Here is a 57,671-nt window from a genome sequence, read left to right as displayed (position 1 = left end):
TGATCTTGGGGATCAGGTACATCGATTCATCGATCATCGGCTGCAGTTCGTTCAGGTCATAACCGAAGGTCCCGGCCTCCTGCTGCGTGCCGCCCTTGCCCACGCCGAAGTGCAGGCGCCCTTTCGAAAGAATGTCGAGCGTGGCGATGCGCTCGGCCACCTTGACCGGATGGTTCATCGCCGGCGGTAGGCAGACAACGCCGTGCCCGATGTGGATGCGGCTCGTCGCCCCGGCGATGAACGCCAGCACCGTCTCGGGAGCAGACATGTGTGCGTACTGCGTCAGCGCGGTATGCTCGACGCACCAGATGCAGTCGAAGCCCATCTCCTCGGCGAACTTGGCCTGCTCGACGATCTGGAGGAACACCGCGCGCTCGTTTTCGCGACTGGCATCCACCATCTGCGCTTCATAGATGATCGAGAATTTCATGGGGCATCTCTCCGGGCAGCCCGCGGCTCTTTGGCCTGTTCCTGGGCGTGTTGACGTTCCGGATCGAAAACTATCGCACCTGACACCATCGCGCATAACCCAATAGGGTTAGGCAGTTTTGCGCTTCCAAGTTTCTCGGCTGGATAGGCCCTGCCCTAGGCGTCCGCCGGATCGCACCAGAATAAAGGGCGGCGATGCAACCCGCGGATGTGCAGTCGCAGCACTGATACAGTTGCGCTGAGCTGGCCGGAGTGCCCCGCAACAGCGCAGCACTCCCTGCACCGGCCTCAAGAACATGAAATTCGGCCGACATACGCCTTACGATCAGGCGTCGTCCGCGGTCGCGAATCCTTCTGTCATATCGTCTGGCTCGTTCGCCACAGGGTTACCAGGCACAAGCAGGGCCATGTCGCTCATGGTAACGTAGTCGAGCTTGCCGGTTCCCAGCACGGGCAGTGCTTCCACCACACGGATGTCACGCGGCACCATCAGTTCGGTCACGCCATTGGCCTTGGCCCAGCCTTGCAGCGCCTTGTGCTCTGCCGCAGTTGCAGTGGTGAAGAGCACGAGTTGTTCACCCTTCTTCGGATCTGGCCGGGTCACAACGGCATGGTCGAAACCGGGCCAGCATCTGGCTGCGTAGCCCTCGACGGCAGGGAGCGAGACCATCTCGCCGCCGATCTTGGCGAAACGCTTGGCCCGGCCACGAATGGTTATGAAACCTGCGTCGTCAATGGTGACGATATCGCCGGTATCGTGCCAGCCTTCCAGTGGCGGCTGGAGCTTGCCCGGATCGGAGGCGAGATAGTATCCTGCCATGACGTTGGGGCCGCGAATGTAAAGGCGTCCGCCTTCCTCGATCCCGGGCACGGTTTCCAGGCGGGTTTCGATTGCGGGCAAGGCGCGGCCGACACTGCCCGCCATGAAATGCATCGGCGTGTTGACCGCGATGACAGGCGCCGCCTCAGTCGCGCCATAGCCCTCGAAAATGCGCAGGCCGAACTTGTCGGCATAGGTCCTTCGCGTCTCGTCACGCACTTTCTCGGCCCCGGCAAAGATATAGCGCAGTGAATAGAAATCGTAGCTGTGGGCCATGCGGGCATAGCCTGACAGAAAGGTATCGGTGCCGAACATGATGGTGGCATTGGCGTCATAAGCCAGCGCCGGCACGATGCGATAGTGCAGCGGGCTGGGATAGAGGACCACACGGATCCCGCTCAACAGAGGCAGCAACGTTCCCCCGGTCAGGCCGAAGGAGTGGAACACCGGCAGCGCATTCAGCACGATGTCCGAGGCGTTGAAATCGATGCGGGCAGCAAGCTGTCCGCAGTTCGACAGGAGGTTGCGGTGCGTCAGCACGACGCCTTTCGGTACGCCCTCCGAGCCGCTTGTGAAGAGAATGACCGCAGGTGCATCGGGCGAGATTCCCAGCTTGAGATGCCGGTGTTCGGCACTGCTCGCACCCAGCAGGGCGCGCAGCTTTTCGAATGTCCCGATGGTTGCGCCGATGTCTTCGAGCCACACGATGCGCAGCCCGTCAGCCTCGAGCGCTGCAACCACGTCATGCAATTTGGCCTGATCGACAAAGGCACGGGCGGTGACAACAGTACGGATGGCCGCGGTGACGCATGCCGAACGCATGTTGGCCGCGCCGACGGTGAAATTGAGCATGGCCGGAACGCGACCAGTAGCTTGCAATGCGAAGAAGGCTGCTATCGCGCCATTCACATTGGGCATCAGCAGGCCAACCGCCTCGCCCAGCGCCGTATCGCGGGCCAGTCGTTTGCCGAGAAGGGTAGTTGCGGCGAACAGCTTGTCGTAGCTCATCGGTTCGCGCTTCACGTCCTCCACGACAAGTGCCTTGCCGCCATGGATGGCGCGGGCCTCGGCCAGAGCGCTGAACAAGGTGCGATCGGTGTCCGAGGTCGCGAACATCATCGCGCTCATCTCGTCGTAAAGCCGTCGTCCGGCAATCGCGCGACGCTGGCGCGCGGTCATTTCTCCTTCGATGGCGAAGTGGCGCGGCGGCAGGACCGTAAGCGTGATCTTCGGAAACCAACGCAGGCGCACCTTGCCCTGCATCCTCGAGAACCGCGTATATTGTGGTCCGTCGAGGCGCACCGGAATGATAGGCGCTTCGGCCTTGTCGGCAACCATGCCAGGGCCATCGAAAACTTTCATCAGCGCGCCGGTGCGGGTGATCCGGCCCTCCGGAAAGATCACCAGGGTTCGTCCCTCCTTCACTGCCTTGACCATCGCCTTGGCCGCCATCGGGTTGGTGGGATCGACCGGAAAGGCCCGGAACAGCTTCAGGAAAGGCTTGATCCAGACCGATCGCGCTATCTGGGTATTGACCGCGAAAGTGGGCTTTCCGGGCAGAAATGCCCCCAGCAACACCCCATCAAGGAAGCTCACGTGGTTTACGACCACTACAGCACGTTCGCCCGCCCGGGGCATGTGTTCCATGCCAGAAACCTCCACGCGATAGAGTACGCGCAAGGTGAGACGGATTACGTCCTTGAACAGCGTCTCTGGCAGCAGCCAGACAGAGGCAAGCGCGACGAACAACGTGGCAAAGCCGAGTGCGCCGATCAGACCAGGTATGTCCACACCGGCGGCCAGCAAGCCAGTGATGGCAAGCACCGCGAGTACCGTGAGTCCGGCATTCACGACATTGTTGGCAGCTATGATCTGCGAGCGCTTGTCCTCGGGGCTGGCTACCTGAAGGATGGCATAGAGCGGAACGATGAACATTCCGCCGGAGACTGCGATCACTGCAAGATCAAAAAGAATATGCCAGGCGCCCGGCGTGCCGAGGAATTGCGGCACCGATGCTCCGGCGGTCCGCACCTCGAACCCGCTTGTGGCGATCCACAGATCGATCAGACCCGCGGCAAGGACAAGGGCCGAGATCGGCACGTAGCGGGCCGAGACCTCACCCTTCAGCAAACGATTCACGATCAGGGAGCCGACCGCAATGGCAACCGAGAAAACCACCAGAAACAGCGTCGCCACTTCCTGCCGTGCCGCCAGCGTACCCGAGACGAGCGGCGCGAACTCGCTCACCAGGACCGCGCCCGCAGCGAAGAACCAACTGATCCCGAGAATCGAAAGCCACACACCGCGACCTTCACGGGCTGTGGCGAGAATGGCCCGGGTTCCACGCCACAGGTTGCGATCGATCGCGTGGCCGTTGCCGCTTGGCGGGGCAGCGGGCACGGCAAGGCTCATCACAAAGCCAAGCAGCGCAAATCCAAAGGCGGCAAGCCCCGCTTCCCAAGCAGGGATGACGCCCGCCAGCAACTGTCCGCCAAGAATTGCAAGGAAAGTGCCGCCTTCGATCAATCCGGTGCCGCCCATCACTTCGCCAGCATGAAGGTGCTGGGGCAGGATCGAATACTTGACCGGCCCGAACAGCGTCGAGTGCACTCCCATGAGGAACAGGCTGACAAGGAGCAGTGGAAGGGACAGGTACCAGAAGCCCGCCAGGGCTATGGCCATGATTGCCACTTCGGCAGCCTTGATCCAACGGATGAGGCGCGCCTTGTCCATCGCATCGGCAAGCTGTCCGGCGAGCGAGGAGAACAGGAAGTAGGGCAGGATGAACAGGCCCGTAGCCACTGCTGCCAGCAACTTTGCCTTTTCGGGATCGGTAGAAAGGATGCCGAAATTGGCGAGGAACAGCAGCGCGAACTTCAGGAGGTTGTCGTTGAAGGCACCGAGGAACTGGACCGAGAAGGTCGGGCCGAAACGGCGCTTGGCAAGCAGGCTGAAATCGGGTGCGGACATCTGGAACCCTTTGCAATTCAAAGCTGCCAATACCGGAACAAGTGTTCCGGACGGGTTAAGGGCAGAAAGCCAGGCCAATCCAGACCCTCTCCCCTTCGCGACTCGCAGGCTAGCCGACAATTATACATTGTTCAATTAAAATAATGGACAGTGTTCAATTTATGCCTTAGCCATACGCCATGGGACGCAGATCGGATCATAGTCGCGACGAGTTGCGCGAAATCATCGTTGCCGCTGGGCATAGGCACATGGAGGAAGTGGGATTTGCACACTTCTCGGCGCGCGAAGTAGCCAAACGCATCGGCTATTCGATCGGCACGATCTACAACGTCTTTGGCAGCTACGACGCGCTGATCCTTGCCATCAACGGGCGAACCTTGGCGCTGTGGCGCGACCACCTTCGGCGGCGTCTGGCAGCCGTGGGAGAACCGAGCCCGCCTCACGAAAGGCTCGCGGCAGCTATTACGGCCTATTTCGAATTTGCAAAAGGCCACCGACACGCTTGGGCGGCGATCTATGATTTCCGGCTGCCGGAAGACTGCACGCCTCCTCCAGAATACCAAGACGAAGTGCGCGCTATTTTCGACGTCGTCGTTCAGGAAGTGCGCGCCGCATTGACTCCCGACAGGAAGGATCTGGCGGAACACCTCACGCGCTCGCTGCTGGCGACTGTCCATGGACATTGCGTCTTTGCCATGAACGGAACCTTCACGATACTTGCCGAGCCATCGCCGGTCGATGCGGCCCTGCAACGTGTAAAGGACGCGGTCGGGATCACTCCTTGAACCGATACCCGTGACCAAGAGGCGGATGCAGAAACTGCAACTATGAAGTAGCCGTTCGCATTTGCCAAAGAATGAAAGCTACCGCATATGCGAGGTGCCTTTCAGGCATCCTCTCCCAAACTTTTCAAGGCTGGCCTTCGGGCCGGCCTTTTTTTGACCCAATCGCCATTCTGACAGATCCCGTGGGTAAAGCTCCCCGATCAGAAACGCGTGTGTGCTTCGGGCTTCCTGCAAGTGTCCGAATGCTACTTGAGCCAGTGCCGCGCCAGCGCAACATGCAACCGCACGCCGTTTTCAAGCACAGCATCGTTGAAATCGTACTGCGGATTATGAAGCGGAGCCGTGTGCTCATGGGTACTCTGCCCAAGCCAGATATAGGCTCCTGGGCGCTGCTGCAGCATGAAGGAGAAGTCTTCCGAAGTAGGTGCGGGCTCCGGGGCAAGTTCCGCCGTTCCAACGGTCGCGGCCACTTCAAGGACGTCGGCGGCAGCCTGGGCATCGTTGATCGTTGCCGGGTAGTAACGGTCGTAATCGAGCGCGCATTCAACCTCGAACGACGTTGCGATGCCCTCCAGCATCGCCCGCATTCGGTCTTCGATCCGATCCTGCACGGCCGGGTCGAACGTGCGGACAGTACCGGCCACCATGACTTCTGCTGGGATCACATTGTGCGCGTGGCCGCCATGAATCTGCGTGATTGAAAGCACGGCTGACGCATAAGGCGGCACGGCGCGACTGACGATGGTGTTGAGTTGCTGGACAAGGCTGGCCGCAGCAAGGATCGCATCAGGACTGTCCTGCGGTATCGCTGCGTGTCCGCCCTTGCCGGTCAGCGTGATCCGGAACTTGTCTGCCGCGCCCATGATTGCGCCGGGGCGCGTGCTGATCGTCCCGGCAGGAAGACCGGGCCAGTTGTGCAAGGCATAGACCCGATCGCAAGGAAAGCGGTCAAACAGCCCTTCCTCGATCATCACGCGCGCGCCGCCAAGCCCTTCCTCGGCAGGTTGGAAGATGAGGTGGAGCGTACCGGCAAAATCGGGATCGGCAGCCAGAACCCGGGCAGCGCCCAACAGCATGGCGACATGGCCGTCATGCCCGCAGCCGTGGAAGGAGCCGGGCGTCTTGCTGGCCCAGGGCAAGTTGGTCATTTCCTGAATCGGCAGGGCGTCCATGTCTGCCCGCAGGCCAAGTGTGCGCGATCCTTCGCGCCTGCCCTTCAGGACCCCGACAACTCCGGTCGTGCCGATGCCTTCATGCACTTCGATGCCAAGTGCGCGCAGCTCATCAGCAATGCGGCCTGCTGTCCGCTGCTCGCAAAACCCGAGTTCCGGATTGGCATGGATATCCCGACGCAGTGCGACGAGATCATTCAAAAGATCCGCTTGCAACTGAACCTGGTCAGCCATGCGTCTGTCCAAACAGGTTCTGGATCGGGAGTCTGTGCTTGATGAAGGGTGATTTGATCACGATGTAGCTGAAGTACTTCTCGATGCCGTAATCACTTTCGAGCATGCCTTCCATGATCGATTGATAGTGTGAAACACCGCGCGCCACGAACTTGAGCAGATAATCATAGCCGCCTGAAACGAGGTGGCATTCGACGATCTCGTCGAGCTTGGCAATGCGGCTTTCGAAACGGCTGAAATCGCCCTGGCGATGTTCGCTGAGCGTGACTTCGGTAAATACCGTGAGGTATTCACCCAGCTTGCTGAAATTCACGTGTGCGCCATAGCCCGTGATATATCCGGCCTTTTCCAGGCGCTTGACCCGCGTCAGGCAGGGGCTCGGCGAAAGGCCGACCGCATCGGCCAGTTCCACGTTGGTGATCCGGCCCTCCTGCTGGAGCTTGGCAAGGATCTTGAGGTCTATCCTGTCGAGCTTGGGTCCGGGCAGCATGGTTTGTTCCCCCGTCAGGCGTCTTGCAGCGCGACGACCGCGCGAATGTCGGGCTGCTCAAGCAGTTGGTCAAGCGACCGTTCTACCCGTTCGAAGATCATATCCATTTCGTCGAGCGAGCAGCATAGCGCCGGTGCAAAACCAATGACTGCATTGGCAAAACAGCGCACGATCACCCCATTGCCATAGGTCAGCTTCGACAGACTTCCGCCAATGTCGAGCGATGGATCGAAAATTGCCTTCGTCGCCTTGTTCGGGGTCAGTTCGATCGCACCCAACATCCCGCGATAGCGTACGTCGCCAACCAGTGGATGTGACCTGATCCGTTCCATGTGTTGCGCGAACCGCTCACCCGTCACGCGGCCATTTTCCAGCAGGCCGCCCTCACGATAAAGGCGCAGCACTTCCAGGCCCACCGCAGCGGCCACGGGGTGGCCAGAATACGTCTGGCCATGGCCAATCGGCAGCGCGGCAGGCGCTGCGTCGGCGATGGTCTGGTAGACGTGGTCGGCCATGAACATGGCGCCCATCGGTATGTATCCAGACGTCAAGCCCTTGGCCGTGGTCATGAAATCTGGAGAGACATCTTCATCCAGACAGGCAAACAACGGCCCGGTGCGGCCAAAGCCGGTGATGACCTCGTCCACCAGCATCAGGATGCCAAGTCGGGTACATGCTTCGCGAAGAGCCTTGAGCCAGCCCTTCGGGGGCACGATCACCCCGCCCGAACCCTGGATCGGTTCGCAGCAAAATGCCGCCACGTTGTCCGCCCCGAGTTCTGCCACCTTGGCCTCAAGCGCTGCGACTGTGGAAGCGATCACGGCCGCGTCATCGTCCCCTTGAGGATGACGATACTGATATGGCGAGGCGATATGGTGCTGCCATGGCCGTGGCAGATCGAAATTGCGGTGGAAGTTGCCCAGCGCGGTTAGCCCGGCGCCAAGGCTACTAGATCCATGATATCCCCATTCCAGCGCGATGAAATGTTTCTTGTCGGGCTTCCCGGCGGCATTCCAGTAATGGACGATGTAGCGGATCGCGCTGTCCACCGCGTCAGAGCCGCCCTGGGTGAAGAACACATGGTCCAAGCCATCGGGCGCGGCGGCAGTCAATTCCCCCGCAAGGCGGATGGCCGGTTCACTGGCAAAATGGAAATAGCCCGTGGCATAAGGCAGGCGGCGCATCTGCTCTGCCGCAACCTCGACGATCGAATCCTGACCATAGCCGACATTGACGCACCACAACCCGGCAAAGGCATCGAGCAACTGGTTGCCGTCCGCATCGGTCAACCACATGCCCTTGCCGGTTTCCAGCACGATGGCGCCATGCTGCTCGTGCCCCCTGAACGACGTGACCGAGTGGATCAGATGATCGCGGTCGATATCGATGAGGGAACGGTTTGTTGGGTTGGTCATCGCGTTTCGTCCATTCCGTAGCATTCGCTGAAGGCTATGTCAGCGCCCCAAGCGGGTTTCGCCGAATGAGCAAGCAAATGATTATCGGCGTCCTTTTGACATGAAGGCGCGCGGCATATTCTGCCGCACGCCTCCTTTGCCCCGGCCTTGCGGGCCCGGCATGACGCAAAGCTCAGAAGTACTTGAGCCAGGTGATGTCGCGACGGCGGCGCTTCAGGCGCGCATACCAGACCGTCGGCAGATAGAGCGGCACGATCATCGCCACGAACCACAGCAGCACCCAGTTGTAGTTGTCGAACATGTAGGCCGTGCCGTTGTTCGGACCCCAGATGGCAAGAGCACTGTGGTAGAGGATGCGAAGAACCGTGAGGTGCAGCAGATAGAAGAACATCGGTGCGCCGCCGAAGATCGCCAATGCCGCGACCAGGCGCGAGTCATTGATCTTCTCGAACAGCACGAGCAGCAGTGCCCCGCCCCCCAGCGTCGGCAGCAGGAACAGCAGCGACGGCGGATATTTCGTCATCGAGATGAAGCTGATGACCGTGCGAACCGGATCGCCTTCGACCACGAACCACGGCTTGTCGCCATAGACGTTGAGCAGGCGCAACAGCACAAACGCGGCGATCATGCCGAAGCCCAGCACCAGCAGGCGCTTTTGCCGGACTGCGGGCGCGACCTCTCCGGTGAACCAGGGCCCGATGCCGAAGCCGAGCAGGATCACGCCGAGCCATGCGAGGATCGGATAGGTTGTCTTGGCCACGAAGCCGAGCGGCAAGTCGAACGCGTCACGCTGGTGCAGCAGGGCCCAGACCGGGAACAGGGCATCGTCCTTGGTCAGCACGATCGAATCAAGCAGGTTGTGGAAGCATACGATGCCAAGGCCCAGCGCAATGATCGCCGGCCGTGGCAGGCGCATGAAGGCCGCCAGCAGGATCATGCATATGCCGATTGCCCAGATCACCTGAAGCCAGAACGTCGGCTGCGGCACGATCCCCCAATAGAGCGGCGAGAGATAGACCAGCTCGATCACGATCAGCAGAAGGCCACGCTTGAGAAGGTATTCAGTGGTCTCCTCAACCGTGTGATTGACGCTGAACAAATAGACGCCAAGCCCGGTCAGCGCGACGAAGATCGGCGCACAGAAGCTCACCGCGAACCGGGCAAAACCAATGGCAGGGATGATGGTCAGGGCATTGATCGGGTCGGTCACCGGATAGTTGACGAACCACGTCTCACGCAGGTGATCGAGCAGCATCAGCACCATCACGAAACCGCGCAGCGCGTCGATGTTGGCCAGACGGGCATGGGCCGTGGCCTTTGTCCCTCCTGCTGCAAGATTTATGCCCCCGGGAGGCAATGTCATACTGGTGGCCATGATCCCTGCCCTCTTTCCTTCTTGAATACCTTGCCCTGCCGCATCTTGCATCAGCCCTCTGGCAGGAACAGATCCTTGTAGAAGCCGGTGGTCCTTACCGTGACCGTGACCGGCGTTTCGCCCTTGTTGCGGAAGTACCAGCCATGCGTGCCGTCGAACGGCGCGGTAAAGCTGCCCTTGCCGCCGGTCATCTGCTTCTCTTCCCAATAGCTGGTGAACTCGCCCTCGGCGGCGTTGACCTTTTCGCCATGCATATCGGCCTTCACCGGTCCGCCCTTGGCCGACCATTCGAAGACATAGCTTTGCCCAGCCTGCATGTGGGCTTTCACTTCCTGTCCACTGTGCGGCGCAAGCGTCAGCGTCATTTCGTCGCTGCGCATGTCGCCCTCGCGGACGATCGCGGCCTTGGTTGGGGTCGCCGGCCCAGAAACACGAGACTCGACCGGAGCCTCAGCCGGGGCGGGTGTCGCCTCCTCGCCGCCCGCCCCCATGCCGACGATTCCGGTCAGCCGACCAACGCCGGTCGGGTCGATGCCGTATTCCGCCGGCATCACGAACAGAACCAATATGGCAGCTGCAGCCAGCAATGCCCCGCCGGTTGCCTTGGCAAGCGTCGATGGCGGAACCTGGATCGAATTCACCGGATTTGCGATATCGGTCTGCATCACATCGCTCCAGTCGAGCCTTGCGTGAAAAAGCCGGTGAGCTGGAAGCCCACCAGCACGAAGCCCGCGCACATCAGCGCGGCATTGGCGGCAATGGCACTGCGGCGAAAGCTGCCGGTGGACCGCCACAGGTTCATCGCGATCAGGATTGCTCCCAGTGCGGTGAACTGGCCCAGTTCCACGCCGACGTTGAAGCTGATCAGGTTCGGCACCAGCCCATCGGCGGAGAGGGTCAGGTCCTGCAGCTTCGTGGCGAGGCCGAAGCCGTGGAAAAACCCGAAGATCAGCACTGCCGCCTTGGGATTGGGCGCCCGCCCGAACAGTGTCCGGAACCCGTCGAGGTTGTCCAGCGCCTTGTAGACCACCGAAAGCCCGATGATCGCATCGACGATGTAGGGGTTGGCGCGGATGTCGAACAGGACGCCCAGCAGCAGCGTGCTGCTGTGGCCGATGGCAAACAGCGTCACATAAGTGCCCACGTCCTTCAGCCGGTAGAGGAAGAAGATAACGCCGACCAGGAACAGCAAGTGATCGTATCCCGTCACCATATGCTTGGCGCCGAGGTACATGTAGGGGCCGATGGCCATCCCCGATGCGCCTTCTATGAAGGCACGGTCGTCCTCGCCCACGCCATGGGCGTGCGCTGCCGACTTCAGGGCAAGAATGATGATGAGGGCGATGGCCCACCCGGCCCATCGCAGCAGTCCTTGCGGAAGCGAAAGGGCAGTGGGGCGGACCATCACTGCTTCACTTTACCGTGAAGGAAGCGAGCGTCTTGGCTCCGCTGCCCTTGGCCGTGAGTGCGACCACAACCTTGGCACCAGCCAGGATCTTGAGCCCCGGTGCCGACATGCGGTTGCCGGCTTGCGCCGCAAGCGGCGTTTCCGCCTTGGCCCCCGCTGCCGTTACAATCAACTTGCCCGAAAAGCCCGTGGCCGCCAGCGGCTCGTCCTCTTCGGTGATGTAGATATCGACGCCCTTGGGTGCGCGGACCAGTTCGACAACGGTCTCACCGACCATTGTCACAACCCCGCCATGCAGCGGCTTCATGGAACCGTGGGCCTTGGCGGATACCGCGAAAGCGATCAGCGAAAGCCCGGCAAGGGCGGCGGTGATTCTTTTCATGTTCATTGCAATTCTCCCCGAGGCAGCGGTCATTCCGGCAGGTGTGGCAACACGAACGTGAGCGAGGCGCGGTGCTCCATTTGCTTGTACTTGGCCGGATTGTCCGAAGGTGCGACGAGGATACCGACGACCACGTTCAACCCCTGATTTCGCACCGGCAACGTGACATAGCCCTGCGCGTCGGTCATCGACGGCTTCTGGTCGGGGTCATTCACGTAATCGTGCAGGATCGCCACGTTTGCCGCAGGCTTGCCTTCGAACATCGCCCGGAGGCGGATCGGCTGGCCCATCGCTTGCGGAATGGCATTGTCCGCCGGAATCAGTTGCAGCTTGTGGCCGGGGATGAGCGGCATGGGCTTCGATGGCAACTGGTTGATGTGGACGGCATACTTGAAATTATGCTCGCTCACCGTGGCATCCTTGACCTCGTCGAGGCCCTTGTTGTGCCAGGTGCCGGCGGCATCCTTGGACCACACGCCGTAGTCCATCACGGCTGCGACCACCGCCATCGGCTCATCACTGTCGACCACCGGGATCGCCCCCGCCGCGCGCAGCGATGCCGTTACCGGCAGGCCGTCGGCATCATAGCCGGTGACCGACGTGACCAGGGGCATGCGCTTTACCGCATCAAGATCGTCCGATCCGACGCCGTAGACCATGGCGAGCTGCTTGGCCCGCTGAGCGAACCAGATCGCGTGGGCGCTTGCGGTGCTCGAGGCGAAAGCCGCACCCACTGTCGCTACTGCGATGGCGGCTGAAATGTAAGGAGAAATCCTGCGCACGATGGTGGCCTCCGGACTGACTGGCCGGGCGTTTCCGGCAAGACAAGCTTATGACTCGCTGTCGGCATTTTTGCCCGAAAGGCCATGGCTGTCGACATGATGGCCCGTGATCTTGCAGCTTTGCGGCAGAACTTGTCGCCTGCCGCAAAACCATCCACACCCTGTCCCTTACTGAAGCGCCTCGGCGATTGCCTTGCCGCATTCTTCCGTACCTGCCGCTCCCTTGAGGTCTCGCGTGCGTGCCGCAGGCGTTGCCAGAACCTGTTCGATCGCCCGCATTATCGCGGTGGCGGCATCGGTCTCACCCAGATGCTCCAGCATCATCGCGGCGGACCAGATCTGGCCAACCGGGTTGGCTATGCCCTGCCCGGCAATGTCCGGCGCAGAGCCGTGTACCGGTTCGAACAGCGAAGGGTGCTTGCCCTCGGGATTGATGTTGGCGGAAGGCGCCACCCCGATCGTGCCGGTGCAGGCCGGGCCGAGATCGGAAAGGATGTCGCCAAACAGGTTGGAGCCGACCACCACGTCGAAGCGGTCCGGGTTCATCACGAACTGCGCGGTCAGGATGTCGATATGGTATTTGTCGTGAGAAACGTCGGGATACTCGGTTGCGATCGCTTCCACGCGCTGATCCCAATAGGGCATGGTAATGGCAATGCCGTTGGACTTGGTCGCGCTGGTCAGGTGCTTGCGCTCACGCGTTTGGGCCAGATCGAAGGCATAGCGAAGCACGCGATCCACGCCGACGCGCGTCATGACGGTGTCCTGAATCACCAACTCGCGCTCGGTGCCGGGGAACATGATCCCGCCGACAGAAGAATACTCGCCCTCGGTGTTCTCGCGCACCACCCAGAAGTCGATGTCGCCCGGTTCGCGCCCGGCCAGCGGGCAGGGCACGCCCGGCATCAGCCGCACCGGCCGAAGGTTGATGTACTGGTCGTATTCGCGGCGAAACTGGATGATCGAGCCCCAGAGCGAAATGTGATCGGGCACGGTTTCGGGCCAGCCGACTGCGCCGAAGAAGATCGCGTCGGGCCGGCCGATTTGTTCCTTCCAGTTTTCCGGCATCATCCGGCCATGGCGCGCGTAATAGTCGCACGAGGAAAAGTCGTGCCACTTCTGCTTCAGCTCGAAGCCGTATAGCGACGCAGCCTTTTCCAGCACGCGCATGCCTTCGGGCATTACCTCGTTGCCGATACCGTCACCGGGGATCACCGCGATGGTGTGCTTGCGTGTATTGCTGCTCATGTAGTCCCCCTTGAGGCCGCGCAGATTCAGATCTTCAGGCCACCAATGTGGAAGGCCTTGGTTTCCAGGTATTCCTCGATGCCCAGTGTTCCGCCCTCGCGCCCAAGACCCGATTGCTTGACGCCGCCAAAGGGAGCCATTTCCATTGCTATGGATCCGGTGTTCAGCGCGATCATGCCCGCCTCCAGCGCTTCAGCTACACGGAATGCGCGATCTAGCCCGGATGTGTAGAAATAGCTGGCAAGCCCGTATTCGGTGTCGTTGGCCAACAGAATTGCCTCGTCCTCGGTTTCGAAGCGGAACAATGGAGCCACCGGGCCGAAGGTCTCTTCGCGTGCCAGTCGCATTCCGGTATTTGCCTCGCCGATGATCACCGGGCGGGCAAAGTTGCCGCCTTGTGCGCCCTTGCCCGAGAACAGGATCTTCCCGCCCTTGCCCAGCGCATCTTCGACATGCGTCGACACCTTATCGGTCGCCGCACGATTGATCAGGGGGCCGGTTGTCGCATCGGCATCCATGCCGTTGCCGACATTGAGCGCCTCGACGGCAGCGCCCAAGCGCGCGGCAAATTCGTCGTAGATCGGTCCGTGAACGAGAATGCGGTTGGCACAGACACAGGTCTGACCGGCGTTGCGGAACTTGCTTGCCATCGTGGCCTTGACCGCCAGATCAAGGTCGGCATCATCGAACACGATCAGCGGGGCATTGCCACCCAGCTCAAGGCTCAGCCGTTTGATCGTGTCCGCACTCTGCCGCATCAACAGCGAACCGACGCGGGTCGATCCGGTAAAGGACAGCTTGCGCACCACCGGGCTTGCCGTGATTGCTTCGCCAATCGCCTGCGGCATTCCGGTCAACAGGTTGATCGTCCCCTTGGGGAAGCCTGCGCGGATTGCCAGTTCGATCAGGGCAAGCGCGGTGAACGGCGTCATTTCCGATGGCTTGATCACCACCGGACAGCCTGCAGCGAGCGCCGGTGCGCACTTGCGGGTGATCATCGCGGCCGGGAAGTTCCACGGCGTGATGGCAGCTGAAACGCCCACCGGCTCGGTCAGCACGATGATCCGGCGGTCCCGCTCGGGCGAGGCAATGTTGCGCCCGCCCACGCGACGGCCTTCTTCGGCGAACCACTTTATGAAGGTAGCGGCATAGCGGATTTCGCCCTGCGCCTCGGCCAAGGGCTTGCCCTGCTCGGCCGTCATGATCCGGGCAAGGTCATCCAGATTTGCAAGGACCAGGCCGTGCCACGCCTCCAGCAGCGCGGCACGTTCGCCCGCCGTGCGCCGCCGCCAGTCGGCCCAGGAGGCCTGCGCCGCATCGATTGCCGCATTCGCCTCGGCAGCACCACAATCGGGCACGGTGCCAATTACTTCGCCAGTGGCCGGATTGGTCACCTCAAGCGCGGGAAGACCAGCGGAGATCCAGGCACCATCGACGAGAGCAGCCTGCCGCAGCAGGGTGGGATCCTTCAAGTTCAGCATGTTCAACCAAGCGCCTGTGCAGCAAGACCAAAGATAGCGACATTGTCGCCGGGAACCGGTGCGGGACCGAGTGCCATTCGCGTAACATGGCCCACCTCTGGCAGACCGACTTCTTCAAGCCAGGGACCAAGCCCAGTCACCTCCGGCACGTCGATTCGACAGAAACTGCCCGTCTGTGTCCCGAGCCAGTGGGCGATCAGGGCCTTTGCGCCGGTGGCATCCGGCGCAATCACCGGACCGATGAGCCAGCCGCGGCCAAACCTTCGCATCACGGCAAAACCGGTCTGCTCGTGTTCACGGCACAGCACCACCGCGCTGCCGTCGGCAAGAAGGGCGTCGAGCACGGCCTTGCGGTCCATGCCCGTGGCCGAGGAGTAGAGCGCGTCAAGCACCTGTGCATCGGCAACTCCCATCGGTCTCACCCGTTCGCCGGGGCGGAGCTGGACGAGAGGCTGTACCGGCGCGATGCCCTGATGCTGATGGACCTTGCCCATCGCGACGAAACCGAGCTTCGAGTAAAGCGGCAAGCCTTCGTCAGTGGCATTCAGGATCACCGTAACGCCGTCCAGCCGCTTCAGCATGGCACTTGCCAGTTCGCGGCCAAGCCCACGTCCCTGCTGCGCCCTCGCCACGATGATCACGCCGATCATCGCAAAGCTTTCCCCAAATCGCCACGCCATGATCGTGCCACACGGCTTCCCATCCACCTCGGCAACCAGTCCGCTGCCAATAGCCAGCAGTTTCTCGAGGTCTTCTTCGCGGTGCGGCCATTGTTGCTCGAAGCACAAATCGGCGACATCGTGAATATCGTCTGTGGTCATGTCTCGCAGCACGATCTGCGTCGCGTCCTGAACTTTCATCCGATACTCCCGCGAAAATCACCACATCAGTTCGACCTGGGCCGCCGATCATCGCCCGTTCTATCTGGCAGTTATCAAAACTAGCTGCCGCATTTGACGGGTATTTGGAATTTTATTGCGAAATCCGGAAAAGCTTGGTGCGGCTAGAATTCCGAAACGTCAATCTCTGCACCGGGATCGAAGCGTGCAAGCCGATAAGGCCGCGGGTCGACGATAGGCTCTTGCCCCGTCGCGATGTCTGCCACCAGATGCCCCGCCCCCGGCCCGATCCCAAAGCCATGTCCACTGAAGCCGGCGGCGAGGATGAAGCCTGGCACCGCCGGTATCTCACCGATGACCGGCACGCCATCAGGGGTGCTGTCGACAAAGCCCGCCCATGTTCCAACGATGGGCGCCCGTGCGACTTCCGGGATGAGGCGCGACACGCGCTCCACTGTCAGGCGGATCGTCTTTGCATCCGGAGAGGGGTCGAGGATACGGCGCGCTTCCATCGGCGTCGGCCGATCCAGCGCCCACCGTGAAAGTGTCTCGTGTCCGGCGCGCAGGCCTTGCAGCCCCCCCGGGGAAACCTTTTTCCAGCGCTGCTTGAACATCGGAATGAACTGCTTCTGGAACTGCAGGAATTGCATCGTCGGATCGACCTTTGCCCGTCCGCTGTAGGCCAGCGCATGAGCGCCATCACCGCGCCGTGTGATCGACATCGAGTCCCCGTAGAATGCATCCGGCAGGCTCATGTGGCCTGTGCCAACGGCAAGGATCGACTGGCGCACCGTCGCCTGCGGGAAGCGCACGCCCAATTGGCGCATGAACGATGATGCCCACGCACCGCCGGCATGGATGACCAGCTTCGTGGCGATCGTGCCACGCTCGGTCACCACGCCGCTCACGGCCCCGGCGGTCGTCTCGATCCCGCGCGCCGCGCAGGCCTGATGCACCGTGCCGCCAAGCGCCATGATCGCCCGCGCCACAGCAGGGACCGCAAGACCGGGGTCCGCAATGCCGTCCATCTGCGAATGCACGCCGCCCTTCCAGACCTGCTTGGTGAAGCTCCCCTTCTCGGTCGCCTCCTGGCTGTTCAACATGCGCGTCTTCACGCCGATGGACCGGGCATAATCGCCCCACTTCGCCCACGTCGCAATTTCAGACTCGTCATTGCTGACATAGAACAGGCCGCAGCGCCGAAAACCCGTTTCCTCGCCGCTCTCGATCCCGAACTGCTCCCACAGGTCAAGCGCCTTGGTCGCCAGCGGTAACTCTCTCTCGTCGCGGTTCTGTTGGCGACACCAGCCCCAGTTGCGGCTCGATTGTTCCCCGCCGACGACCCCCTTTTCGATCAGCGCGACCTTGAGGCCACGCTTGGCCAGGTAATAGGCGGTAAAGCTACCGATCACGCCAGCTCCAATGACAACGACGTCGGCCTGACTGGGCAGTTCCGAAGTGGATTCGATGAACCTCAAGGGCGCGGGCATGTCATGCTTCTCCGATGATCGCGGACTTCATGCGAAACCAAGAATGGCCTTTACCTCGAGATATTCCTCGAAGCCGAAGAGCCCGTATTCGCGGCCGTTGCCGGACCGCTTGTAGCCGCCGAATGGAGCGTGAGGATCCCACGCCGGCGAGTTGATGTGGACTTGCCCCGTGCGGATGCGCAGAGCCACGCTGCGGGCCTGATCAAGGTCGGCACCGTGGACATGGCCGCCAAGGCCGTAGTCGGTGTCATTGGCGATCGCGACCGCCTCGTCGATGTTGTCGTAAGGGATGATGACCAGCACCGGCCCGAAGATTTCCTCCTGCGCGATGCGCATCCCACTGGAAACGTCGGAGAAGATTGTCGGCTGGACGAAGAGGCCGTGATCGAGCCCTTCCGGACTGCCAAGACCTCCGCATACCAGCCTCGCGCCCTCCTCGATGCCCACCGCGATCATCGTCTGAACGCGACGATGCTGCGCTGCATTAGCGATAGGACCAAGCGTCGTTGCATCCTCGGTCGGATCGCCCACGATGATGCCTTCGACCGTTCTGCGCGCAATTGCTTCGACTTGTGCCAGGGCTGAGCGCGGCACGATCATCCGCGTTGGCGCGCTGCACGATTGGCCGACGTTGCGGAATGCGGCCATCACACCCAACGGCACGACGCGCTCGAAATCGGCATCGGGCATCAGCACGTTGGGAGATTTGCCGCCCAGCTCCTGCGTCACTCGCTTGACCGTGGGGGCCGCACCTTGTGCCACCAATACGCCAGCGCGGTTCGATCCGGTAATCGAGATCATGTCGACATCCGGGTGCGCTGCCATGCCCGCGCCCGCTTCGCTGCCGGTTCCGTTAAGCAGGTTGAACACACCTGCAGGCGCGCCGGCATCATGCACGATCTGCGCAAACATGATCGCGCTCAACGGCGAAAGCTCGCTGGGTTTCAGCACCACCGTGCATCCTGCAGCCAGCGCTGGGGCAACCTTGGCGGTGATCTGGTAGAGCGGCCAGTTCCACGGCGTGATCAGCGCGGCAACGCCGATGGGTTCGCGCACGATGGCCGTCGTGCCGCGCATCGTCAGGAACTCGTAGTCCCTCAGCACCTCGATCGCGGCCTGCACATGGCCCAGCGCGAACGGTACATGCGATGCGCGGGCAAAGCTGATCGCCGCGCCCATCTCCGTCACCAGCACCTGTGCCAGCGCTTCGGCCCGTTCGGCCATCAGCGCGTGGACGCGTTCCAGTAGCGCGATTCGTGCTGCCACGGGGCTTTGCGAGAATGCGGCAAAGGCCCCCCGCGCCGCCGCCACCGCCCGATCGAGATCGGCCGCCGTGCCCGCCGCGACTTGCGCGATACAGTTGCCATTGGCGGGATTGATCACCGGCAGCCGTTCTGCGCCGGGCAGGTCGATCCACTCGCCGTCGATATAGGCCTTGCCCGTGAGCGGAAGCACCGCCTGCAGTGCGTCCTGCGCTGGATCGCTCATCCTACCATGTCCTTGTAGCGGTAGTAGGCGCCGACGAACGGCAGGAACCATGGCGTCCCGAAGTATCCCGGGATCGCTGGCCAATCGAAATCGCGCCACGGGTTCGCATCGGCCTTGCCGTCCAGCACCTCGGCCATGATCTTGCCCATGTACGTCGCCATGTGCGTGCCGTGGCCGCTGTACCCCATTGAATAGAACAGACCGTCCCGCTCCCCGGCACGCGGCAGGCGGTCGCTGGTCATGTCCACCATCCCGCCCCAGCAGTAATCGATGCGCGCATCGGCCAGCTCGGGGAAGAAGTTCGCCATGGACCGCCGCAGGATCGTTCCGCTCTTGGCATCTGCCTCCGGATCGCTGCGGCTCGAAAAGCGCGCCCGTCCGCCAAAGAGGATGCGGTTGTCCGGGGTCGTGCGGAAATAGCTGACGAAGTTGCGCGTATCGACCGTGTTGCGCCGACGCGGCGTCAGTCGGTCAAGCAGATCCACCGGCAAAGGCTCTGTCGCGATCAGATAGGCTCCGACCGGCACCAGGCGACGGCGAAACCAACCCAGCGGCCCAACACGTGACGTGCCAGTAGCCAACAACACCTGATTGGCAATCAGGCTGCCATGCGGCGTGGTGAGTTCATGGCTTGTGCCTGAAACGCGGCGCATCTTGAGCAAGGGGTTATGCTCGAAGATCGTACCGCCCCGCCGCACGACTGCTTCGGCCAGGCCCTGCCCGTACTCGCCCATGTGCATGTTGGCGCTCTTGCCGTAGAGCATGCCTCCGTAAAAGATGTCCGAACCGATTTCCGTTGGCAGGTCCTGCGGCATGACCAGGCTCGTCTCGGGATCGACATTACGCGCCAACAGATCCTGCGACCGCTTGATCTTCTCGAAATGCTCGGGCTTTGCCGCCAGCTTCAGCTTGCCGACGCGTCCGAAATGGCACTCGATGCCTTCCTCGGCCACGATCTGCTCCACCAGATCCACCCCGGCATCGAAGGCACGGTAAAGCATGTTCGCGCGATCCAGCCCGAACTTCTCGACCATGCCGCCATAGTCCTGGGCAAAGCCGTTGTTGCACATACCGCCGTTGCGGCCCGAAGCCGCGCTTGCAACGCGATCCGCCTCGAGGACGACGACTTTCGCCCCCTTCCTGGCCAGCGCCAGTGCGGCGGAAAGGCCCGTGAAACCTGCGCCAATCACGGCGACATCGGCAGTGCCACTCGGCCCACCCGGCGCGCCAGAGACAAAGGGCCTTGCACTATCGAGCCAGTAGGAGGTCATCTTCATGTCGTTTCTCCACCCTCGCGGGCTCCGGAATGGAAGGCGGCGTCACCAACCCCGCATGCGTGGCCAATTGCCGATGATTGCGCGACCCGTGCCATCGACCACGTTGTAGGCCTCGTGCTGCGCGCAAGTGGCGCAGGCGTGGTTGGGCAGCACCCGCACGCGCGAACCGATCGCCAGTTTCGGCAGAACGCCACAGCTGCCCGGTCGCACCTTGATGATGCCGTGCTCCTGGCTGGCGTCCTCCACGATCACGTCAGAAAACGGATTGCCGTCGATATCGCAGACCAGGCCATAACCCTGGTCCACCGGATGGCGCTGCGTCCCCCTGTCGCGCGAAAGGGCCATCCAGCCCCCGTCAGTCAGGATCCAACCCTTTTCCTGGCGATGGCCGATCACCGTCAGCAGCACCGATGCCGCAATGTCGTCCAGCGAACAGACGCCGATCCCGTGCATTACCAGATCGAAGAAGCTGAACACGCCCGCGCGCACCTCGGTCACGCCCGTAAGATCCTGCGCAAAATGCGCCGTCGGCGTGGAGCCGACGCTGACCACGGGCGAGGCATGCCCGGCAGCCCGCAGCGCTTCCGCCGCGGCCACTGCTGCCGCCCGCTCGCCCTCGGCAGCTTCCGGCAAACCGGCGCCGCCGCGCGCATTGTAGGATTCTCCCGCGTGTGTCAGCACGCCTGCCAGTTCCACCCGGCCGTTCCGCAGTACGTCGGCAATAGCGACAAGATCAGGGTCGTCCGGCAGAACTCCCCCGCGATGTCCGTCGCAATCGATCTCGATCAGCACGGCCGGCATCGGCCCGCCATCTCCCGCCGCAGCAACCAGGGCTTGAGCCTGCTCCAGCGTATCGACCAGCACCGAAAGCCGCACGCCTTTCGTGACCAGCTTGCGAGCCCGCGCAACTCGGTCAAGGCTCAGGCCGACGGCATAAGTGATGTCCTCAAACCCACCTTCTGCAAAATACTCCGCCTCGGCCAACGTCGAAACGGTGATCGGCCCTGTTCCTTCCGGAAATAGCCTGCGCGCGACCTCGATCGACTTGCTCGTTTTCACGTGCGGTCGAAACCCGGTTCCAAGCTTTGCAAGATGCGCGCGCAGACGCGCGATATTGCGATCAACCTTGGTTACGTCGAGGATCAACGCCGGCGTCGCCACTGTTTCCAGCGAAACCGGAGTTGCCAATTCGGCGTCGAGGGCTGCAGCTTCGGTCATCAACATCCTGCCTGTAAGAATGGCTTCAGCCAAGCGACTGGTTCGAAAGCGCCACCAGCATTGTCCCCGGTGCAGAAACCGGCGGTGCGCCCAGCGCCATGATCGGCGCCCGGTCCACCTGTGGCAGGCCGATCTTAACCAGCCACGGTGCAAGGCCGCTCACATCGGTCACGTCGATCCGCACGAAAACGCCTTCATAAGCCGAAGCGAGTACGGCAACCATGGCCTTGGCATCCTCGGCACTGGCAGCAACCACCGGACCAATCACCACCCCGCGTCCCCAGCGCCTGACGCAGCCATAGCCCGAGATCACGCCCGCGCGCTCGACGACCACCGCGTCTGCCACCTCAAGCAGGGCGTCGAGCAGGACGCGTCGGTCCATGCCCGATGCCGCTGCATCGACCGCACCAAGCGCCTCGCGGTCACTTGGCGTTGCTGCCCGCACCGGTACCGCGGTGTCGATCGCAGGAACCTTGTCCAGCACAGCCTGGTGCTGGGTAATGAAGCCGCAACGGGCAAAGCCCAGCTTGGTGTAGAGCGGTTCGCCATCCTTGGTGGTGATCAGCGTAATCCGCCGTCCCGCCGCATCGGCCAGCAGTGCCGCCATCAGCCTCCCGCCAATCCCCTGCCGCTGCGCATCGGGTGAGACGATGATCATGCCGATCGTGGCGAAATCATCGCCATAGGGCCACCACAGCGCGGTTCCCAGCAACTTGCCCTCAGCTTCGACCGCATAGCCACGCCCCAGCTCGAAGGCAAATTGCCAGTCTTCTAGCCGGTACGGCCACTTGAGCGCCTGCGAGAGGCCCTGCGCCTGTACGAGATGGTCCGATCGCAGCGCAGTCACGCCGTTGCTGTCGCTCCCGACCCTGGCCCCCGACATCTGCAAGATACTCCTCCACACCAACCGCCGGCAGAAATTCAACCTACGGCGCGCTGGCCAAGGTTAAAGCGGATTCGCGCTGGCAAAATGTTCCGAAAGCCGGAAATCTTCACGGCGGTCATGCGCAAGATGCCGTCAGGCGCGGTATAATATGCCGCCCCTGACGGCTCCAAAGTCAGCCAAGCGGGCGTTGCGTCGCAAAGACTTTCTTCACGTATTCCTCGCTCAACCATGCACAGCCATCACCGCGCACGAAGAGGCACACGTCGTCCTTGCCGAACGATACGCTGCCATTCCCGTCAGTGAATGTCACCGCCCCTTCCAACAGCAGCATCAGCTCCACCTGACGATAGGGGATCTGACGGCGGTGATAGGGCGTGGAATCCCAGGTTCCGGCGCAGAATTCGGCATTGGCCGAAACGTAGTCCGAAAAGCCCCGGCAGGTCGGCACCTCGCCCAGCAGGTTTTCGATTGCAGGCGGATTGGAGGGGTTGAGCGGCGCGTTCTTGTCGATCATCACCGGCGTGGTGCGGTTGCCCGCACGGTCCGTCGGCGCCGAATAGACCACCGCAAGCATATCGTCCGACGCGGTCCAGCCAAAGCCGCAGCCGAACGGCAGCGCGCAGCAGTCGTCTGCTCCTAGTGACAGCGTCGCGTCCTCAGCGGCAACCTCAAGCGAGCCTTGCAGCACCAGCACGAACTCATCGGCCGGTAGCGTTGAAACCTGCCCCTTGCCCCGCAGTGCGAAGGCAGAAACCACCGCCTTGTCATCGGCAAAAGCCGGAGCGGCACGGCCTTCAAGCCAGTCAGCCGACGGTTTAGCCACGGGCGCATAGGCGCGAATATCCATAACCGCACCTACTGCGGTCTGTCCGGCTTCCATTGTCGTCATGCGTTTTCTCTTTCCCATGCGGTAATCAGGCTGCGGGCAATGGTCAGGTCCTGCAGGGCAATGCCCGAACTGTCGAACACCGTGATCTGATCAGGCGACGTTCGCCCCTCGGCGCGCCCCAGCAGTACATCGCCCAGCGCGGTGATCCGGTTGCGATCGCCGGTGAAGTGCTGCAGGTCGCCCATCACCACCGCCTGCGCTGGATAATCGCAGAACAGCGCAGCGCGTTCGAAGAGCGCGGGTGGCAGCTCCTGCTTGCCCGCCGCATCCGATCCCATGCTGGCAATGTGCGTACCGGGTCGGACCCATTCCGCCTCGAACAGTGGCGCACGGGCGGGCGTTGCCGTCACGATGATATCGGCCCGCTCGCAGGCGCCCTGGGCATCGGCAAGCGTTGCCTTGAGGCCCTCAGCCTCGAGCGCCGCCACGAATTCGCGCCCCTTGGCCTCAACTCTCGCCACGACCAGAACTTGCGTGATCAGACGGATGCGGGAAATGGCCAGGCATTCGAACAGCGCCTGATTGCCAGCGCCAAATACGGCCAGCAGCGAAGCATCCGGCCGTGCCAGCACATCGGCGGCAACTGCATCGGCCGCTGCCGTGCGATAGGCATTGACCTTGCCCGCCTCGATGACCCACTCGACCCGCCCGATACTCTGGTCGAACAGCAGGATCACGGAGTTATGCCGGGGCAATCCGATCTCGGGGTTACCAGGCCAGAACGAGCCGACCTTCAGCCCCGCAAAGCTCCCGGTCGAGGCCGACTTGATCGAAAAGCGGTTGGTTGGGGCAGTGCCATGGGCAAGCACCGCTGGAAAGAGAACCGCGTCTTCGACGACCGCACACAGCGCTTCTCTCGCCGCGGCATAGGCCATCTCGTGCGTTACGAGCGCAGCAGACTCTTCTTCTGTGATGAACTTCAAGACTGGTTCCCGTCCATTTGCAGCTCGCGGCCTGCCAGATCGGGCTCTGTCCGGTGACACAGCACCACATTGCCTGCATCCATCACCCGCAGCGGCGGCGGACTGGTATCGCACCGCCCCGCAATCGCTACCGGGCAGCGCGGCAGGAACCGGCAAAGCCCGGCATCGCCTTCCGCCAGGCTCAACTGTGCCTTGCCCTTTTGCCCTACGCCCGAAAGCCAATCCGTCCGCAGTTCGGGCACCGAGGAAATCAGCAGGTCGGTATAGGGATGATAGGGCGGCGCATCGTAGGTTGCGCTCTGGCCGCTTTCCACGCGTGTGCCCTTGTAGAGCACGACGATCTCGTCACACAGTGCCTTCACCGTCGCAATATCGTGGCTGATGAACAGATAGGCCACGCCAAGATCGCGGCGCAATTCTGCCAGAAGTTCAAGGATCGCCTCGCGCACCACGGTATCCAGTGCCGAGGTCACCTCGTCGCATAGAACCACGTCCGGATTGGCCGCCAGCGCGCGCGCCAGGTTCACACGCTGCTTCTGACCGCCCGAAAGCTCGTCACAACGCCGCTCCGCCACCCCGGCCGGAAGCTTGATCAGATCGAGCAGTTCGGCCACGCGTGCCTTGGCAGCAAGGCCGCTCATGCCATGATAGAAACGCAGCACGCGTCCGAGGATGTCGCCAACTGAATGCGCCGGGTTCAGCGCAACGTCCGCATTCTGAAACACGATCTGGATGCGGCGCAATTCCTCGCGGCTTCGCGCGCCGAGCGAGGCCGCCAGCGGCTGACCATCCAGCACGACCTCGCCCGCCGTAGGAGCCAGAAGCCCCGCCACTACGCGCGCAACCGTCGATTTGCCCGAGCCTGATTCCCCAATCACTCCCACGGCGCCGCCGCGCGGTACGGTCAGGCTGACATCGCTGAGCACAGGATGCGCGGGGCGTCCCTGTCGGTCGACCGGGCCGTATCCTGCATGAATGCCGTTGATCGATAGCAATGGGGCAGCCCCGACCGCACTGGTTACGGAGGCTTTGACCACGGGTTTGGCCGCTGCCAGCAGTGTGCGAGTATAATCGTCGGCAGGCGTCTCAAGCACTGCTTCCACGGTGTTCTGCTCACGCACCGTCCCGCGATTGAGCACCAGCACGCGGTCCGCCATCTGCGCCACCACCGCCAGGTCATGCGAAACATACACCCCGGTCGCGCCCTGTTCGCGCACCACCTTGCGGAAGGCCTGCAGCACTTCCACCTGCGTGGTAACGTCCAGCGCCGTCGTCGGCTCGTCAAAGATCACCAGATCGGGCCGCGTGATCAGCGCCATCGCCGCCATCAGGCGCTGCAGCTGCCCGCCTGAAAGTTCGTGGGGATAGCGGCTGCCGATGGTCTGCGGATTGGGCAGCGCCAGCGCCTCGAACAACTCGACCGCGTGCCTGCGCGCATCGGCGTCCGATGCAGTGCCATGGATCAGCGCAGGCTCGATCACCTGCTCGATCACCCGACGCGAAGGATTGAACGCAGCCGCCGCGCTTTGCGCAACATAGGTAATGCGATGCCCGCGCTGCGCGGCCAGACTGCTGGCCCCTGCACCATCAAGCGCGGCATCGCCAACCCTGATCTGGCCGGATATCCTCGCCCCGCCGCGGGCATAGCCCATCAGCGAAAGCGCAATCGTTGTCTTGCCCGAACCCGATTCCCCGATCAGCGCCAGCACCTCGCCGCGTTGGATGGCAAACGAGACGTCATCGACGATGCACAAAGGTGAGCCGTCTGCCGTACGGACAGTCACGCACAGACTTTCCACATTCACATGGGGCTGCATCGTCATTCGGCCTTCCCCTGCGTGGCGGCATCGATCAGCAGGTTTACCCCAACCGTCAGACTGGCAATCGCTACGGCCGGCGCAATGATCGCCAGCGCTCCTTCGGCAAGGCCAGAAGTGTTCTCGCGCACCAAAGACCCCAGATCTGCATCAGGCGGCTGCAGCCCGAGGCCCAGGAAGCTGAGGCCAGACAGCAGCAGCACGATGAACACGAAGCGCAGGCCGATATCGGCAAACAGCGGCTTGATCATGTTCGGCAAGACTTCCACCAGCGCCAGGTGCAGCCGCCCTTCGCCCCGCGCCCGCGCCACTTCCACGTAATCGAGTTTCGCCAGCCCCACCGCCAGCGAACGCGCGATACGGAAGTTGCCAGGCACGTAGGTTATGGCGATGATTGTCGTCAGCAGCACCAGCGAGGATCCGAACGCCGCCACCAGCACCAGCGCAAAGATCTTGCTGGGGATCGAGATCAGCGTGTCCATGGCGCGCGAAAGCAGTTCGTCCAGCCAGCGTGGCCCCACCGCTGCGGTCAAGGCCAAGCCGGTGCCGATACTGGCAGCAATCGCAACCGCGATCGCAGAAAGCCCGACAGTAAAGCGCGCGCCGGAAAGCAGGCGGCTCAGGACGTCGCGCCCCAGGAAATCGCTGCCCAGCCAGTAGGCACTGCTCGACCCGGCAAAGACTTCCTGATTTACGAAGGAGCCCGGCGGATAGGGCGCAATCCATGGCCCGATCACAGCAACCACGATCCAGAACAGCACCAATGCAAGTCCGATCTTGCCCGATAGCGGCAGGCGCCCTGCACGGCGAATGAGATTGGCCATGGTCATCCCTGTCGCAAACGTGGATTGGCGAGGATGGCAACCGTGTCGGCGATCAGCACCAGCAGCAGGTATGCTGCGCAGAAGATCATGGCGCAGGCCTGCAGCAGCGGCATGTCGCGCGATGTCACCGCATTGACCATCAGGCTGGCCAGCCCCGGATAGCTGAAGATCGTCTCCACGATGATCGCCCCGCCGAAAAGGTAGGAAAGGCTCAGCGCCATCGCATTGGCAATCGGCCCCACTGCATTGGGCAGGACATGGCGCACGATCAGGCGCGCTTGCGAAACGCCCTTCAAGCGCGCCATTTCCACATAGGGTCGGTCCAGTTCGGCAATGATTGCCGCCCGGATCATTCGCCCCAGCTGAGCAATCACACCCACGCCCAGAACCATCACCGGCATGGCATAGGCACGCAGGAACTCGCCCAGTGTCGGGTCCTGCGGCACAATGGTGATCGACGGGAGCCACAGCAGCTTTACCGAAAACACCAGCACGGCAATCGTCGCCACCAGGAACTCCGGCAGGGCCACCATTGCCAGCGTCATGATGTTGAGCGCGCGATCCGTAGACCTTCCCCGCGTAACGGCGGACCAGATGCCGATCAGAAAGGCGAACGGCACCGAAAACACGGTCGTCAAGCCCGCCAAAGTCAACGTGTTGGGCAGCCTTTCGGAGATGATCTCGGCAACTGGCTTGTTGGCAACGATGCTATTGCCCGGATCGCCCACGGCGATGGCCCGCAGCCATTCGAAGTAGCGGACCACGGCCGGCCGATCGAGGCCCATCTCATGCCGCAAAGCCGCAATCTGTTCGGGCGTTGCGCCTTGCCCCAGCAATTCCTGCGCCGCATCGCCCGGCAGCAGGCCGCTGATCGTGAAGACCACCGCCGAAACCAGCAGCAGGGTGATGAATGCAAGGCCGATGCGCTTGGCCACCAAGCGGGCCGGACCACGCCAGGGAGAACCAGAAGCTGCGCCGCTCATGCTTCAAGCCACACGTGTTCGCCGAAAGAATAGCCCATCAGGCCACCCAGCGGGATTGGTTGAAGCCCGCGAATGCGTCGGTCATAGCCGTCGAGCAGGCTTATGAACACCGGAATGCCCAGCCCCCCGGTGCGATGGATCATCCATTGCATCTCGCCATAGATCGCCTTGCGCAGTGCCGGGTCGCGCGATTGCCGCGCCTCGATCAACAGCTTGTCGAACTTCGCATTCTTCCACCCCGCCTCGTTCTCCGTCGCCTTGGACTGGAAGAACAGGCTGAACTGGAGGTCGGTCGTTGGCCGCTGGTTGATGTTCCCGAAGGTCAAAGGGTGTTTCATCCAGTGGGTTGACCAATACCCGTCACTTGGCACGCGATTGATCGCCAGATTGAGCCCGATCTGCGCGGCGTGCTCCTGAAGGATCGACCCCATGTCCACGGATTGCGTTGCCGCCGGCGAGACATAGACCGGCAGACGAGTGCCCAAGAGGCCAGACCGCTTGAGCAGGAACTTCGCCTTGTGCGGGTCGAACGCGCGCTGCGGAATGTCGGCGTTGAAATAGGGATCCAGCGGCGAGATTGGCTGGTCGTTGGCAATCGTCGCAAAACCCCGGAACAGCGCCCGCTTGATCAGGTCCCGGTCCATCAGGTGCTTCATCGCCAGCACGAAATCGGGATGGCCGGTCACTGGATTGTCCTGCCGCATGACCAGATCGGTATAGAGCCCTGACTTGGTCTCCATCACCAGATGCGATGACGATGCCCGCACCCGCTTCACCGATCCCGGACTGACAGAGATGCACATCTGCACGTCGCCCGAAAGCAGAGCGTTTACCCGTGAAAGCTCGTCCGGAATCGCGATCAGCTCGATCTCGTCGAGATAGGGCTGCCCCGGTTTCCAGTAGTTGGGATTGCGCTGCACGATCGTGCGGATGCCCGGCGCGAAAGCCTTGAGCGCGAACGGCCCGGTACCATTTGCCTTGCTGAATTCCCGCCGTCCGTTCTCCACGATCACGAACTGAGGCTGCGCCAGAATGATGGGAAGGTCGGGATTTGGGCCGATCAGGCGCAATTCCACTTCGTGCGCATTCACCCGGCGCGCACTGGCGAACTGCTCCGCCACTGCCTTGACCTTCGATCCCACCGCCGGATCACGGTGACGCAGCAGCGAATGGACAACATCGCCAGCATCGAGCGACTTGCCGTTGTGGAACTGCACGCCGCGGCGCAGGCGGATGGTCCACGTCACATTGTCGGTGGATTCGATCGATTCCGCCAGACCCGGCTTCACCGCCAGCCCGCGATCGTATTGCGTCAGTCCGCTATAGAGCAGGAACATGCGCATGTAGTCGCTGGAATTGCCCGCACGCGCCGGGTCCAGGGTATCGGAAGTCGATGCGACGATTCCGGCGACGCGAATCCGGCCGCCCCTGCGGGGTTTCCCGATCAGCCTGTCGGCAGGGGCCAGCGCGACCCCCGCAGCAAGGCTTCCCAGCAAGAGACGGCGCGAAAGCATCAGAGGCCGACGACCGCGGGAAGCGCGCCGATGTGCGGAATTTCCACATCGCGATAGTTGGCGTTCGAAGGCTCATGTCCGCGGCCGATAAACACCCGGCAGCCAAAGCCGAGGTCGGTCGCGGTATTCTGGTCATAGCGGAAGCTCGACGAGACATGCATGCCCACTTCCGGTCCCATGCCGAGCTGGTCGAACATGTACTCGAATGCCTGCATGCGCGGCTTGTAGGCCTGCGCGCTCTCGGCGGTGTAGACCTTGTAGAATGTCGCGCCGAGCTTTTCGACGTTCGACATGATCTGGCTGTTCATCGCGTTGGAAAGGATCACCAGCGGGATCTTGTCGCAGATCTTCGAAAGGCCACCAGGCACGTCATCGTGCGGCCCCCAGGTCGGCACCGCTTCATAAATCGCGGTCGCCTCGGCCAGGCGGAACTCCACACCCCACTTCTTCGAACAGCGCTCCAGCGAATTGGCTAGGACTTCGCTATAGGGCTTCCAAGGACCCAGCACCTCATCGAGCCGATAGGCTGCCCAGTCATTGCAGAATTCCGGCAGAGCCTCGGCGGCAATGCGGTCAGCATAGAGTGCTGTCGCCATCTCCGTCATGCGGAAGCGGGTCAGCGTGCCGTAGCAATCGAAGCTGATGAACTTGGGCGTGAAAACAGCTGTGGTCATGATCGAAACTCGTTTCCTGTTTCTGGCCCCGTTGACTCTTGAATTCTCGAGGGCCTTGTGACCGGGAAAGATGACCACCGATCAGGCAGAACTTGCACCCGTTCGTTCAAGCCGGGCAAGGCGCACTGCACTGTTCTGATGGGATTCCGCAGCACGTCATGCCGCACTTCAATAGCCCCGCTTGCGGTCGACTTCGCCCAGCAGCGCATCACCCGCCAGCAACCGCTCAAGATTGTCGGCCAGGACGTTACCCGCCGTCTCGTGGCGCGTCTCCGCTGCGACGTGCGGCGTCAGGAAAATGGCGGGATGGCTATAGAATGCATGGCCTTCGGGCAGTGGCTCCGGGCAGGTCACGTCAAGCATGGCTGCGCGCAACTGCCCTTGGTCCAGGGCTTCGATCAGGTCTTCGGCAACCAGATGACCGCCCCGCCCGGCATTGATGACGGCACTACCGACCGGCATCTTGGCAAAGGTCTCACGGCACAGAATTCCGCGAGTCTCGTCCGTCAGTGGTAGCAGGCAAACGAGAATGTCCGCCTGCATCAGAAATGCATCCAGTTGCTCCGTACCGGCAAAGCACTCCACGCCCGCGATCTCCCGCCGGGTCCTGCTCCAGCCCGACAACGGAAAGCCCAGCGGCTTGAGCACGTCCAACGCCGCTCGCCCGAGTTCACCCAGGCCCATCACGCCGATCCGGCTTTCCGACGCCAGCCGCGTGTGCCGATAGGTCCAGCGCCCGGCCCGCTGTTCCGAAATGAAGAACGGCAGGTCGCGATGCAGGGCAAGGCAAGCCATCGCCACGTATTCTGCCATGCCGGTAATGATGCCCTGCTCCACCATTCGCACCACCCGCACCTGTGGTGGCAGCGCGTCGATAGGCAACTGGTCGATGCCAGCACCCACGCTGAACAGGATCTCGAGGTTGGGAAACTGCGCAATGAAGTCCGGGGGTGCATTCCAAGTGGCAATATACCGGACGGCTTGCGGATCGACGCTGTCCTTGCCCCAGTGCAGAAAGGGCATTTGCGGAACGCGCGAGGCCACGATCTCGCGCCACACCCGACCGCGTTGTTCCAGACCGTGATAGAGCAGTGTCACTTGCGCATTTTCCTTTGCCGCCACCACATCATGGGGCCGGTGATCGAAAGAGCCATGATTGCCAGTGCTTCCAGAAGAAGCATGAGCATTCCGAAAATTCCCCCGCTGTCGCCAGTATGCAAAGGCAGGACCTTCATCCACAGGGCCGGACTTTGCGCGGCCGGAACGACGTGCAGCAGCCTTGCGTCCGAAAGCCTGATCGAGACGGCATGAACTGCCAATGGCCCTTCTTCCGGCGCGCGGAAGTTCACGTCGATCCGGTCAGCGGCCGGAAAGCGCACGTCCCGTATTGCCGCGGCAGGATAGGCTCGCGTTGCCGATCCCATCGCCCCATCGAGTTGCATCGGACTTGCCACAAAGGCCGTGGTTGCCATCGGCGCGGCGGGTGCCAAATCGGGAGCGGCAAGCAGCACGCCAGTCACCGCGCTGAACAGCACCAGCAGCGATGCCAACACGCCCCCGCTGCGATGCCATTGCCGCAACCGCACGCGCGCGGGCATCTTCGGATTGATCTTCAGCGATGTCTTCCAGCGCCCGGCCGCAGGCCACCAGAACCCTAGCCCGGTCCCGGAGAGCAGCAGCAGTACGATGCCATTGAGCGCAACGACGGCAAGGCCGGCCGTGCCCGACATCAGCCGGTAATGCCACTGCAGGGCAGCCTCCAGCGGAAAAGCCCAGATTCCACCTTCGCGCAGGATAACGCCCGATGCTGGCTCGATTGCCGCATAGTGCGTGCTACCGTCGGCTCTGGCCAATTGCGCCATTGCCGGCCCGCCAGGATATGCAGGCAGGTAGAGCCGCGTAAGATGCATGCCGGTACGGGCCGCTGCCGCTGCAAGCGCCGGAACCCCGAGCACCGGACCATCGGAGCCTTGCGGTTCCAGAACGTAGGCAAGCGGCTCCCGCAGCAGCAGGATTGTGCCCGTCAGCGCCTGCAGGAAAATCAGCGGCGCGAACAGCAGGGCCATACGGCGATGCCAGGTCAGAAAGCCGCTACGCGCCATGGGAGCTTTGCCGAAAAGTCGGGTTGCCGGAGCGGGGGCTCCGGCAACCCGGTTCATCAGAACGTGAAGGTGGCGCGCACGTTGAACGCCCGCGGGGCGCCCGGCGCAATCCAGAACCGCGAGTAGGACGCGGTATAGAACTCCTTGTCGAAAAGGTTGGTCACATCTGCCGTGAGCTTGATGTTGTCAGCCGGTTCATAGCTCGCCATTGCGCGTGCGATGATGTAGCCGGGCAGTTCAAACGTCGTGCCGGTCTCGCCCAGCCGCTTGCCGACATAGTTCACACCCGCCCCCAGCGTGAAGCGCTGCTCACCCAGTGTGAAACCCTTGTTCACGATCAGGTTCGCCGCATGCTTGGGGATATTGATCAACCGGTCGCCCGGATTGATGGCCAGCCCGAAGTCCTTGTCCCCCGCCGACGTGGTCCATTCGGCATCGAGAAAGGCATATGTGGCGATGATCGAGATATCGCCCGGAAGATTGGCATTGAAGTCCACCTCGACACCGCGTGAGCGCGCTGCACCACCCGCAATGGAGAAGCCGGCATTTGCAGGGTTCGTATCGGCGGTCAGGATGTTGTTCTTCTTCATCGTGAACGCGGCGATCGAGCCGCTCAGCGCACCGCCGGGTTCACCCAGTCGCAAGCCCACTTCATAGGACTTGCTCATTTCCGCCGGGAACGGTCGGCTGGCTGCGTCGACCCCGCTGTTCGGACGGAAGCCTTCGCCATAGCCCGCGAAGATCGAGAGATCGTCGTTGATCTCGTAAAGCGCACCGGCCGTCGGGCTGAACTGCTTGATGTGGACGTTGGTTGTCCGGTTGTTGTTCCGGTTCAGCACGGTCTGGCGATAATTGTCGTAACGACCGCCAACGCGCACCTTCAGCCTTTCACCAAGGTCGATCTGGTCCTGGAAATAGACGCCCCAGGCCTTCTGCGTCTCATAGGTATTGGTCAGCGGCGTCGCGCCGAGAGCCAGCGTCTGGCCATAGACCGGGTTGAAGATATCAACCGCGTAGTTTGCGGCGGTAACCGGTGTACCCGCGGTATAGTTTGCAGGGCGACCGCGCAGCTGAAGCAGGTCGATCCGGAAGCGATCCCAGTCCGCGCCCAGCAATACGTGGTGTGTGATCCCGCCGGTGTAGAACTTGCCCGAGATTTCGCCGCGCACGACAAGATTGTCGGTGCTGTAATCGCGCGAACGGCGCTGGCGGGCGAGGAAATTGCCGGGCTTGCCCAGCGTCTGGCGGCGGTTGGTGCCGAGCGGATCGAGTTCTGCCTCGCTCGAGAAGCCCTTGAACTCCGTCTCGCGGTAACCGAAACCGGCGAGGAAGTACCAGTCGCCCCCCAGCTTCTGCTGGAACTGCACCTGATGCCCCAGCACATCGACCCGCATGTCACCATCGCCCGGCTCACCGAAGAAGGTCGAGCGGTCAACCACGCCAAGCTTGTTGTTCACCGCGATCGTGCCGCGATCGAACGGCACCCGGTTGTGCATGAATTCCAGTTCGTAAGAGATACTGGTGTCCTTGCTCGGCGCGAACAGGATCGAAGGATTGGCTGTGTAGAGCGTCTGGTGAATGGTATCGCGGAAGCTGTCGCCGTCCTGCGCCGCGCCATTCAGGCGGATCGCCACGGTATCGCTGAGCGAAAGATTGTAGTCCGCCTCGACACGGTAGGTGTTCCAGCTGCCACCCTGAACGGCAAAGGTGCCGAACGTGTCGCCGACCTTGGCCTTCTTGGTGGTGATGCTGATCGTGCCACCGGGTTCGCCGCGGCCGAAGACGGCACCGTTGGGACCCTTCAGGATTTCGATCTTCTCGATGTTCGATGCATCGCGCGGGCCGCCATAACCGCGGCCGCCATTGAAGCCGTTGACGAGCACGCCGCCTGCGAAGTTCTCGTCACCCGCAAAGCCGCGAATGGCAAAGCCGTCGAACAGACCGCCGAAGTTGTTCTGGCGCGAAACGCCGCTCGACAGGTCGAGCGCGGCATCGAAGCGGGTGATGTTGAGGTTCTGCAGCGTCTTGGCGTCGATCACCTGCACGCTCTGCGGAATGGAGGCGAGCGGTACGTCGCCGCGGTACTGCTGCCGCTGGCCGATGACGACCATTTCCTCGGCAGGTGCCGCCTCTTCCTCTGCGGGGGCTGCGCTTTGCGCCCAGGCAGTGATCGGCATCGCTCCCATGGCAACGCCGGCAATCAGCGCGCCCTTTACTGCGGACATTTTCTTCATCGCAACTTCACCCCTCGTCTGTGATGCGTGTCTCCGATCCCGCCCCGACCATGTAACATTGTTACATCGCCTTCAAGCGAAACCGTCGGTTTGAACCGTCCTGCGTCTTTGTTCTTATTCCTCGAGCTTATGGGTCCGCAGACGAATCTTCCGTCGAAAGGGTGCGCGGCGACGAACGATTATTGTGAAAAAGGGATGACACCGGAGTCTTTGTGCCGTCGTGCCCGTTTCCAGTGGACGCAAGGCCCGCGCAGCGCGCCCTTTCGTCGTGCGGGGCATTCTCCGCTGCGCCGGCGCCCCCAATCGGTGATTTCTGCTGAAAGCGCTTTGCTTTCCGCTCAATCCGTTCGCCAACGGCCAATATAAGGTCTCCAGTGCATACGGGAGGAGCCGCTAGTGACCCGCGAATTGCCCAATCATTCGGTCGTTGCTATGGGCTGCGCAATGCGGGAACTGCTGATCAGACTTGCGATCGTTTTCTCGGTCCTTCTGGCCGGAATGCACTTCCCTGCCCATGCCGCGCAGAATGCTATCGATGGCGAAGTCGAGGCATATACCTGCATTGAGCATGGTGAAGGCGACACTGCTGTCAAGCATTCCGCCCAGCCCGATGATCAGGCAGGGGAAGCGGCCCACCATCATCACAGCCCGATGGTCATCGGCATGGACCTGAAAGCCGGGGCAAACGACCTTGCTCCAACGCCATCATTGCACTTCCCGGCCAGGGCAACAGCGCTGACTTCGCGCAAGACAGTCCCTCCGCTTGAGCCGCCATTGACCTGATCCCTTGTGCAGGGCGGTTCGTTCGCGAGCCGCCACGAACTTGCGTTCAGGAAAGGCATTGCAATGAATACCCGCAATTTGGTTGTGGGCGGCACCTTGGCCGTCCTCGTGGCTGCTGCAGGCGGTTACGCGCTGGTCAAAAACGGCACCGCACCGGCGCCTCAAGCCGAGCAGGCTTCCGCGCCCGTAGCGCCGATGGAACTGACCGACGCCCAGTTCGCCCGGCTCGGCATCAAGACGGCTGTTGCGCGCCTGAGCGGAGAAGTGCCCCTGGGTGCAGTTCCTGGCGTCATCACGCTTCCCCCCGAAAGCCGGGTGGCCGTGACAGCCGCCCTGCCCGGCGCGATCCGGCAGGTCTTCGTGATCGAGGGACAGGAAGTGCGCCGCGGACAGCCGCTGGCAACAATGGTCAGCCGCGACGCGATGGAACTGGGCGGGTCGCGCAGCCGCGCATCGTCGCGCGTGTCGCTGGCAAGGGCGAACCTCGCCCGCACCGAAGCCCTCTTCAAGGAAGGCGTGATTGCCGGCGCGCGCGTGCAGGAAGCGCGGGCCGAACTTGCTCAGGCGCAGTCGGAAGCGGGTGAGGCCTCGCGTATCCTGGCAGCCTCCGGCGCCAGCGGCAGCGGCATGGTAACCTTGCGCGCGCCGATTTCAGGCCGCGTGTCCAAGGTCGGCGTGCAGACCGGTGGGCCGGTCGACGGCATGACCGCGCCTTTCGTGGTCGACGCGGCAAATGCCTACCGGCTCGATCTGCAGTTGCCAGAGAGGCTGGCCGCGAATGTCCGCCCCGGCATGACCGTAGCCCTGCCCGGCATCGCCACAGGCCGCATTCTGTCGGTCGGCTCCAGCATCGATCCCGCAACGCGAAGCGTGGTTGCCAAGGCAACCATTGGCGGCGCGCAAGGGCTGATCGCCGGCAAGTCGGTAATGGTCACCATCGGTGCGGGCAGCAGCGGCGAAGTGGTGAGCGTCCCTTCCGCTGCATTGACCCGCATTGCCGAAAAGGACGTGGTCTTCGTCCGCTCCGGCAATCGCTTCGCGCTGCGCGAGGTTCGCCTTGGCGGCAGCGGCAATGGCGAGACTGCGATCCTGGCGGGCCTGAAGCCCGGCGAGGTGGTGGCAACCAGCGCAATCCCCGAACTCAAGATGCTGCTGGGCGGCGGGGGTGAGTGATGCTGAGACGCCTAGTTGAATGGTCGCTGGGGGCACGGCTTGCCGTGCTTGGCCTCGCGCTGGCGCTGGCGATTTTCGGAGGCTGGTCGTTCCAGAACCTGCCGATTGACGCATTCCCCGATATCTCGACCACGCAGGTCAAGATCATCATGAAGGCTCCGGGGATGACGCCGGAGGAGGTCGAAAGCCGCGTCATCACCCCTATCGAAATGGAGATGCTGGGCATCCCCAACCAGGAGATCCTGCGCTCGGCCGCCAAGTACGGCATTGCCGACATCACCATCGACTTCTCCGACAGTACCGACATCTACTGGGCGCGCACCCAGGTCGCCGAACGTCTCAACAACGTCATGGCCGATCTGCCCTCGTCGGTGGAAGGCGGCCTCGCGCCGATCTCGACGCCGCTCTCCGACGTCTACATGTTCACCATCGAAGGTCCGCAATCGCTGGCGGAAAAGCGCCGCGTGCTCGATTGGGTCATCCGCCCTGCCCTGCGCACGGTGCCCGGCGTGGCTGACGTGAACTCGCTCGGTGGCCATGCCGAGACGTTCGAGGTTCGGCCCGATCCCGGCGCCCTCGCGGCGGCAGGCCTGACCTATCACGATCTCCAGACCGCCATCGAAAGCGGCAATCGCAACGATGGCGCCGGCAGGCTGGCCAATGGCGAAAGCACGCTGATCGTGCGCTCGGTGGGCGCCATCCAGACCGCCGATGACCTTCGCGCCATCGTCATCCGCAGCCAGGCCGGCACTGTCCTGCGCCTTGGCGACGTGGCGACGGTAACCACCGGAAGCCTGACCCGCTATGGCGCCGTGACCAAGAACGGCACGGGCGAGGCGGTCCAAGGGCTCGTCATCGCCCTGCGCGGCGCCGATGCCAGCAAGGTCGTCGAAAACGTCAAGACGCGCATGACCGAAATCGAAAGCGGTCTGCCCCAGGGCATGACGATCGACGTGTTCTACGATCGGTCCGAACTGGTCGGCCACGCTGTCTCGACCGTGGAGAAGGCCCTGATCGAGGCGAGCGTGCTTGTCGTCCTGCTGCTGTTCCTGTTTCTCGGCAACGTCCGCGCCTCCCTGATCGTGGCGGCAGCCCTGCCCATGGCAACGCTGATCACCTTCATCCTGATGCGCTGGCTGGGCATGTCGGCCAACCTGATGAGCCTTGGCGGCCTTGCCATTGCCATCGGCATGTTGGTCGATGGCGCGGTGGTCGTGGTCGAAAACGTGGTCGATCGCTTTGCCCATCCGCACCACGGCTCGACCAGCAAGCTCCATCAGGTTCTTGTCGCCACCAGCGAAGTGGCAACCCCGGTTGCCTCGGGCATGGCGATCATTGCGCTGGTGTTCCTGCCGCTGCTCACGCTGCAAGGATTGGAGGGCAAGCTGTTCGGCCCGGTGGCGATGACGATCGTGCTGGCACTGGCCGGCGCCCTGGTCCTGTCGCTCACGCTGATCCCGGTCCTGTCCTACTTCGGCCTGAAGCAGGATGGAGGCCACGACGACCCATGGCTGATGCGCCAGTTGAATCCCCGCTATCATTCGGCCCTGCAATGGGCGTTCGAAAACCGGACGCGCGTCTACGGCATGGCCGGCGGGTCGCTGCTGGCAGCGGCGGTTGCCTATGGCTTCATCGGCAAGACCTTCATGCCGACGATGGACGAAGGCGCTGTGCTGATGCAGCTCGAAAAGCAGCCGAGCATCGGGCTGGACCACACCATCGCGGGAGACCTCAAGGCCCAGAAGCTGATCATGTCGAAGGTGCCCGAGGTGCAGGACATCATCGCCCGTGTTGGTGCTGATGAACTCGGCCTGGACCCGATGTCGCTCAACGATACCGATACCTTCATGCGCCTGAAGCCGCGCGAGGAATGGCGCGAGCAGGACAAGGAATGGCTGATCGAGCAGATTCGCCTCGCCATGGAGGAAATGCCCGGCGTCGAAGCATCGTTCACCCAGCCCATCGAGATGCGCGTTTCGGAAATGCTTACCGGCGTGCGGGGCGATCTGGCGCTCAAGATCTTCGGGCCCGACCTTGAAACCCTCGGTCAGATTGCCGCCAAGGCACAGGATCGGCTGCGCAGGATCGGTGGCGTTACCGAGGTCAAGACCCTGGCGGACGACAAGGTCGATTACCTGCAGATCGATATTGACCGCTTGGCTGCGGGCCGTGCCGGAATGCCGGTTGCCGAACTGCAGGACGTGCTGCGCGCCCAGCTCGAAGGGACCGACGCGGGCGTGGTTGCGCAAAGCCATCGGCGCGTGCCGATCGTGATAAAGGGCGATCCGGCCAATGCCGGGAGCCTCGATGTCTTCGCGAACCAGTTGATCCGCAGTCCCGACGGCACGCTGCTGCGCGTAGGTGATGTGGCCCGCGTCCATCAGGTCGAAGGCCCGGTCAAGCTCGACCACGAGAACGGATCGCGCTTTGCGGTGGTGCAGGCTTTCGTTTCGGGGCGGGATCTCGTCGGTTTCGTCGACGAGGCCAAGGCCGACATTGCCGCCAATATCCAGCTGCCGCCCGGATATCGCCTGGAATGGGGCGGTCAGTTCGAGAACCAGCAGCGCGCCTCGGCCCGGCTCGGTGTAGTCCTGCCGATTGCCTTGCTGCTGATCTTCGGCGTGCTGTTCTGGACCTTGCGCTCGATCAGGGCCTCACTGCTGATCATCGCGATGATTCCCTTCGCAGTCGTGGGCGGGATCGTGACGCTGGCGGTGTCGGGCGAGTATCTCTCGGTGCCCGCCTCGGTCGGGTTCATCGCCCTGCTCGGCATCGCCGTGCTCAACGGGCTCGTCATGGTCACGTATTTCCGCCAGTTGCGCGATCAGGGACTGACCCTGGAGCGAGCCGTCCGCCAGGGTGCAGAGCGTCGTCTCCGCCCGGTGCTGATGACCGCCGCGATCACCGCCTTCGGCCTCGTGCCGCTGCTGTTTGCCAGTGGTCCGGGCTCGGAGATCCAGCGGCCGTTGGCGATCGTCGTGATTGGCGGTCTCTTCACCTCGACGCTGCTCACCCTGTTCCTCCTGCCGATGCTCTATGAGCGGTTCGGCGAAAATTCCGCCGAGCGCGCTGCGCTCGATGGCGGGATGGAAGGCGCTTCAGCATGAAGTACAATCTTGTTCTTGCATGGCCGCTGCTGATGGCGGCCCCGCTCCTTGCCCAGACCAGCGACCAGTCGCTCCCCGGCCTCTCCGATGCCGCCGTCGTGGAGGCGATCGAGGCCCACCCCCGCTCTCGCGCGGCCGATGCCAGGGTTGAAGCCGCACGGCAGGAGGCGAACGCGCTAGGTGCCACCCAGAACGAGTTCACGGTGTCCGGCGATGTCAGCCGGCGCACCATCCAGGACGAAGGGCGCTACGCTGAATACACCGTCTCGCTCGAGCGTCCCATCCGCCTGCCGGGCAAGTCCGCGCTTGACCGCAAGGCCGGCGCTCTCGGTGTCCGCGTTGCCGAACTGCGCGCCGAAGACGCCCGCCACCAGCTGGCGCTGCAACTGAACGAGCTGTGGTGGGATTGGGTCGCGGCAGCTGCCGAGGCCAGCACGCTGGCCCAGACGCAACAGACGCTGGAGCGCGCCTATCGGGCAGTGGACAGCCAGGTGCGCGTGCAGGATGCTGCGCAAGTGGATGCCGACCGTGCCATGGCCGAGGCCGCCATGAACCGCGCCGGGCTGGATGCGGCGCTTTCCGGGGCAGGAATTGCGCGCGAAAGGCTGGTCGCCCAGTTCCCGCAACTGGCCTTGCCTGCCGAAGCGCCACCGTTGTCCAAGCCGGGGCTGCCACCTGAGGAACTTGCCCGCCTGCGCGAAGCCGTCATGACCTGCAATCATGAACTCCCCGCGGCATTGGCCGAATCCGAGCGGCTCGCCGCCCTGGCTGAGCGCAGCCGTCGCAACCGCATCGCCGATCCGACTATCGGCGCGCAGTTCTTCAGCGAACGGGGCGGACTGGAACGTGGCGCCGGAATCGTGTTTTCGATGCCGATCGGCGGCCGCTACCGCGCAGCGCTCTCCGATCAGGCCGCAGCCGAGGCGCAAGTTGCTGTTGCCGAAGCCGCCAGCGCCCGTTTCGACGTGATCGAGATGGCCACGACAGACTACTCGGCAGCGCTCGGGACAGTGCAGGCATGGAAGGCGACAGCGGCGGCCGCAGCCAGCAGCAGGCGTGCGGCCGACCGGCTGGAGGCCGGCAATCGCCTCGGTCACGTCGATCTCGCCGATCTGCTTCTCGCCGAGCGTCAGGCAAAGGATGCAGCTCTGGCCGAAACCCAGGCACGGGCCGCAGCGCTGCGGGCCGAGACGAAATTGAGGATCGATGCCCATCATCTCTGGCTCGATTGCAGCCACGAACAGGGCGCACAGGAATGATCCAGTAGTTGTCGGATTTTCGTTTCACCGTTTTGACTTGCGTGTGTCGAAAGCGGGACGGCAGGCTGACAACTTACGGAAAAGTGCGTTAACTGCGCGCTTGACCAGCAGTTTGAGGTTGACGGTCGCGGTGTTGCTGCGCAAACCGCAAGGTCTGCCGTCACGGCACCATGGCGCGGGGACCGATGAGCCAGATTTTCAGTTTCGACGCGACCGACCAGGCGATCATCCGCGAATTGCGGGCGAACGGGCGGGCCAACAACCAGCAGATCGCCGAAGTCCTGGGGCTTACGGCGACGACGGTGTCAACCCGCATCCGCCGCATGGAAGATGCCAACCAATTGCGCGTTGTCGCTGTGTCGGACTTCACCGCCCACGGTTTCAACGTCCTGCTGCGCATCTCGGTCGAGGTTGACGGCCGCCCGGCGTCAGAGGTCGCGCAGGAACTGGGCGCCCTGCCCGAAGTGGTCGCTGCGCACATGGTGACTGGTCGCTACGACATCGACATGCTCGTCGCCCTGCACGATTTCGACGACCTTTCGGAATTCCTGCTCGACAAGCTTTCCACCGTGCGCGGCATCCGCACGCTGACGCCACACATCGTGGTCGACATCATCAAGTACCAGTTCGACGTCGCTCCGATCGAGGGCCGCCCCGGCGAGAGCCGCGGCAATGGAGGGAACGCCTGATGGCCGCGGTTCAGCTTGACGCACTTGACCGCCAGCTGGTCGACATGCTGGCGCTCGACGCACGCATCTCCAACCGCAAGATCGCGGCAGAACTCGGCGTTACCGAAGGCACCGTGCGCGGGCGCATCAAGCGGCTGCAGCAGGACGGCCTGATCGCCTTTACCGCGATCACCGGGTTCGAAATGGGCAAGCTCGCCCGTCTCGCTTTCATCAACGTCCAGGCCGATGTCGACCGTGTCCGCGAAGTGGCACAGATCATCGCCGAGGTGCCGGGCGTCAACGCCGTGCTGATCACCATGGGCCAGTTCAACATCACTGCGATGAGCCTGATCGACGAATTGGACGAACTGGTCGAACTGGCCTCCGACAAGATCTTGTCCATCGACGGCGTCCACCACGTGGAAACCTCGATTGCGGTCAAGACGGTCAAGTACAACGCCCGCATGGCCAAGATCACCAAGCCGGAAGTGGTCCCCGACGACGATTGAGAGCCGCAGCGCTCACGACATCAAGAACCGATTTGGCGATTGTTTCCCCGGGGAAACACGCTGAAGTGGTTCTTCGATGTGGGTGAGAAGCTGGTCGATCAGCCCTCCAATAAGGCTGCTCGCACCATCGCCCGCAGCATGTCCTTGCGTACCTTGCCGCTGGCCGTACGCGGGAAATCGCTGACGAATTCGAACCGCTCGGGGATCTTCTGACGGGCAAGGCCCGATGCGGAAACGTGTGCCACCAGGTCCCCGCTGCCGGCCTCGCCTGCAAGGATGACATAGGCGCAAACGCCTTCGCCAAGGCGCTCGTGCGGCATGGCAACGATCGCCGCTTCCTTCACCGCAGGGTGCGTGTGCAGCACGTCCTCGATTTCCTTGGCCGAGATGTTCTCGCCACCGCGAATGATGAGGTCCTTCTTGCGACCCGTGATCGTGACTGCGCCAGAATCGTCCAGCACGCCAAGGTCGCCGGTGCGGAAGAAGCCGTCCGGCGTGATCGCCTCGGCGGTCTGTGCTGCGTCGGCGTATCCCATCATCATGCCAGGGCCACGTGCAAGGATCTCGCCTTCTACTCCGCGCGGCAAGGCGTGGTCCTCGTGGTCGACAATGCGGACTTCGTAGTCCACCACTTCACCGTCGGTAGTGGCGGCAAGACTTTCGTCGCGGGGCCAACCGAATGTCACCAGCGGCACTTCGGATGCACCGAACACGCGGAATGCCCTGCAGTTCTCGAAGGCAGCGTTGGCCGCCGGGATGAGGTCTGCCGGCACGGCCGCGCCACCGCATGCGAAAAAGCGAAAGCTCGGCAGGCCCGTGCCGGCAGCCCGCGCAGCCGCCGCCAGTTCCACCAGAAACGGTGTTGCCGCCACTGTGCCGACAAGATCGTGCTGCTCTATCAGGGCGAGCGCCTCGTCGGCGTTCCAGGCTTCCATCAGGACGGAGCGAATTCCGCAGATGAATGGCGCTTCGAGGCCGTTGGCGTAACCGGATACATGCGTGACCGGCGAGGGCATCAGCGTCGCCTCACCTTCCGCCAGGCCCCAATGCCGCCCGCTGGCAGCGACGATATGGGCCAGCGTGCAGTGGCTATGCAACACGCCCTTGGGGCGTCCGGTGGTGCCCGATGTATAGAGCACCATCTTCACGCCCAGCGGGTCAACCTCAGGGGCATCGAAGGGCACGCCGCGCCCGGCGGCCACCAGCGCCGCAAAATCGTCAGGCCCGTCACCGCGTACCGTGAAGACATGTGCGAGATCGGGGAGCGACTGCTGGCAGCGTCGCGCCATCGCCGCATAGTCCACCTTGCGCCACACCTCCGGCACGAAGATCGCGCGGGCACGGCAATCGCCGAGCATCATCGTCACTTCGGCGTCACGGTAGATCGGCACGATCGGATTGACGACAAGGCCCGAAAGCGCCGCCGCCAGATTGATCACGGCTGCTTCGCGCCAGTTGGGCACCTGAAACGCAACCACGTCTCCGCTGCGCAGCCCGCGATCCTGCATCGAGGCAGACAGTGCCTCGGCCTCGGCCAGCACCTGTGCGAAGGTGTACTGCCCTTCCCCATCGATGAAGCACACGAAGTCCGGCGTCGCCGCGGCCCGCTCACGGGCAAGGTCTGCCAGCGTCTTGCGCTGCCATGCCGACCCTTGCGCAAATTCGCGCTGATGCGGTGCAGGAATCGGCAGCCAGTCCCAGGGTTTTGCAGTGTTCTCGTTCATGCCCTGCTTGTTCCAAGCGCCCGAGCGCTTCAGCAATTGGCGAAAAGGTGAGTAACCTAGCCCCTGTCACAGCTTTCGCACCGCACCGGTGCACGGCATGGTCGCAAGCAACATTGGCTACAAGGCCACGGAGAGGCAATACCCAGATGGACCGTATCGAGCGCATCGGACAAGTCGCTGAAATCATGCGCGACTATGTCGAGAACAAGAAGACCTTCCTGACCGACAGCACCAAGCGCGTGCCGGTGCGCAGCTACACTGACCCGGACCAGTGGAAGGCGGAAATGGAGCTGGTGTTCAAGCGCGTGCCGCTGATGCTTGCCTTCACCGCCGAAATGCCCAACCCCGGCGATTACAAGGCGATGGATGCCGTCGGCATGCCGGTGCTGATCAATCGCGACAAGACCGGCAAGGTCCGCGCCTTCCTGAATGTCTGCTCGCATCGCGGCGCTCCGGTGGCGAACGAAGGCCACGGCAATTGCCCGCGCTTCACTTGCAAGTACCACGGCTGGACCTTCGGCCAGGACGGCAAGCTGATCGGCATTTCCGAAGCATCGAAGTTCGGCGAGGTCCGCAAGTCGGAACTGGGCCTGCGCGAGCTGCCGTGTCAGGAAAAGGCGGGCATGATCTTTGTCGTGCTCACCCCCAACGCACCGATCGATGTTGATGCGTTCTATCGTGGTTTCCTCGAGGATTTCGAAGCGCTCGAGTTCGACAAGTGGACCTACATGGGCAGCCGCGTGATCGAGGGCGCCAACTGGAAGATCGCCTATGACGGCTATCTTGAAGGGTATCACTTTGCCTCGCTCCACCCCGAAACGATCTTCCCGCGCACGCCATCGAACTGCATGCACTACGAAGGCTTCGGCCCGCACCAGCGCATCGGCTTCCCGCACCACAAGATCGCTGATGCCCTGAAGGACATCCCGCGCGAGGAGTGGGGCACGCAGGAGAACAACGGTTTCGATTTCGTCCGTATCATGTTCCCCAACGTCTCGGCCTTCATCGCGCCAGAGATCACCCAGGTCGCCCAGCTCTTCCCCGGACCGACGCCGGGCGAGAACCGCACCGTGCTCAACTACCTGCGCCGCGAACCGATCCGCGACGAGGAGGACCGCGCAAACGTCGAAGCGGCGATGAACTTCTTCCGCGACGTCACCTATACGGAAGACTACCTCATCGGCCTCGAAATCCAGAAGGGCCTCGAAACCGGCGCGCATGACGAGCTGGTGTTCGGTCGCAACGAGCGCGGCAACCAGTACTTCCACGAATGGCTGGACTGGTATCTGCAGGACGATCCGGACCTCCCCGAACCGCAGATGTGAGGGGGTGCGGGCCCATGAACCCGATCTCCCTGGCGTCCGGTGTCGTGCCCGAATTCGGCCCTGTGGACACCATCGAAGCGGCCCGGGCCGGCGGTTTCGACATGGTCGGGCTCTGGGTGGACCCAGGAGAGTGGACACCGGCACACACCCGCGATGCACGCGCCGCGCTCGCGGCTTCCGGCCTTCCGCTGCTCGATGTGGAAGTGATCTGGCTCAAGCCAGATTCAGCGATGGACGATCACCGCAAGGTGATCGACGTCGGCGCGGAACTTGGCGCGCGCAACGTCCTGTGCGTCTCGTCCGACCCGGACCATGGCCGTACCGCCGCGCGCCTGTTCGATCTGTGCCGCCATGCCGAGGGCTCCGGCATTCGCGTTGCATTGGAGTTCGGGATTTTTACCGAAGTCAAGAATTTGCAGGACGCGCTCGGAATTCTCGACCGGATCGACCATCCCCTCAAGGCACTTCTGATCGACCCGATCCACGTCGATCGCTCGGGCTCCTCGATCCCTGAAATCGCCAAGGTTGATCCCGTCCTGCTGCCCTATGCGCAGTTCTGCGATGCGCCTGCCGAGCGCCCCGATCCCTCGGACTTCGGCGCCGTCATCCGCGATGCGATCGACCTGCGCGAACAGTGCGGCGAAGGCGCCTTGCCACTTGCTGCGCTCTATCACGCGCTGCCACCTGGCATTCCGCTTGCCGTCGAACTGCGCTCCGAAGCCTTGCGAGATGCCTTCCCGCACCCTGTCCTGCGTGCGGCAGCCGTGGCCGAAGCTACCCGGAGCTGGCTGGAGGCCCACGCGTGACGGTCACTGTGCTCACCCTGCTCAAGCGCCGCGAAGGCATGAGCAAGGCCGACTTCATCGCCTATTACGAAAGCCGCCACCGCCTGATCGGCGAAAAGGTGCTGCAGGGGTGGGCCACGCGCTACCAGCGCAACCATCTTCACCCGCTCGACGGCTCGGACCAACCCCATGATTTCGACGTCGTGCTGGAAATCGACTTCCCGGACCAGCAGACTTGCGACGCCTGCTTCGCCGCAATGGCCGATCCCGCGATCATCGGCGAAATCGTCGCGGACGAGGAACGTCTGTTCGACCGCAGCCGCATGCGGACCTATCGCGTCGAGGCTCGCGCGTCCTCGCTCTAATCAACGCAGGATCGGTTTCAACCGGGCAAGGTCGTTGCGGATGGTGGTGGCGGCAACGCCCGCCTGCCCCATCGCATGGCTGATCTGGTCCAAGCCACGCGTCACGTCCCCGGCCGCATAGAGGCCCTCAACGCTGGTGCGCTGGTGCGCATCGATTTCGATGCATCCTTCCGCGTTTGCCTTTGCCCCAAGATCAAGGGCGAGGTCTGAGCGGATCAGCGAACCCAGCGCCGGATAGACGGTGTCAAACGCCAGTTCTCCATCGGGCGTTGGCACGACGATCGTTTCGCCGGTGATGCGCAAGGGGTGGCATGGTCCATTGACCAGCTTCACCCCGGCGCCTTCAAGCGCTCTACGGTGGCTCTCTTCGATGCCATGCTCACCTTCGGGCGCGATCAGCGTTACGTTCCGCGAAAAGCCCCGCAGGAACAGCGCTTCGTTGTGGCCATGTTCGCCCGTGCCGATCACGCCGATGCGCTTGTCGCTCGCCTCGTATCCGTCGCATATGGGGCAGTAGCGCAAAAGCCCGCGCTGCAGTGCCTCGGCATGAACCTCCGGTGCCATTGGCGGCTGATTGTTCACGACGCCTGTCGCCAGCAGGACCGTGCGCGCCTTCAGATCCCGGTTGCCCGCCGTCGCCACGAACAGCGCATCGGCGCGCGCCAGCCTTTCGACCAGCGCGGTTTCGACCGCGACGCCGAATTCGGCCGCCTGATCCCGCATCAGCCGGAGCAACGCCTTGCCTTCAATCCCGCCGGGGTATCCAGCGTGGTTGTGCGTGCGAGGGATCAGCGCGGCACGGCTGTGGCCGGCATCGACCAACGCCACGCGCAAGTGGAACCGGGCGAGGTAGATCGCGGCAGTAAGGCCCGCAGGCCCTGCACCGACAATCAGGCAATCAAGTGCTGGAGTGTCCATCCCCGCCCAAACCCGTCAGGGCCGGGCGGTTCCGAAAAAGCGCAGTCAATCGGCAAAGACCGTGCGATAAGATCGGCGCGTAAACTTCCAGAGCCCGTCGATCCGCTTCAACTCGTCATCGTAGCGCCCGGTTGCGCGGACGCGCTTGCCAGAGGCCGGGTCGTCGAAAATCTCGATGGTGTAGGCCACTGCCCGCGCCGCATCGCCATCAACCTCGATGGAACCGGGCTGCATGAAGTAGACCATCGGCTTCGAGCAGTTGTCGAGACCATAGTGCTTCATCGATTCCGTCCATCCGGCGACGATGGCGGCCTTGCCCGAAAAACCGCCGAGGTCGGGATATTCGGGCAGTTCCCAATAGGCATCCTCCGCCCAGATGGAGCCCCACAATTCGGGGTCGAGCGTCATTACCCCGTGGGCATGGGTGTCCATCAATTCACGGATCGCCATGCGATCCTCAAGCGGTCCTGAAAAAGGCATCATCCTGCTCCTTACCAGGGGTGGGTCTCACCGTTCCACTTGAGGAAGTCGCCCGAACGCTCGAGCGTCCATTCGCGGGTGATCTTGCGGATGCCCTCGGCACTCTCGACCGGGGTGATGTCTGCGCCTTCCCCGCCCATGTCCGTCTGCACCCAGCCCGGATGAATGATGCCGACGATCACGCCACGATCCTTGAGGTCGATGGCGACTGATCGCATCAGGCGGTTGAGCCCTGCCTTGGCTGCGACATAGGAATAGTAGCCGCCATAGGGCCAGGTCGATGCGGCCAGCTGGCTGGAGAAGTTGATGACTTTCGCGCCCTCGCCCATACGGGGGAGAAACGCCTGCAACACGCGCAACGGGCCCTGCACCATGATACGGAAGACCTCGTCCCATTCGGCCCAGTCGGAGCTTTCCAGTTCCGCAGGCCCCGAACCGCTGACGCCGGCAACGTTGTAGAGCACGTCGATCGCCTCGCCTGCCGTTTCGGCAGCGCCTGCCTTGACCGAGGCATCGTCGGCCACGTCGAAACGGTGGACGGTCAGGCGTCCGTCCGATCCTGCGACGAGATCGGCGAGCGCGCCTGCGCTTTCAGGGTTGCGCACAAGCGCGATCACCCGGTCGCCCGCCGCAACATGCTGGCGAGTCAGTTCCAGGCCGATTCCGCGCCCGGCACCTGTTATTGCCACGGTCGTCATGCTTTCGTCTCCCACTACAGTCTTGTTGCGGCCGAATCCGGCAGTCTTGCCGGATTTCGAATCAGTTCAGCGGGTCATACAGGCTGCGGATGCTGGCGATGGTCAGCTTCAGCACCTTCTCGATCCGCTCAGGCCCCATGACCGGTCGCTGCAACAGCAGGCCGGAATGGACGGCGATGGCGAAATCGCTGCCCAGCTTCATCGCTTCCCACTGGTCCTGCCACTGCGGGAACGATTCGATCATCTCGGCGATCCATACTTCATCGTAACGCTGCGCCGCAGGAGCGAACGCGGCATTGAGCTCGGCATCCGTGCGGGCGGCAACGGCCAGTTCGAGATAGGCTGCATATTCGCGCGTCTGCACGCTGCGCCAGTGTGCTTCGGTGGCAAGATCGATCAGAAGCGCATCGCGGCTTTGGGCCATGGCGGCAATATAATCATCCAAGAACAGGCGCATGCGCTGGTAGAAGATGTGTTCGACCACCGCCGCGACGAGATCCATGCGCGTGGCGAAGTGATGATGCATCGCCCCGCGCGAAACCTGCGCGCGCTCCGCCACCTGGGCGGTGGTCAGGCCCTGATAGCCACCTTCGACCAGGCAATCGACGGCCGCCTCGAGCATCTTCAGTCGCGTCTGCGCCGACTTGCGTTGCTGCCAGCGCACCGGCTCGCCCTCGCCCAGCGAGGTCGGCCGCATCGCGGCAAGCATGCGCTTCTGCATCGTGGAGCCAGCCATCGTCATTGTCCTGTCATGCCCGGGTTTGCCGCGCAAGACCGCCTGACAAAACGGCCAGTTTAATCCGACGGGCGACGGAGAGCATAAAACCGGCAGACGCGCCGGTTATACCGAATCGCGCTGACAGGAGCGGCGACACGGCCATGCCGGCGCCTTTGGGAGGGATCGAGATCATGACAACACGGAACAGGCCTTTCATGACGAGCAGCCTTGCGGCTCTCGCCATTGCCACGCTGCCCGCCGCAGTCCAGGCACAGGACGCACAGTCGCCTCAGGCGCAAGCCGATGAAGCCCCGGCAGGAGGCCTCGGCGAAATCGTCGTCACTGCCCAGAAGAAGGCCGAGAGCATCCAGTCCGTGCCGATTTCCATTGCTGCTGTCGGCAGCGAGACGCTCGCGGCCTACAATGTCACGACGCTGCAGGCACTTCAGGGCTCGGTCCCCAACGTCCAGATCGACAACTTCGCCAATACCCCCAACAATGCGGTGTTCACCATCCGCGGCATCGGCGTGATCGAGCCCGACCCCTATGCCGGCAACACTGTGTCCATCGTGGTCGACGGCGTGCCGCAGTTCTTCTCCATGGGCGCGCTCCTCGATACCTACGACACCAACCGCGTCGAGATCCTGCGTGGGCCGCAGGGCACGCTGTTCGGCGCCAACACCACCGGCGGCGTCGTCAACGTGGTGACCAACCAGCCTACCGGTGAATTCGGCGGCTATGTTCGCGGCACTTATGGCAACTGGAACCGCTTCGACATCAACGCTTCGGTCGAGGCACCGCTCGCCAAGGATCTCGTCAGCGTCAAGGTTTCGGGCATCCACACCCAGCGCGATGGCTGGACCACCAACGTGTGGAACGGCGAGGACATGGGCCGCAAGAATGTCGATGCGGTGCGCGGCCAGCTCTATATCACGCCCAGCCCGGACCTGAAGATCACGCTTCAGGGCGAATATGTGGAAGCCCGCAACGGCGCGCCGATCGTCGTGAATGGCGGTCTGCCGGGAGAAGGCAACTACGTACCCGAAGGCACGTTCTGGAACGGCGCCAAGCTGCCCATGTACCGCAGCCCCTGCGCGGTCCCCAACCAGCCCTGCAAGGCGCCGGACAAGTACTTCTCGGGCAACAACGAAGTGCCCGATCAGTCGGACATGACGACGAAGTTCTTCATCGGCACGATCCAGTACGACAATACGCCGCTGGGCGATATCACGGCGATCACCGGCTACAAGAACTTCACCCTGTTCGAGTACACCGACCAGGACGGCACGGCGAAGACCAACAACGCCACGCGCCGCCGCACCCGTGGCTGGCAGTTCAGCCAGGAACTGCGCAGCGCGTTCTCGGCTGGTGACAGCTTCAACGCTGTGGCGGGTCTGTTCTACCTGAAGACTCATTACAACCACTACCAGATGTATCATCTGGACTTCGCCCTGCCCGGCCTCGTCCAGTTCAACCAGCAGTTCCAGGGCACCGAATCCTTCTCGGCCTTCCTGCAAACTTACACCCAGATCACCGATCAGCTGAAGTTTTCGGCAGGTATCCGCTACACCCACGACGAGGTCGATGCGCGCTCCACCCTCGATTACGGCGTCGGCGCTCCGGCGCTGACTTCGGACAACTTTGCCGTGATTCCCACCATCGTTGTCGGCGGGCAGACCGTGCAGCAGGGCCGCGACCTGCGCAACGATCCGCACGACATCGACGTTGGCGGCAAGAAGGGTTGGAGCAACGTCGGCTGGAAGATCGGTCTGGATTATGAAGTCGGCCAGAACCAGCTGATCTACGCGAGCTGGGCGCGCGGCTTCAAATCGGGCGGGTTCACCGGCCGCATCGGCGTGGCCGCTGACGGTGACACGCCGTACAACCCGGAGAAGGTGGACACCTTTGAAGTGGGCCTCAAGGCCGACTTCCTCGACCGTCGCCTCCGCACCAACTTCGCGGCGTTCTATACCAACTATCGCGACATGCAGGTGGCGCAGATCTACTTCGATCCGGCGACCAACGTGCAGGGCAACCGCATCCTCAATGCGGCCAAGTCCGAGATCAAGGGCTTCGAACTCGAAGTCCAGGCCATCCCGGTCGAGGGCCTGACCCTGCGCGGCTCGCTCGCCTACCTTGACACCAAGTACAAGAGCTTCCTGTACTATGATCCGGTGGCGGCGAAGTTCATCGACCTCAAGGGCTTTGCGCTGCAGAATGCGCCGAAGTGGGCCTCGACCCTGGGCGCCAATTTCACCCACGAGTTTGCCGGCGGGTCGAGCGTCATGGCCGACGTCAGCTGGATGTATACCGGGCAGAAGTTCTATACCGCCGTGGTCAACACCCCCCGCTCCTCGATCCAGCCGACCTATTACGTAGACGCCCTGCTGACCTATTACGGCCCGGACAAGCGCTACTCGATCGGCCTGTGGGGCAAGAACCTTTTCGACAAGCGCTATATCTCCACGGTCTACGACAGCCCCGGATACATGGGTCTCGTTGGCTATGCCCCGCCCCGCCAATTCGGCGTGACGGTCGGCTACAACTTCTGACCTGACGGAATCCTCCCTGGCCCCGGTCGTTCCACTCAGACGACCGGGGCACTTTTTGTTTGCAGACACGAAGGACAGACAATGGCCAATGGCAAGATGGAAGGCCGCGTAGCGATCATCACGGGCGGCGCATCGGGGCTCGGCGCGGAAGATGCCCGCCTGCTCGCCCGCGAAGGCGCAAGGGTTGTCATCACCGACATGCAGGAAGACCTGGGCCGGGCAACCGCCGCGGAAATCCCGGGTTGTGTCTTCATGCAGCATGACGTGCGAGACGAAGGCCGATGGCACGAGGTCATCGCTGAAACCCTGCGCCTGTTCGGCAGGCTCGATACGCTGGTCAACAATGCAGGGCTCGTGCGGTTCGGTACGATCGAGGACCTGCCCTACCCGGATTTCCGTCTCCAGACCGAGGTCATGCTGGGAGGCACATTCCTGGGATGCCAGGCGGCGATCCCGCACATGAGCAAGGACGGTGCCGGTTCCATCATCAACATGGCGTCGATCGGCGGGATCAAGGGCATCAGCGCCATCCCCGCCTACGCCGGAGCAAAGGCCGGGATCATCGGCATGACCCGCTCGATCGCGGTCCACTGCCGCGAGCAGGGCTATCGCATCCGCTGCAACTCGATCGCGCCGGGCGGCATCGTCACGCCGATGACCGCACAGGCACTGGCCGAACTCCCGGCCGACAACGCCGGTCTGGAACAGGCAAACAACCATGGCATGGGGCAGCCCATCGATATTGCCAACATGGTGCTGTATCTGGCGTGCGACGATGGGCGGCACATCACCGGCACCAACATCGTCATCGACAATGGCGAGACGATGGGCTGATCGTTTTGAGGGGGCGGGGCAGAGGCATGTCTCCCCCGCCCCCGGCGGCTGATACACAAATCCTTTCCAACCATTTGTGGTAGCGCTATCGTCTGAGTAATCAGGCGGAAGAGTCTGGAGCAACCGGGAAAGGAAATACGTGAAAAGATCGAGCACCATGACTCGAAGGCAAGGCCTTGGCATCATTGCTGGCGGCGTTGCCATGCTCTCACGGCCGGTGGTCGGCCTGGCGGCGACGCCACCGCTATCCCTGTCCGCTCTGGCCGCCGCAAAGGGCATGCGGTTTGGCTCGGCCGTCGCCGGTGGTGGTGGCGGATCCTGGAGAAATCCCGCGCTTGCCGATTTGCTCAGGCGCGAATGCGCGATTGTGGTCGCCGAAAATGAGATGAAGTGGCAGGCCATCAGGCCCTCGCCCACTTCATTCGATTTTGCGGCGTTTGACGGGATTGCGGCCTTCGCTGCGCAGAACCAGATGAAGTTGCGCGGCCACACGCTGCTTTGGCATCGACCGAAGTGGATGCCGCGCTGGCTGGAAAGCCATGATTTCGGTTCGCGGCCCGCAACCGCCGCAGCGGCGATGATGGCCAATCACGTAGAGACTGTCTGCGCCCGCTATCAGGGCCGGATCGTATCCTACGACGTGGTCAATGAAACCGTGCTGCCCGAGGATGGATCGCTGGCCGAGACAGCGCTTTCGAAGGCCATGGGCGGGACCGAGGCGCTGGTCGACCTTGCGTTCCGCACGGCGCGCAAGGCTGCTCCGGGCGTCGAGCTGGTCTATAATGATTACATGAGCTGGGAGCCTGGCAACGCCCTCCACCGCAAGGGTGTGCTACGATTGCTGGAAGGCTTTCGCAGGCGCGGTACCCCGGTCGACGCGCTGGGCGTGCAATCGCATCTCATCGCACCCTTGCCCGATGCCGCCCACCGCCGGGAATGGCAGCGTTTCGTGGATGACGTGGTGGCGATGGACTACAAGCTCGTCATAACCGAGTTCGACGTGCGCGATCGCGACCTGCCTGTCGACATCCCCAGCCGGGACCGCACAGTGGCCGACACGACCAAGGCCTATTTCGAGATGATGCTCGATTATCCGCAGCTGAAGGACGTGCTCGCGTGGGGCCTGGTCGATGCCTACTCATGGCTGCAGGGCTTCGAGCCGCGTGCGGACAAGGCCGAGGCGCGCGGGTGCCTGTTTGATTCCGCGTTCAAGCCAAAACCGGTACATGCTGCCTTGGCCCAGGCTTTCAGCGCCGCCAGACCCCGGGCCTGAACTGTTCACAGCCGGGGGACATTGCCCCCGGCCATTCACTCAATGGTTATCCCGAGGCAAGCCCATCGTCTGGGCAATGCGCTGGTACTTCTCTGCGCCTTCGAGAATGGCGCCTGCGGAAAGCTGACCAACGCGTTCGCGCTGGATTTCCTGCCACGGCGTTTGCGAAGGCGGATAGGCATAGCCTCCTGCCGCCTCAAGCGCTGCTCGGCGCGCTGCCAGTTCTTCATCGGAAACCAGCATGTTGGCCGTGCCCTTGCGCAAGTCGATCCGCACGCGATCGCCGGTCTTGAGTATGGCAAGGCCACCCATTGCCGCCGCTTCCGGGCTGGCGTTGAGGATCGAAGGGCTGCCGCTGGTGCCTGACTGGCGGCCATCGCCGATGCAGGGCAGCGCGGTAACACCTGCGCTTATGAGGTAGGAAGGGGCCCGCATGTTGACCACTTCGGCCGCGCCGGGATAGCCAATCGGCCCGGCCCCGCGCATGAACAGCAGCGTTTCAGGCGTGATACCCGTCGCAGGATCATCGATGCGCGCATGATAGTCCTCCGGGCCATCGAACACGACCGCCGGGCCTTCGAAGGCATCGGGATCGTCCGGGTTCGACAGGTAGCGCTCCCGGAATTCGTTGCTGATCACGCTGGTCTTCATGATCGCGGAATCGAAGAGGTTGCCCGAGAGCACGATGAAGCCGGCATCCTTGACCAGAGGCTGGTCGTACGGACGGATCACCTTCTCGTCCTCGATCACCGCATCACGGCAATTCTCGCCCATGGTCTTGCCGTTCACGGTCATCGCGTTTTCGGCGATGAGGCCCTGTGCGATCAGCTGGCCCACCACCGCCGGCACGCCCCCAGCGCGATAGTAGTCCTCGCCGAGGTACTCGCCGGCAGGCTGCAGGTTGACCAGCAACGGCACCTTGTGGCCGAGGCGCTGCCAGTCGGTCAGCGGCAGGTCCACTCCGACGTGACGCGCTATGGCGGCCAGATGGATCGGTGCATTGGTCGACCCGCCGATCGCCGAATTGACGACGATGGCGTTGTGAAATGCATCGAGCGTCATGATGTCCGAAGGCTTGAGGTCCTCGTGCACCATGTCGACGATGCGCTTGCCGGTGCGCCAGGCGCACTCCTGCCGGTCACGATAAGGCGCAGGAATGGCGGCCGACCCCGGCAGCATCATGCCTAGCGCTTCGGCAAGGCTGTTCATGGTCGTAGCCGTGCCCATCGTGTTGCAATAGCCGGTCGACGGTGCCGAACTGGCGACGAGCTTGATGAAGCCCTCCTCGTCGAGTTCGCCCTTGGCCATCAGTTCACGGCCCTTCCACACGATCGTGCCCGATCCGGTGCGTTCGCCCTTGAACCAGCCGTTGAGCATCGGGCCGACCGACAGCGCGATGGCTGGAATGTTCACGGTGGCCGCCGCCATCAGCAGCGCGGGCGTGGTCTTGTCGCAACCAGTGGTCAGCACCACACCGTCGATCGGATAGCCGTAAAGCGCTTCGACCAGGCCGATGTAGGCAAGGTTTCGGTCAAGCCCTGCCGTGGGGCGCTTGCCGGTTTCCTGGATAGGATGCACCGGAATCTCCAGCGCGATCCCGCCCGCCTCGCGAATCCCTTCGCGCACGCGCTCCGCCAGCACGATATGGTGACGGTTGCACGGCGAAAGATCGCTGCCCGTCTGCGCAATCCCGATGATCGGCTTGCCCGAACGCAGCTCCTCAAGGCTCAACCCGAAGTTGAGATAGCGCTCAAGGTAGAGCGAGGTCATGTCGATATTGTCGGGATTGTCGAACCACGCGCGCGAGCGGAGCTTCGGGGCCTTTGGAGAGGATTCGGTCATTGCAGCTTTCAGCTATTCGAGTGGAGTTCAGCGCCGCTTCGGCGCGACGCTGACGCGGTAGATCATGGCGTGGCGATAGGGCTTGCCCGGATCGACACGTGTGGACACGAACTTGGCCTGGTTGGGGGCATCCGGAAACTTCTGCGGTTCAAGCGCGATCCCGTCTCCCATGCGGTAGACATGGCCCTGCTTGCCGAGCACCGTCCCATCAAGGAAATTACCGGTGTAGAACTGCACGCCGGGTTCGGTCGTCAGCACTTCGAGCACGCGGCCAGAAGCAGGGTCTTCCAGCCGTGCGGCAAGCTGCGGCGTCGCGGTAACGCCCTTGTCGAGCGCGAAGTTGTGGTCATAGCCGCGACCGATGGCGATCTGGTCGTCCCGCCCATCGCGCAAGCCGTTGGCAATGCGCTTGGGCCGACTGAAGTCGAACACCGTGCCCGCCACCTTGCGAAGCTCGCCGGTGGGGATCAGGGTGGCATCGACAGGGGTGTAGCTTGACGCCGGGATCATCAGCCGGTTGCCCATGGCACCCATCGGCGCCCCCTCCCCGGCCATGTTGAACAGCGCGTGGTTGGTCATGTTGACGATCGTCGGCTTGTCGGTGGCCGCCTCGAAGGTGATGCCAAGATTCCCGCGCTCGTCCAGCGTATAGGTCACCTTGGTGTCGAGCTTGCCGGGATAGCCTTCCTCGCCATCGGCGCTGACGTAGGAGAGCACCACGCTCGCCACCGGGCCCGACTTGATCGAGACCACCTTCCAGTTGCGCTTGTCAAAGCCCTTCACGCCGCCGTGCAGCGAATTGCCGAGGTTGTTCTGGGCGAGCTGATAGGCCTTGCCATCAAGCGTGAAACGCCCCTTGGCGATGCGGTTGGCATAGCGGCCCACCGTCACGCCGAAGAAATTGGGCTTGGCCTCATAGGTCTGCACATCATCATAACCCAGCACGATGTCGGCCACCTTGCCATCGCGCGAGGGCGCCATCAGCGACTGCAGCGTGGCGCCATAGGTCAGCACGCGGGCGGAAACGCCATTGGCAGCCTTCAACGTGATTGCGAAAGCCTCGGTGCCGTCCGCCAGCCTGCCTGCGCTTTCCTGTTTCGCTTCGGCCGCGCTGACCGACTGGGCCAGCAGGGCAACCGGTGCTGCCAGTGCCAGCATCAGCAGGGTGCCGTTGTTCGGCTTTCCCGCAATCCTCATCCTCTCGATCCTTTCGGAGACATGCATTGTCCTTGCGCCATTGACGGCAAGCGTTCACGGATATAGTCCGACAAATAGAATTTGCGCAAGACGGTAAGCGTACCGCAGCGCGCACCGGGCAAGAGAGAGGAAGCGCAAGTCCATGCCGCCAGTGGCTTCACCCCAGGGAAATACCGCGATCGAAGGCGATTCCAACGTGCGCTACGGCCCTGCGCTGACCCTTCTGGCCAGCCTGTTCTTCATGTGGGGGTTCATTACGGTCATCAACAACACGCTGCTGCCACACCTGCGCAGCGTGTTCGACCTGAACTATACGCAGACAACATTGATCGAATCGGTGTGGTTCATCGCGTACTTCGTTGCCTCGATTCCCTCGGCAAAGCTGATCGAGAAGATCGGTTACCAGAAGTCGCTGGTGATCGGGCTGCTGGTGATGGCAGCAGGCGCGCTGGGCATGATGCTGGCGGCTTCGATCCCGTCCTATGGGGTAACCCTGGCGATGCTGTTCGTGATCGCCAGCGGCATTACGCTGCTGCAGGTTGCCGCCAATCCCTATGTCGCCGTGGTCGGCAGGCCGGAGACCGCGTCCTCGCGCCTGAACCTGGTGCAGGCAATGAATTCTGCCGGAACGATGCTTGCGCCAATGTTCGGCGCATACCTGATCCTCGGTCGCTCAAAGGGCGGCACGGCCACGTCCGACGTCGTACTGACACAGGCCGAGCGGCTAGCCGATGCGCAATCGGTGATCCTGCCTTATGGCCTCGTTGCCGTCGTTCTCATCGTTCTTGCCGTGATCATTGGCCGGTTCCCGCTCCCAGCCATGGGCAGCGCAACCCAGCGACTTGCGCCCGAGGAACGGGCAAAGCTTTCGCTGTGGAAGCACCGCAATCTCGTCTTCGGCATTCCGGCAATCTTCATCTACCTGATCGCTGAAATCGGTGTGGCGAACCTTTTCGTGAACTTCGTCAGCCAGCCGGAGATCGCCAACCTGACGCATGAGAAGGCCGGCCAGTATCTCACCTTCCTGTGGGGCGGCATGATGGTCGGGCGCTTTCTGGGCTCGGCGATCATGCAGAAGGTGGACGCAGGCCTGGTGCTTGCCGCCTTCTCGGTCGGCGCCTTCGTGGTCATGCTCGTCACCGTCTTCACCACTGGCCCTGCCGCGATGTGGGCGCTGATCCTTGTCGGCCTGTTCCACTCGATCATGTTCCCGACGATCTTCACGCTCGGCATCAAGGGCCTGGGGCCCTTGACCGAGGAGGGTTCAGGCCTGCTGATCATGGCCATCGCCGGTGGCGCACTGGTCGTCGTG

49 protein-coding genes (2 of these 49 cut by a window edge) are annotated in these 57,671 nt (G+C 62.8%); 14 read left to right on the top strand and 35 right to left on the bottom strand.

What is annotated here, in order from left to right; all coding sequences use genetic code 11:
• Positions 1–430, bottom strand: partial view of an LLM class flavin-dependent oxidoreductase gene (locus tag NJ75_RS15315; protein WP_039335975.1) — the beginning only. It extends 734 nt beyond the left edge of the window; the window shows 430 of its 1,164 coding nt (coding positions 1–430); the start codon lies at positions 428–430; its stop codon lies beyond the left edge, outside the window.
• Positions 431–754: 324 nt separating this feature from the next.
• Complete coding sequence (locus tag NJ75_RS15310; RefSeq protein WP_236727162.1) at positions 755–4,219, bottom strand: acyl-[ACP]--phospholipid O-acyltransferase; 3,465 nt, start codon at positions 4,217–4,219, stop codon at positions 755–757.
• 179 nt (positions 4,220–4,398) lie between these two features.
• On the opposite strand from NJ75_RS15310, the gene NJ75_RS15305 reads away from it, so the two are divergent.
• The gene (locus NJ75_RS15305) at positions 4,399–5,004 is read left to right on the top strand and encodes a TetR/AcrR family transcriptional regulator (RefSeq protein ID WP_039335973.1); all 606 of its coding nucleotides are present in this window, start codon (positions 4,399–4,401) and stop codon (positions 5,002–5,004) included.
• 245 nt (positions 5,005–5,249) lie between these two features.
• Here the strand turns inward: NJ75_RS15305 and NJ75_RS15300 are convergent, their stop codons facing one another.
• The 26 genes from NJ75_RS15300 to NJ75_RS15175 form a co-directional block, all read right to left on the bottom strand.
• Complete coding sequence (locus NJ75_RS15300; protein ID WP_039335971.1) at positions 5,250–6,410, bottom strand: M20 aminoacylase family protein; 1,161 nt, start codon at positions 6,408–6,410, stop codon at positions 5,250–5,252.
• Positions 6,403–6,900, bottom strand: a complete 498-nt coding sequence (locus tag NJ75_RS15295; protein WP_039335969.1) for an Lrp/AsnC family transcriptional regulator — start codon at positions 6,898–6,900, stop codon at positions 6,403–6,405. The genes NJ75_RS15300 and NJ75_RS15295 overlap by 8 nt, the downstream gene beginning before the upstream one ends.
• Before the next feature lie 14 nt (positions 6,901–6,914).
• Positions 6,915–8,315 (bottom strand): aspartate aminotransferase family protein, encoded by a 1,401-nt coding sequence (locus NJ75_RS15290; protein WP_039335967.1) that lies wholly within the window; start codon positions 8,313–8,315, stop codon positions 6,915–6,917.
• A gap of 172 nt (positions 8,316–8,487) precedes the next feature.
• On the bottom strand, positions 8,488–9,690 hold the full coding sequence (locus NJ75_RS15285) for a DUF1624 domain-containing protein (RefSeq protein ID WP_039335965.1): 1,203 nt from the start codon (positions 9,688–9,690) through the stop codon (positions 8,488–8,490).
• A 50-nt stretch (positions 9,691–9,740) separates the two neighbouring features.
• Positions 9,741–10,355: a hypothetical protein gene (locus NJ75_RS15280; RefSeq protein ID WP_039335963.1), complete on the bottom strand. Its 615-nt coding sequence runs from the start codon at positions 10,353–10,355 to the stop codon at positions 9,741–9,743.
• A complete protein-coding gene (locus NJ75_RS15275; protein WP_052242553.1) occupies positions 10,355–11,095 on the bottom strand; it encodes a HupE/UreJ family protein in 741 nt (246 codons plus the stop codon). Before NJ75_RS15275 ends, NJ75_RS15280 begins: the two co-directional genes overlap by 1 nt.
• A gap of 7 nt (positions 11,096–11,102) precedes the next feature.
• On the bottom strand, positions 11,103–11,486 hold the full coding sequence (locus tag NJ75_RS15270; protein ID WP_039335961.1) for a hypothetical protein: 384 nt from the start codon (positions 11,484–11,486) through the stop codon (positions 11,103–11,105).
• A gap of 23 nt (positions 11,487–11,509) precedes the next feature.
• Positions 11,510–12,262 (bottom strand): DUF4198 domain-containing protein, encoded by a 753-nt coding sequence (locus NJ75_RS15265; RefSeq protein WP_039335958.1) that lies wholly within the window; start codon positions 12,260–12,262, stop codon positions 11,510–11,512.
• 168 nt (positions 12,263–12,430) lie between these two features.
• A complete protein-coding gene (locus tag NJ75_RS15260; RefSeq protein WP_039335956.1) occupies positions 12,431–13,510 on the bottom strand; it encodes a tartrate dehydrogenase in 1,080 nt (359 codons plus the stop codon).
• Between the two features lie 26 nt (positions 13,511–13,536).
• Positions 13,537–14,991 (bottom strand): NAD-dependent succinate-semialdehyde dehydrogenase, encoded by a 1,455-nt coding sequence (locus NJ75_RS15255; RefSeq protein WP_039335954.1) that lies wholly within the window; start codon positions 14,989–14,991, stop codon positions 13,537–13,539.
• A 2-nt stretch (positions 14,992–14,993) separates the two neighbouring features.
• Entirely contained in the window at positions 14,994–15,851 is an 858-nt protein-coding gene (locus tag NJ75_RS15250; protein WP_039335952.1) for a GNAT family N-acetyltransferase, read from the bottom strand.
• A 143-nt stretch (positions 15,852–15,994) separates the two neighbouring features.
• Positions 15,995–17,320, bottom strand: a complete 1,326-nt coding sequence (locus NJ75_RS15245; RefSeq protein ID WP_039335950.1) for an NAD(P)/FAD-dependent oxidoreductase — start codon at positions 17,318–17,320, stop codon at positions 15,995–15,997.
• A gap of 27 nt (positions 17,321–17,347) precedes the next feature.
• A complete protein-coding gene (locus NJ75_RS15240; protein ID WP_039335949.1) occupies positions 17,348–18,808 on the bottom strand; it encodes an aldehyde dehydrogenase family protein in 1,461 nt (486 codons plus the stop codon).
• Entirely contained in the window at positions 18,805–20,085 is a 1,281-nt protein-coding gene (locus NJ75_RS15235) for an NAD(P)/FAD-dependent oxidoreductase (protein ID WP_039335947.1), read from the bottom strand. The genes NJ75_RS15240 and NJ75_RS15235 overlap by 4 nt, the downstream gene beginning before the upstream one ends.
• A 42-nt stretch (positions 20,086–20,127) precedes the next feature.
• Entirely contained in the window at positions 20,128–21,309 is a 1,182-nt protein-coding gene (locus tag NJ75_RS15230; RefSeq protein WP_082013415.1) for an alanine racemase, read from the bottom strand.
• Positions 21,310–21,328: 19 nt separating this feature from the next.
• Complete coding sequence (locus NJ75_RS15225) at positions 21,329–22,186, bottom strand: GNAT family N-acetyltransferase (RefSeq protein ID WP_039335945.1); 858 nt, start codon at positions 22,184–22,186, stop codon at positions 21,329–21,331.
• A gap of 175 nt (positions 22,187–22,361) precedes the next feature.
• The gene (locus tag NJ75_RS15220; RefSeq protein ID WP_156135823.1) at positions 22,362–23,078 is read right to left on the bottom strand and encodes a cupin domain-containing protein; all 717 of its coding nucleotides are present in this window, start codon (positions 23,076–23,078) and stop codon (positions 22,362–22,364) included.
• The gene (locus NJ75_RS15215) at positions 23,075–24,001 is read right to left on the bottom strand and encodes an ornithine cyclodeaminase family protein (RefSeq protein WP_039335943.1); all 927 of its coding nucleotides are present in this window, start codon (positions 23,999–24,001) and stop codon (positions 23,075–23,077) included. The genes NJ75_RS15220 and NJ75_RS15215 overlap by 4 nt, the downstream gene beginning before the upstream one ends.
• Positions 23,998–25,824 carry an ABC transporter ATP-binding protein gene (locus NJ75_RS15210; RefSeq protein WP_039335941.1) on the bottom strand — a complete coding sequence of 609 codons (1,827 nt, stop codon included), beginning with the start codon at positions 25,822–25,824 and terminating at the stop codon, positions 23,998–24,000. Before NJ75_RS15210 ends, NJ75_RS15215 begins: the two co-directional genes overlap by 4 nt.
• Positions 25,821–26,642 (bottom strand): ABC transporter permease, encoded by an 822-nt coding sequence (locus NJ75_RS15205; RefSeq protein ID WP_039336042.1) that lies wholly within the window; start codon positions 26,640–26,642, stop codon positions 25,821–25,823. Before NJ75_RS15205 ends, NJ75_RS15210 begins: the two co-directional genes overlap by 4 nt.
• A gap of 2 nt (positions 26,643–26,644) precedes the next feature.
• Positions 26,645–27,625, bottom strand: a complete 981-nt coding sequence (locus NJ75_RS15200; RefSeq protein WP_052242552.1) for an ABC transporter permease — start codon at positions 27,623–27,625, stop codon at positions 26,645–26,647.
• A complete protein-coding gene (locus tag NJ75_RS15195; RefSeq protein WP_039335939.1) occupies positions 27,622–29,139 on the bottom strand; it encodes an ABC transporter substrate-binding protein in 1,518 nt (505 codons plus the stop codon). The genes NJ75_RS15200 and NJ75_RS15195 overlap by 4 nt, the downstream gene beginning before the upstream one ends.
• A complete protein-coding gene (locus NJ75_RS15190; RefSeq protein ID WP_039335937.1) occupies positions 29,139–29,813 on the bottom strand; it encodes a haloacid dehalogenase type II in 675 nt (224 codons plus the stop codon). Before NJ75_RS15190 ends, NJ75_RS15195 begins: the two co-directional genes overlap by 1 nt.
• Positions 29,814–29,981: 168 nt before the next feature.
• Complete coding sequence (locus tag NJ75_RS15185) at positions 29,982–30,911, bottom strand: 2-hydroxyacid dehydrogenase (protein WP_039336038.1); 930 nt, start codon at positions 30,909–30,911, stop codon at positions 29,982–29,984.
• Positions 30,908–31,915, bottom strand: coding sequence for a PepSY-associated TM helix domain-containing protein (locus tag NJ75_RS15180; RefSeq protein ID WP_039335935.1), 1,008 nt, complete (start codon positions 31,913–31,915; stop codon positions 30,908–30,910). Before NJ75_RS15180 ends, NJ75_RS15185 begins: the two co-directional genes overlap by 4 nt.
• A 56-nt stretch (positions 31,916–31,971) precedes the next feature.
• Positions 31,972–34,149 carry a TonB-dependent siderophore receptor gene (locus NJ75_RS15175; RefSeq protein WP_039335934.1) on the bottom strand — a complete coding sequence of 726 codons (2,178 nt, stop codon included), beginning with the start codon at positions 34,147–34,149 and terminating at the stop codon, positions 31,972–31,974.
• Between the two features lie 444 nt (positions 34,150–34,593).
• Between NJ75_RS15175 and NJ75_RS15170 the strand changes: the two genes are divergently transcribed.
• The 6 genes from NJ75_RS15170 to NJ75_RS15145 all read left to right on the top strand — a co-directional run bounded on the left by NJ75_RS15170 (position 34,594) and on the right by NJ75_RS15145 (position 41,648).
• Positions 34,594–34,932 (top strand): hypothetical protein, encoded by a 339-nt coding sequence (locus NJ75_RS15170; RefSeq protein ID WP_156135822.1) that lies wholly within the window; start codon positions 34,594–34,596, stop codon positions 34,930–34,932.
• 63 nt (positions 34,933–34,995) lie between these two features.
• Entirely contained in the window at positions 34,996–36,105 is a 1,110-nt protein-coding gene (locus NJ75_RS15165) for an efflux RND transporter periplasmic adaptor subunit (RefSeq protein ID WP_039336036.1), read from the top strand.
• Positions 36,105–39,212 carry an efflux RND transporter permease subunit gene (locus NJ75_RS15160; RefSeq protein ID WP_039335931.1) on the top strand — a complete coding sequence of 1,036 codons (3,108 nt, stop codon included), beginning with the start codon at positions 36,105–36,107 and terminating at the stop codon, positions 39,210–39,212. Before NJ75_RS15165 ends, NJ75_RS15160 begins: the two co-directional genes overlap by 1 nt.
• Positions 39,209–40,471, top strand: coding sequence for a TolC family protein (locus NJ75_RS15155; protein WP_039335929.1), 1,263 nt, complete (start codon positions 39,209–39,211; stop codon positions 40,469–40,471). Before NJ75_RS15160 ends, NJ75_RS15155 begins: the two co-directional genes overlap by 4 nt.
• A gap of 185 nt (positions 40,472–40,656) precedes the next feature.
• Entirely contained in the window at positions 40,657–41,160 is a 504-nt protein-coding gene (locus NJ75_RS15150; protein ID WP_052242549.1) for an Lrp/AsnC family transcriptional regulator, read from the top strand.
• Positions 41,160–41,648: an Lrp/AsnC family transcriptional regulator gene (locus NJ75_RS15145; RefSeq protein ID WP_039335926.1), complete on the top strand. Its 489-nt coding sequence runs from the start codon at positions 41,160–41,162 to the stop codon at positions 41,646–41,648. The genes NJ75_RS15150 and NJ75_RS15145 overlap by 1 nt, the downstream gene beginning before the upstream one ends.
• 98 nt (positions 41,649–41,746) lie before the next feature.
• Here NJ75_RS15145 and NJ75_RS15140 read toward each other — a convergent pair whose 3' ends face one another.
• Positions 41,747–43,372, bottom strand: coding sequence for an AMP-binding protein (locus NJ75_RS15140; protein ID WP_039336032.1), 1,626 nt, complete (start codon positions 43,370–43,372; stop codon positions 41,747–41,749).
• Positions 43,373–43,518: 146 nt separating this feature from the next.
• Here NJ75_RS15140 and NJ75_RS15135 point away from each other — a divergent pair, with 146 nt between their 5' ends.
• Genes NJ75_RS15135 through NJ75_RS15125 form a run of 3 tightly spaced genes read left to right on the top strand, consistent with a single transcriptional unit; the run spans position 43,519 to position 45,847 of the window.
• On the top strand, positions 43,519–44,697 hold the full coding sequence (locus tag NJ75_RS15135) for an aromatic ring-hydroxylating oxygenase subunit alpha (protein ID WP_039335925.1): 1,179 nt from the start codon (positions 43,519–43,521) through the stop codon (positions 44,695–44,697).
• A gap of 14 nt (positions 44,698–44,711) precedes the next feature.
• Positions 44,712–45,503, top strand: coding sequence for a sugar phosphate isomerase/epimerase family protein (locus tag NJ75_RS15130; protein ID WP_039335922.1), 792 nt, complete (start codon positions 44,712–44,714; stop codon positions 45,501–45,503).
• On the top strand, positions 45,500–45,847 hold the full coding sequence (locus tag NJ75_RS15125; RefSeq protein WP_039335920.1) for an EthD domain-containing protein: 348 nt from the start codon (positions 45,500–45,502) through the stop codon (positions 45,845–45,847). The genes NJ75_RS15130 and NJ75_RS15125 overlap by 4 nt, the downstream gene beginning before the upstream one ends.
• Here NJ75_RS15125 and NJ75_RS15120 read toward each other — a convergent pair whose 3' ends face one another.
• The 4 genes from NJ75_RS15120 to NJ75_RS15105 form a co-directional block, all read right to left on the bottom strand.
• On the bottom strand, positions 45,848–46,765 hold the full coding sequence (locus NJ75_RS15120; protein ID WP_039335918.1) for an NAD(P)/FAD-dependent oxidoreductase: 918 nt from the start codon (positions 46,763–46,765) through the stop codon (positions 45,848–45,850).
• 45 nt (positions 46,766–46,810) lie between these two features.
• Entirely contained in the window at positions 46,811–47,245 is a 435-nt protein-coding gene (locus NJ75_RS15115; RefSeq protein ID WP_039336031.1) for a nuclear transport factor 2 family protein, read from the bottom strand.
• 11 nt (positions 47,246–47,256) lie between these two features.
• Positions 47,257–47,943, bottom strand: coding sequence for an SDR family oxidoreductase (locus tag NJ75_RS15110; protein WP_039335916.1), 687 nt, complete (start codon positions 47,941–47,943; stop codon positions 47,257–47,259).
• 61 nt (positions 47,944–48,004) lie between these two features.
• Complete coding sequence (locus NJ75_RS15105; RefSeq protein ID WP_039336028.1) at positions 48,005–48,679, bottom strand: TetR/AcrR family transcriptional regulator; 675 nt, start codon at positions 48,677–48,679, stop codon at positions 48,005–48,007.
• 197 nt (positions 48,680–48,876) lie between these two features.
• Here NJ75_RS15105 and NJ75_RS15100 point away from each other — a divergent pair, with 197 nt between their 5' ends.
• The 3 genes from NJ75_RS15100 (at position 48,877) to NJ75_RS15090 (ending at position 53,320) form a co-directional block, all read left to right on the top strand.
• Positions 48,877–51,213: a TonB-dependent receptor gene (locus tag NJ75_RS15100; RefSeq protein WP_052242547.1), complete on the top strand. Its 2,337-nt coding sequence runs from the start codon at positions 48,877–48,879 to the stop codon at positions 51,211–51,213.
• An 81-nt stretch (positions 51,214–51,294) separates the two neighbouring features.
• Positions 51,295–52,047 carry an SDR family oxidoreductase gene (locus tag NJ75_RS15095; RefSeq protein ID WP_039335915.1) on the top strand — a complete coding sequence of 251 codons (753 nt, stop codon included), beginning with the start codon at positions 51,295–51,297 and terminating at the stop codon, positions 52,045–52,047.
• 157 nt (positions 52,048–52,204) lie between these two features.
• A complete protein-coding gene (locus NJ75_RS15090) occupies positions 52,205–53,320 on the top strand; it encodes an endo-1,4-beta-xylanase (protein WP_039335913.1) in 1,116 nt (371 codons plus the stop codon).
• A gap of 39 nt (positions 53,321–53,359) precedes the next feature.
• Here the strand turns inward: NJ75_RS15090 and NJ75_RS15085 are convergent, their stop codons facing one another.
• Positions 53,360–55,162 carry an IlvD/Edd family dehydratase gene (locus NJ75_RS15085; protein WP_039335912.1) on the bottom strand — a complete coding sequence of 601 codons (1,803 nt, stop codon included), beginning with the start codon at positions 55,160–55,162 and terminating at the stop codon, positions 53,360–53,362.
• 27 nt (positions 55,163–55,189) lie between these two features.
• Complete coding sequence (locus NJ75_RS15080) at positions 55,190–56,320, bottom strand: aldose epimerase family protein (protein WP_039336024.1); 1,131 nt, start codon at positions 56,318–56,320, stop codon at positions 55,190–55,192.
• Positions 56,321–56,501: 181 nt separating this feature from the next.
• Between NJ75_RS15080 and NJ75_RS15075 the strand changes: the two genes are divergently transcribed.
• Positions 56,502–57,671 carry the 5' portion of a sugar MFS transporter gene (locus NJ75_RS15075; RefSeq protein ID WP_052242546.1) on the top strand. It continues 120 nt past the right edge of the window, so only the first 1,170 of its 1,290 coding nucleotides appear in the window; its start codon is at positions 56,502–56,504; the stop codon falls past the right edge of the window.

It is taken from the genome of Novosphingobium subterraneum, from assembly GCF_000807925.1.
GTDB classification, from domain to species: domain Bacteria; phylum Pseudomonadota; class Alphaproteobacteria; order Sphingomonadales; family Sphingomonadaceae; genus Novosphingobium; species Novosphingobium subterraneum.
The sequence above is the reverse complement of the archived record's forward strand: the minus strand, read 5'-3'. Positions and strand labels throughout refer to the sequence as shown.

Coding starts and splice junctions, on each gene's coding strand:
- NJ75_RS15220 (WP_156135823.1), bottom strand. CDS start 23,078: ATGACGACAATGGAAGCCGGACAGACCGCAGTAGGTGCGGTTATGGAT.
- NJ75_RS15180 (WP_039335935.1), bottom strand. CDS start 31,915: ATGGCGCGTAGCGGCTTTCTGACCTGGCATCGCCGTATGGCCCTGCTG.
- NJ75_RS15175 (WP_039335934.1), bottom strand. CDS start 34,149: ATGAAGAAAATGTCCGCAGTAAAGGGCGCGCTGATTGCCGGCGTTGCC.
- NJ75_RS15205 (WP_039336042.1), bottom strand. CDS start 26,642: ATGGCCAATCTCATTCGCCGTGCAGGGCGCCTGCCGCTATCGGGCAAG.
- NJ75_RS15195 (WP_039335939.1), bottom strand. CDS start 29,139: ATGCTTTCGCGCCGTCTCTTGCTGGGAAGCCTTGCTGCGGGGGTCGCG.
- NJ75_RS15190 (WP_039335937.1), bottom strand. CDS start 29,813: ATGACCACAGCTGTTTTCACGCCCAAGTTCATCAGCTTCGATTGCTAC.
- NJ75_RS15260 (WP_039335956.1), bottom strand. CDS start 13,510: ATGAGCAGCAATACACGCAAGCACACCATCGCGGTGATCCCCGGTGAC.
- NJ75_RS15235 (WP_039335947.1), bottom strand. CDS start 20,085: ATGAAGATGACCTCCTACTGGCTCGATAGTGCAAGGCCCTTTGTCTCT.
- NJ75_RS15290 (WP_039335967.1), bottom strand. CDS start 8,315: ATGACCAACCCAACAAACCGTTCCCTCATCGATATCGACCGCGATCAT.
- NJ75_RS15225 (WP_039335945.1), bottom strand. CDS start 22,186: ATGTCGGGGGCCAGGGTCGGGAGCGACAGCAACGGCGTGACTGCGCTG.
- NJ75_RS15280 (WP_039335963.1), bottom strand. CDS start 10,355: ATGCAGACCGATATCGCAAATCCGGTGAATTCGATCCAGGTTCCGCCA.
- NJ75_RS15150 (WP_052242549.1), top strand. CDS start 40,657: ATGAGCCAGATTTTCAGTTTCGACGCGACCGACCAGGCGATCATCCGC.
- NJ75_RS15145 (WP_039335926.1), top strand. CDS start 41,160: ATGGCCGCGGTTCAGCTTGACGCACTTGACCGCCAGCTGGTCGACATG.
- NJ75_RS15310 (WP_236727162.1), bottom strand. CDS start 4,219: ATGTCCGCACCCGATTTCAGCCTGCTTGCCAAGCGCCGTTTCGGCCCG.
- NJ75_RS15130 (WP_039335922.1), top strand. CDS start 44,712: ATGAACCCGATCTCCCTGGCGTCCGGTGTCGTGCCCGAATTCGGCCCT.
- NJ75_RS15165 (WP_039336036.1), top strand. CDS start 34,996: ATGAATACCCGCAATTTGGTTGTGGGCGGCACCTTGGCCGTCCTCGTG.
- NJ75_RS15090 (WP_039335913.1), top strand. CDS start 52,205: ATGACTCGAAGGCAAGGCCTTGGCATCATTGCTGGCGGCGTTGCCATG.
- NJ75_RS15240 (WP_039335949.1), bottom strand. CDS start 18,808: ATGAGCGATCCAGCGCAGGACGCACTGCAGGCGGTGCTTCCGCTCACG.
- NJ75_RS15160 (WP_039335931.1), top strand. CDS start 36,105: ATGCTGAGACGCCTAGTTGAATGGTCGCTGGGGGCACGGCTTGCCGTG.
- NJ75_RS15230 (WP_082013415.1), bottom strand. CDS start 21,309: ATGTTGATGACCGAAGCTGCAGCCCTCGACGCCGAATTGGCAACTCCG.
- NJ75_RS15140 (WP_039336032.1), bottom strand. CDS start 43,372: ATGAACGAGAACACTGCAAAACCCTGGGACTGGCTGCCGATTCCTGCA.
- NJ75_RS15255 (WP_039335954.1), bottom strand. CDS start 14,991: ATGCTGAACTTGAAGGATCCCACCCTGCTGCGGCAGGCTGCTCTCGTC.
- NJ75_RS15305 (WP_039335973.1), top strand. CDS start 4,399: ATGGGACGCAGATCGGATCATAGTCGCGACGAGTTGCGCGAAATCATC.
- NJ75_RS15115 (WP_039336031.1), bottom strand. CDS start 47,245: ATGCCTTTTTCAGGACCGCTTGAGGATCGCATGGCGATCCGTGAATTG.
- NJ75_RS15080 (WP_039336024.1), bottom strand. CDS start 56,320: ATGCTGGCACTGGCAGCACCGGTTGCCCTGCTGGCCCAGTCGGTCAGC.
- NJ75_RS15245 (WP_039335950.1), bottom strand. CDS start 17,320: ATGCCCGCGCCCTTGAGGTTCATCGAATCCACTTCGGAACTGCCCAGT.
- NJ75_RS15170 (WP_156135822.1), top strand. CDS start 34,594: ATGCGGGAACTGCTGATCAGACTTGCGATCGTTTTCTCGGTCCTTCTG.
- NJ75_RS15155 (WP_039335929.1), top strand. CDS start 39,209: ATGAAGTACAATCTTGTTCTTGCATGGCCGCTGCTGATGGCGGCCCCG.
- NJ75_RS15120 (WP_039335918.1), bottom strand. CDS start 46,765: ATGGACACTCCAGCACTTGATTGCCTGATTGTCGGTGCAGGGCCTGCG.
- NJ75_RS15270 (WP_039335961.1), bottom strand. CDS start 11,486: ATGAACATGAAAAGAATCACCGCCGCCCTTGCCGGGCTTTCGCTGATC.
- NJ75_RS15275 (WP_052242553.1), bottom strand. CDS start 11,095: ATGGTCCGCCCCACTGCCCTTTCGCTTCCGCAAGGACTGCTGCGATGG.
- NJ75_RS15110 (WP_039335916.1), bottom strand. CDS start 47,943: ATGACGACCGTGGCAATAACAGGTGCCGGGCGCGGAATCGGCCTGGAA.
- NJ75_RS15105 (WP_039336028.1), bottom strand. CDS start 48,679: ATGGCTGGCTCCACGATGCAGAAGCGCATGCTTGCCGCGATGCGGCCG.
- NJ75_RS15210 (WP_039335941.1), bottom strand. CDS start 25,824: ATGACGATGCAGCCCCATGTGAATGTGGAAAGTCTGTGCGTGACTGTC.
- NJ75_RS15095 (WP_039335915.1), top strand. CDS start 51,295: ATGGCCAATGGCAAGATGGAAGGCCGCGTAGCGATCATCACGGGCGGC.
- NJ75_RS15100 (WP_052242547.1), top strand. CDS start 48,877: ATGACGAGCAGCCTTGCGGCTCTCGCCATTGCCACGCTGCCCGCCGCA.
- NJ75_RS15250 (WP_039335952.1), bottom strand. CDS start 15,851: ATGAAAGTTCAGGACGCGACGCAGATCGTGCTGCGAGACATGACCACA.
- NJ75_RS15300 (WP_039335971.1), bottom strand. CDS start 6,410: ATGGCTGACCAGGTTCAGTTGCAAGCGGATCTTTTGAATGATCTCGTC.
- NJ75_RS15135 (WP_039335925.1), top strand. CDS start 43,519: ATGGACCGTATCGAGCGCATCGGACAAGTCGCTGAAATCATGCGCGAC.
- NJ75_RS15085 (WP_039335912.1), bottom strand. CDS start 55,162: ATGACCGAATCCTCTCCAAAGGCCCCGAAGCTCCGCTCGCGCGCGTGG.
- NJ75_RS15285 (WP_039335965.1), bottom strand. CDS start 9,690: ATGGCCACCAGTATGACATTGCCTCCCGGGGGCATAAATCTTGCAGCA.
- NJ75_RS15295 (WP_039335969.1), bottom strand. CDS start 6,900: ATGCTGCCCGGACCCAAGCTCGACAGGATAGACCTCAAGATCCTTGCC.
- NJ75_RS15200 (WP_052242552.1), bottom strand. CDS start 27,625: ATGAGCGGCGCAGCTTCTGGTTCTCCCTGGCGTGGTCCGGCCCGCTTG.